The 55,126-nt window shown below is 71.2% G+C and carries 49 protein-coding genes (1 of these 49 running past the window's edge); 23 read left to right on the forward strand and 26 right to left on the reverse strand.

What is annotated here, in order from left to right:
• Positions 1–1,108: the 3' portion of a phosphoglycerate dehydrogenase gene (gene serA, locus ACE3TA_RS11710; RefSeq protein ID WP_374573810.1), read on the forward strand. It extends 473 nt beyond the left edge of the window; only the last 1,108 of its 1,581 coding nucleotides appear in the window; its start codon lies beyond the left edge, outside the window; it ends in the stop codon at positions 1,106–1,108.
• 120 nt (positions 1,109–1,228) lie between these two features.
• On the forward strand, positions 1,229–2,734 hold the full coding sequence (locus ACE3TA_RS11715) for an inorganic phosphate transporter (RefSeq protein WP_374573812.1): 1,506 nt from the start codon (positions 1,229–1,231) through the stop codon (positions 2,732–2,734).
• Here ACE3TA_RS11715 and ACE3TA_RS11720 read toward each other — a convergent pair.
• From ACE3TA_RS11720 to ACE3TA_RS11730, 3 genes are all read right to left on the reverse strand, one after another.
• Positions 2,678–3,190: an NUDIX hydrolase gene (locus ACE3TA_RS11720; protein WP_374573814.1), complete on the reverse strand. Its 513-nt coding sequence runs from the start codon at positions 3,188–3,190 to the stop codon at positions 2,678–2,680. The genes ACE3TA_RS11715 and ACE3TA_RS11720 overlap by 57 nt on opposite strands.
• Positions 3,191–3,295: 105 nt before the next feature.
• Positions 3,296–3,559 (reverse strand): MoaD/ThiS family protein, encoded by a 264-nt coding sequence (locus ACE3TA_RS11725; RefSeq protein WP_374573816.1) that lies wholly within the window; start codon positions 3,557–3,559, stop codon positions 3,296–3,298.
• Positions 3,556–4,683 (reverse strand): WD40/YVTN/BNR-like repeat-containing protein, encoded by a 1,128-nt coding sequence (locus ACE3TA_RS11730; protein WP_374573818.1) that lies wholly within the window; start codon positions 4,681–4,683, stop codon positions 3,556–3,558. The genes ACE3TA_RS11725 and ACE3TA_RS11730 overlap by 4 nt, the downstream gene beginning before the upstream one ends.
• 205 nt (positions 4,684–4,888) lie before the next feature.
• Here ACE3TA_RS11730 and ACE3TA_RS11735 point away from each other — a divergent pair, with 205 nt between their 5' ends.
• The 5 genes from ACE3TA_RS11735 (at position 4,889) to ACE3TA_RS11755 (ending at position 12,875) form a co-directional block, all read left to right on the forward strand.
• Positions 4,889–5,662, forward strand: a complete 774-nt coding sequence (locus tag ACE3TA_RS11735; protein ID WP_374573820.1) for an ImuA family protein — start codon at positions 4,889–4,891, stop codon at positions 5,660–5,662.
• Between the two features lie 229 nt (positions 5,663–5,891).
• Positions 5,892–7,316, forward strand: a complete 1,425-nt coding sequence (locus ACE3TA_RS11740) for a DUF6504 family protein (protein WP_374574808.1) — start codon at positions 5,892–5,894, stop codon at positions 7,314–7,316.
• A 135-nt stretch (positions 7,317–7,451) separates the two neighbouring features.
• Positions 7,452–10,631, forward strand: a complete 3,180-nt coding sequence (locus ACE3TA_RS11745; protein ID WP_374573822.1) for an error-prone DNA polymerase — start codon at positions 7,452–7,454, stop codon at positions 10,629–10,631.
• A gap of 80 nt (positions 10,632–10,711) precedes the next feature.
• Complete coding sequence (locus ACE3TA_RS11750; RefSeq protein ID WP_374573824.1) at positions 10,712–11,170, forward strand: endonuclease domain-containing protein; 459 nt, start codon at positions 10,712–10,714, stop codon at positions 11,168–11,170.
• Between the two features lie 169 nt (positions 11,171–11,339).
• Positions 11,340–12,875 (forward strand): carboxylesterase/lipase family protein, encoded by a 1,536-nt coding sequence (locus tag ACE3TA_RS11755; RefSeq protein ID WP_374573826.1) that lies wholly within the window; start codon positions 11,340–11,342, stop codon positions 12,873–12,875.
• On the opposite strand, the gene ligD is transcribed toward ACE3TA_RS11755, so the two are convergent.
• Together ligD and ACE3TA_RS11765 are read right to left on the reverse strand one after the other, a co-directional pair.
• Positions 12,872–13,789 (reverse strand): non-homologous end-joining DNA ligase, encoded by a 918-nt coding sequence (gene ligD / locus ACE3TA_RS11760; RefSeq protein WP_374573828.1) that lies wholly within the window; start codon positions 13,787–13,789, stop codon positions 12,872–12,874. The genes ACE3TA_RS11755 and ligD overlap by 4 nt on opposite strands.
• 17 nt (positions 13,790–13,806) lie before the next feature.
• Positions 13,807–15,207 (reverse strand): trehalose-6-phosphate synthase, encoded by a 1,401-nt coding sequence (locus tag ACE3TA_RS11765; protein WP_374573830.1) that lies wholly within the window; start codon positions 15,205–15,207, stop codon positions 13,807–13,809.
• A gap of 215 nt (positions 15,208–15,422) precedes the next feature.
• Here ACE3TA_RS11765 and zwf point away from each other — a divergent pair, with 215 nt between their 5' ends.
• The gene (gene zwf, locus ACE3TA_RS11770) at positions 15,423–16,895 is read left to right on the forward strand and encodes a glucose-6-phosphate dehydrogenase (RefSeq protein WP_374573832.1); all 1,473 of its coding nucleotides are present in this window, start codon (positions 15,423–15,425) and stop codon (positions 16,893–16,895) included.
• A 9-nt stretch (positions 16,896–16,904) separates the two neighbouring features.
• Here the strand turns inward: zwf and ACE3TA_RS11775 are convergent, their stop codons facing one another.
• Positions 16,905–19,067, reverse strand: coding sequence for a primosomal protein N' (locus tag ACE3TA_RS11775; RefSeq protein ID WP_374573834.1), 2,163 nt, complete (start codon positions 19,065–19,067; stop codon positions 16,905–16,907).
• A 75-nt stretch (positions 19,068–19,142) separates the two neighbouring features.
• Here ACE3TA_RS11775 and fsa point away from each other — a divergent pair, with 75 nt between their 5' ends.
• From fsa to ACE3TA_RS11790, 3 genes are read left to right on the forward strand one after another with little or no spacing between them, the layout of a single operon-like run.
• Positions 19,143–19,796, forward strand: coding sequence for a fructose-6-phosphate aldolase (gene fsa, locus ACE3TA_RS11780; RefSeq protein ID WP_374573836.1), 654 nt, complete (start codon positions 19,143–19,145; stop codon positions 19,794–19,796).
• A gap of 18 nt (positions 19,797–19,814) precedes the next feature.
• Positions 19,815–20,495 (forward strand): DUF484 family protein, encoded by a 681-nt coding sequence (locus ACE3TA_RS11785; protein WP_374573838.1) that lies wholly within the window; start codon positions 19,815–19,817, stop codon positions 20,493–20,495.
• On the forward strand, positions 20,480–21,406 hold the full coding sequence (locus tag ACE3TA_RS11790) for a tyrosine recombinase XerC (protein ID WP_374573840.1): 927 nt from the start codon (positions 20,480–20,482) through the stop codon (positions 21,404–21,406). Before ACE3TA_RS11785 ends, ACE3TA_RS11790 begins: the two co-directional genes overlap by 16 nt.
• A 41-nt stretch (positions 21,407–21,447) precedes the next feature.
• Here the strand turns inward: ACE3TA_RS11790 and ACE3TA_RS11795 are convergent, their stop codons facing one another.
• The 9 genes from ACE3TA_RS11795 to ACE3TA_RS11835 all read right to left on the reverse strand — a co-directional run bounded on the left by ACE3TA_RS11795 (position 21,448) and on the right by ACE3TA_RS11835 (position 35,612).
• On the reverse strand, positions 21,448–21,723 hold the full coding sequence (locus tag ACE3TA_RS11795; RefSeq protein ID WP_374573842.1) for a hypothetical protein: 276 nt from the start codon (positions 21,721–21,723) through the stop codon (positions 21,448–21,450).
• 70 nt (positions 21,724–21,793) lie between these two features.
• Positions 21,794–23,617: a flavin-containing monooxygenase gene (locus tag ACE3TA_RS11800; protein ID WP_374573844.1), complete on the reverse strand. Its 1,824-nt coding sequence runs from the start codon at positions 23,615–23,617 to the stop codon at positions 21,794–21,796.
• Between the two features lie 148 nt (positions 23,618–23,765).
• Complete coding sequence (locus tag ACE3TA_RS11805; protein WP_374573846.1) at positions 23,766–24,197, reverse strand: N-acetyltransferase family protein; 432 nt, start codon at positions 24,195–24,197, stop codon at positions 23,766–23,768.
• The gene (gene lpdA / locus ACE3TA_RS11810; RefSeq protein ID WP_374573848.1) at positions 24,197–25,594 is read right to left on the reverse strand and encodes a dihydrolipoyl dehydrogenase; all 1,398 of its coding nucleotides are present in this window, start codon (positions 25,592–25,594) and stop codon (positions 24,197–24,199) included. Before lpdA ends, ACE3TA_RS11805 begins: the two co-directional genes overlap by 1 nt.
• A gap of 73 nt (positions 25,595–25,667) precedes the next feature.
• Positions 25,668–26,900 (reverse strand): 2-oxoglutarate dehydrogenase complex dihydrolipoyllysine-residue succinyltransferase, encoded by a 1,233-nt coding sequence (gene odhB / locus ACE3TA_RS11815; RefSeq protein WP_374573850.1) that lies wholly within the window; start codon positions 26,898–26,900, stop codon positions 25,668–25,670.
• Between the two features lie 33 nt (positions 26,901–26,933).
• A complete protein-coding gene (locus tag ACE3TA_RS11820) occupies positions 26,934–29,888 on the reverse strand; it encodes a 2-oxoglutarate dehydrogenase E1 component (protein WP_374573852.1) in 2,955 nt (984 codons plus the stop codon).
• An 82-nt stretch (positions 29,889–29,970) separates the two neighbouring features.
• Positions 29,971–30,849, reverse strand: coding sequence for a succinate--CoA ligase subunit alpha (gene sucD / locus ACE3TA_RS11825; RefSeq protein ID WP_374573854.1), 879 nt, complete (start codon positions 30,847–30,849; stop codon positions 29,971–29,973).
• On the reverse strand, positions 30,849–32,048 hold the full coding sequence (sucC, locus tag ACE3TA_RS11830) for an ADP-forming succinate--CoA ligase subunit beta (RefSeq protein WP_374573856.1): 1,200 nt from the start codon (positions 32,046–32,048) through the stop codon (positions 30,849–30,851). Before sucC ends, sucD begins: the two co-directional genes overlap by 1 nt.
• Positions 32,049–32,234: 186 nt before the next feature.
• A complete protein-coding gene (locus ACE3TA_RS11835) occupies positions 32,235–35,612 on the reverse strand; it encodes a glycosyltransferase (RefSeq protein WP_374573858.1) in 3,378 nt (1,125 codons plus the stop codon).
• Between the two features lie 218 nt (positions 35,613–35,830).
• On the opposite strand from ACE3TA_RS11835, the gene ACE3TA_RS11840 reads away from it, so the two are divergent.
• Positions 35,831–36,622 carry a LytTR family DNA-binding domain-containing protein gene (locus ACE3TA_RS11840; protein ID WP_374573860.1) on the forward strand — a complete coding sequence of 264 codons (792 nt, stop codon included), beginning with the start codon at positions 35,831–35,833 and terminating at the stop codon, positions 36,620–36,622.
• A gap of 130 nt (positions 36,623–36,752) precedes the next feature.
• On the opposite strand, the gene ACE3TA_RS11845 is transcribed toward ACE3TA_RS11840, so the two are convergent.
• The gene (locus tag ACE3TA_RS11845) at positions 36,753–37,739 is read right to left on the reverse strand and encodes a malate dehydrogenase (protein WP_374573862.1); all 987 of its coding nucleotides are present in this window, start codon (positions 37,737–37,739) and stop codon (positions 36,753–36,755) included.
• A 151-nt stretch (positions 37,740–37,890) separates the two neighbouring features.
• On the opposite strand from ACE3TA_RS11845, the gene ACE3TA_RS11850 reads away from it, so the two are divergent.
• Entirely contained in the window at positions 37,891–38,307 is a 417-nt protein-coding gene (locus tag ACE3TA_RS11850) for an HIT domain-containing protein (RefSeq protein WP_374573864.1), read from the forward strand.
• A gap of 3 nt (positions 38,308–38,310) precedes the next feature.
• Here the strand turns inward: ACE3TA_RS11850 and ACE3TA_RS11855 are convergent, their stop codons facing one another.
• On the reverse strand, positions 38,311–38,919 hold the full coding sequence (locus tag ACE3TA_RS11855) for a hypothetical protein (protein WP_374573866.1): 609 nt from the start codon (positions 38,917–38,919) through the stop codon (positions 38,311–38,313).
• Between the two features lie 179 nt (positions 38,920–39,098).
• Between ACE3TA_RS11855 and ACE3TA_RS11860 the strand changes: the two genes are divergently transcribed.
• Entirely contained in the window at positions 39,099–39,485 is a 387-nt protein-coding gene (locus ACE3TA_RS11860) for a DUF2237 family protein (protein ID WP_374573868.1), read from the forward strand.
• A 7-nt stretch (positions 39,486–39,492) separates the two neighbouring features.
• Here ACE3TA_RS11860 and thpR read toward each other — a convergent pair whose 3' ends face one another.
• Complete coding sequence (thpR, locus tag ACE3TA_RS11865; protein ID WP_374573870.1) at positions 39,493–40,029, reverse strand: RNA 2',3'-cyclic phosphodiesterase; 537 nt, start codon at positions 40,027–40,029, stop codon at positions 39,493–39,495.
• Positions 40,030–40,157: 128 nt separating this feature from the next.
• Here thpR and ACE3TA_RS11870 point away from each other — a divergent pair, with 128 nt between their 5' ends.
• Positions 40,158–40,910 carry a Bax inhibitor-1/YccA family protein gene (locus tag ACE3TA_RS11870; RefSeq protein WP_374573872.1) on the forward strand — a complete coding sequence of 251 codons (753 nt, stop codon included), beginning with the start codon at positions 40,158–40,160 and terminating at the stop codon, positions 40,908–40,910.
• A 229-nt stretch (positions 40,911–41,139) separates the two neighbouring features.
• Here ACE3TA_RS11870 and ACE3TA_RS11875 read toward each other — a convergent pair whose 3' ends face one another.
• The 4 genes from ACE3TA_RS11875 to acnA all read right to left on the reverse strand — a co-directional run bounded on the left by ACE3TA_RS11875 (position 41,140) and on the right by acnA (position 46,032).
• On the reverse strand, positions 41,140–41,469 hold the full coding sequence (locus tag ACE3TA_RS11875) for a DUF2794 domain-containing protein (RefSeq protein WP_374573874.1): 330 nt from the start codon (positions 41,467–41,469) through the stop codon (positions 41,140–41,142).
• A gap of 324 nt (positions 41,470–41,793) precedes the next feature.
• Positions 41,794–42,492 carry a DUF1223 domain-containing protein gene (locus tag ACE3TA_RS11880; RefSeq protein WP_374573875.1) on the reverse strand — a complete coding sequence of 233 codons (699 nt, stop codon included), beginning with the start codon at positions 42,490–42,492 and terminating at the stop codon, positions 41,794–41,796.
• A 76-nt stretch (positions 42,493–42,568) separates the two neighbouring features.
• Positions 42,569–43,264 (reverse strand): DUF1223 domain-containing protein, encoded by a 696-nt coding sequence (locus ACE3TA_RS11885; RefSeq protein ID WP_374573877.1) that lies wholly within the window; start codon positions 43,262–43,264, stop codon positions 42,569–42,571.
• An 80-nt stretch (positions 43,265–43,344) separates the two neighbouring features.
• Positions 43,345–46,032, reverse strand: coding sequence for an aconitate hydratase AcnA (gene acnA / locus ACE3TA_RS11890; RefSeq protein ID WP_374573879.1), 2,688 nt, complete (start codon positions 46,030–46,032; stop codon positions 43,345–43,347).
• Between the two features lie 236 nt (positions 46,033–46,268).
• Between acnA and ccmA the strand changes: the two genes are divergently transcribed.
• The 7 genes from ccmA (at position 46,269) to ACE3TA_RS11925 (ending at position 50,059) form a co-directional block, all read left to right on the forward strand.
• The gene (gene ccmA, locus ACE3TA_RS11895; protein WP_374573881.1) at positions 46,269–46,886 is read left to right on the forward strand and encodes a heme ABC exporter ATP-binding protein CcmA; all 618 of its coding nucleotides are present in this window, start codon (positions 46,269–46,271) and stop codon (positions 46,884–46,886) included.
• Positions 46,883–47,548: a heme exporter protein CcmB gene (ccmB, locus tag ACE3TA_RS11900; RefSeq protein WP_374573882.1), complete on the forward strand. Its 666-nt coding sequence runs from the start codon at positions 46,883–46,885 to the stop codon at positions 47,546–47,548. The genes ccmA and ccmB overlap by 4 nt, the downstream gene beginning before the upstream one ends.
• A 147-nt stretch (positions 47,549–47,695) precedes the next feature.
• Positions 47,696–48,205, forward strand: a complete 510-nt coding sequence (locus ACE3TA_RS11905; protein ID WP_374573884.1) for a Spy/CpxP family protein refolding chaperone — start codon at positions 47,696–47,698, stop codon at positions 48,203–48,205.
• A gap of 102 nt (positions 48,206–48,307) precedes the next feature.
• Complete coding sequence (locus ACE3TA_RS11910; RefSeq protein ID WP_374573886.1) at positions 48,308–49,036, forward strand: heme ABC transporter permease; 729 nt, start codon at positions 48,308–48,310, stop codon at positions 49,034–49,036.
• 5 nt (positions 49,037–49,041) lie between these two features.
• The gene (gene ccmD / locus ACE3TA_RS11915; RefSeq protein ID WP_374573888.1) at positions 49,042–49,194 is read left to right on the forward strand and encodes a heme exporter protein CcmD; all 153 of its coding nucleotides are present in this window, start codon (positions 49,042–49,044) and stop codon (positions 49,192–49,194) included.
• Positions 49,191–49,706: a DsbE family thiol:disulfide interchange protein gene (locus ACE3TA_RS11920; protein ID WP_374573890.1), complete on the forward strand. Its 516-nt coding sequence runs from the start codon at positions 49,191–49,193 to the stop codon at positions 49,704–49,706. Before ccmD ends, ACE3TA_RS11920 begins: the two co-directional genes overlap by 4 nt.
• Positions 49,707–49,786: 80 nt before the next feature.
• The gene (locus ACE3TA_RS11925; protein WP_374573892.1) at positions 49,787–50,059 is read left to right on the forward strand and encodes a hypothetical protein; all 273 of its coding nucleotides are present in this window, start codon (positions 49,787–49,789) and stop codon (positions 50,057–50,059) included.
• A 207-nt stretch (positions 50,060–50,266) separates the two neighbouring features.
• Here ACE3TA_RS11925 and ACE3TA_RS11930 read toward each other — a convergent pair whose 3' ends face one another.
• The 3 genes from ACE3TA_RS11930 to ftsY form a co-directional block, all read right to left on the reverse strand.
• Positions 50,267–50,848: a MarR family winged helix-turn-helix transcriptional regulator gene (locus ACE3TA_RS11930; protein ID WP_374573894.1), complete on the reverse strand. Its 582-nt coding sequence runs from the start codon at positions 50,846–50,848 to the stop codon at positions 50,267–50,269.
• A gap of 88 nt (positions 50,849–50,936) precedes the next feature.
• Positions 50,937–51,524 carry an inner membrane-spanning protein YciB gene (locus ACE3TA_RS11935; protein ID WP_374573896.1) on the reverse strand — a complete coding sequence of 196 codons (588 nt, stop codon included), beginning with the start codon at positions 51,522–51,524 and terminating at the stop codon, positions 50,937–50,939.
• Entirely contained in the window at positions 51,521–52,462 is a 942-nt protein-coding gene (gene ftsY, locus ACE3TA_RS11940; RefSeq protein ID WP_374573898.1) for a signal recognition particle-docking protein FtsY, read from the reverse strand. Before ftsY ends, ACE3TA_RS11935 begins: the two co-directional genes overlap by 4 nt.
• A 148-nt stretch (positions 52,463–52,610) precedes the next feature.
• Here ftsY and ACE3TA_RS11945 point away from each other — a divergent pair, with 148 nt between their 5' ends.
• The gene (locus ACE3TA_RS11945; protein ID WP_374573900.1) at positions 52,611–53,234 is read left to right on the forward strand and encodes a trimeric intracellular cation channel family protein; all 624 of its coding nucleotides are present in this window, start codon (positions 52,611–52,613) and stop codon (positions 53,232–53,234) included.
• 101 nt (positions 53,235–53,335) lie between these two features.
• Here ACE3TA_RS11945 and ACE3TA_RS11950 read toward each other — a convergent pair whose 3' ends face one another.
• Positions 53,336–55,087, reverse strand: a complete 1,752-nt coding sequence (locus ACE3TA_RS11950; protein ID WP_374573902.1) for a DUF885 family protein — start codon at positions 55,085–55,087, stop codon at positions 53,336–53,338.
• Positions 55,088–55,126 lie beyond the last annotated feature (39 nt).

Below are 55,126 nucleotides of genomic sequence, written 5' to 3' on the forward strand. Positions count from 1 at the left end.
CCGGGCGCTGGGCCTGAAGATGAAGGTGATCGCCTACGACCCCTTCCTGTCGGAAGAGCGCGCCGTGGAGATCGGCGTGGAGAAGGTCGAACTGGACGAGCTGCTCGCCCGGGCCGACGCCATCACCCTGCACACCCCGCTCACCGACAAGACCCGCAACATCCTGTCGGCCGCGAATCTGGCCAAGACCAAGAAGGGCGTGCTGATCATCAACTGCGCCCGCGGCGGCCTGGTGGACGAGGCGGGGCTGCGCAAGCTCTTGGACGAGGGCCATGTGGGCGGCGCGGCCTTCGACGTGTTCGTCGAGGAGCCGGCCAAGCAGAACGTGCTGTTCGGCGCGCCGAACTTCGTGGCCACCCCGCACCTGGGCGCCTCGACCAACGAAGCGCAGGAGAACGTGGCCCTGCAGGTGGCCGAGCAGATGAGCGACTACCTGCTCACCGGCGCGGTGACCAACGCCCTGAACAGCCCCTCGGTGACCGCCGAGGAAGCGCCGCGCCTGAAGCCGTTCATCGCCCTGGCCGAAAAGCTGGGCGCGTTCGCCGGCCAGATGGTGGACTTCGGCGTCGAGGCCATCGACATCGCCTACGAGGGCGAGATCTCCAAGCTGAACGCCAAGCCGCTGACGGCCGCGGCCCTGGCCGGCACCCTGCGGCCGATGCTGGGCGACGCGGTGAACATGGTCTCGGCCCCGGCCGTGGCCAAGGAGCGGGCGATCGTCGTCTCCGAGTCGCACCAGGAAGAAAGCCCGATCTACGAAAGCCTGATGCGCATCACCATCACCACCGAGAAGGGCAAGCGCTCCTTCGCCGGTTCGGTGCTGGCCGGCGCGCCGCGGGTGGTCGAGGTCAAGGGCATGGACCTGGACGCCCCGTTCGGCCCGACGATGCTCTATGTGAACAACCTCGATAAGCCGGGCTTCATCGGCAACCTGGGCGCGCTGCTGGCCGACGCCGGCGTCAACATCGCCACCTTCAACCTCGGCCGGGTCTCGGCCGGCGAGGACGCGATCGCCCTGGTCGGCGTGGACCAGGCTCCGAGCCAGGAACTGCTGGCCAAGATCCAGGCCCTGCCTCATGTGAAGGAAGCCCGCGTCCTGCGGTTCTGATCGGCGGCGGCGGGACGGCCCCGGCCGCCCCGCCGTCCCTTTCGCCGCAGCGCCGCGGCGCTGTACTGGGCGCGCCGATGTGCTAGTGCGCCGTGCACGGACGATCGGCGGTGCGGGGCGTTGCGCAAGACCACTCTCGACAAGGACCTGAAGAAAGTCGGACGGCTGCAGGCCGCCACGGCGGAGCTGTCGCGCCAGCTCGCCATGCCCAGCCTGGCCGGCGTGTTCCTGCTGGCGGTGGGGGTGTTCGCCACGGTCGGCGCGGCCCACGGCCCGCTGGGCGTCTATCTGATCTTCGGCGCGCTGGTCGCCGGATACCTGGCCCTGAACATCGGCGCCAACGACGTCGCCAACAACATGGGCCCCGCCGTCGGGGGCAAGGCCCTGTCCATGGTCGCGGCCCTGGCGATCGCGGCGGTCTGCGAGACGGCCGGGGCGGTCCTGGCCGGCGGCGACGTGGTCTCCACCATCTCCAAGGGCATCATCACGCCGCCCGCGGGCATGGCGGCCACCGACTTCATCAAGGTGATGATGGCGGCGCTGTTCTGCGCGGCCGTGTGGATCAACCTGGCGACCGTGCTGGGGGCGCCGGTCTCGACCACCCATGCGATCGTGGGGGCGGTGTTGGGCGCGGCCATCGCCGCCGTCGGACCGGACGTGGTGGCCTGGCCGGTGATCGGCGAGATCGTGGCGAGCTGGGTGATCTCGCCGCTCATGGGCGCGGTGATCGCCGCGGCGATGCTGGCGTTCATCAAATGGGCGATCCTGTTCCGCGAGGACCGGGTCACGGCGGCCCGCCGCTGGGTGCCGTTCCTGATGGCCCTGATGGCCGGCGTGTTCGCCCTCTACCTGCTGACCAAGGGGCTGCAGCGCATCTGGCGGCCGTCGGACGCGACGACCTGGGTGCTGACCTGCCTGGCGTTCGCCGCGGCTTGGGGCGGCGCCGTGCCCTGGGTGCGCGCCCGCAGCCACGGCATGGAGAACCGGCGCAAGGACGTGAGCGGCCTGTTCGTGCCGCCGCTGATCGTGGCCGCCGGACTGCTCTCGTTCGCCCACGGGGCCAACGACGTCGCCAACGCCGCGGGCCCGCTGGCGGCGATCGCCGCGGCCGTGGAGTCCGGGGCGACGGCGCAGGCCCAGGTGGCCCTGCCGATGTGGATCCTGGTGATCGGCGCCCTGGGCATCTCGCTCGGCCTGGCGCTGTTCGGCCCGCGGCTGATCCGCACGGTCGGCGAGCAGATCACCAAGATGGATTCGATGCGCGCCTACTGCGTCGCCCTGTCGGCGGCGGTGACGGTGCTGACGGCCTCGGCGATGGGGCTGCCGGTGTCCTCGACGCACATCGCGGTGGGCGGCGTGTTCGGCGTGGGGCTGCTGCGCGAGGCGCTGACCAACCGCGGCCTGCGCCGCCGCGCCGCCGCGAGTGCGCCCGTGCCGCTGCGCGCCAGCGAAACCAACCTGACGCCGGAAGACGCGCTGCGGCGGCTGGTGAAGCGGGAGAAGCGGCGGCTGGTGCGGCGCCGGCACGCCTGGAGCATCGCCGCGGCCTGGGTGGTGACGGTGCCGGCCTCAGCCCTGCTGGCCGGCCTGCTTTACCTGGGGCTGAACCTGGTCATTGGCCGCTGAGGCCAGCGCCTGGGCCTGGGTCAGCTCGGCCAGGCGCAGCAGGCCCGGCGTGGTGAGCAGGCGGCGCAGCTCAGGCAGGGTGGCCCAGTGGCGGCGGCGCTTGCGCTTCTCCGGCCAGTCCTCGAGCTGGCGCTCGACCCTGAGCGGGTACATGGCGACGGAGACCGAGGTCATGCCGGCCGGGGTCGGCTTGGTGTCCGGATAGGCGCCGACCGGGATCTCGGCGATCACCCCCTCGACGCCCGCCTCCTCCATCGCCTCGCACGCGGCCGACTGGGCGGCGGTGAGCCCGCTCATCAGCCCGCCCTTGGGAAACACCCAGCGGCCGGAGCCGCGCGAGGTGACCACCAGGAACACGGCCACGCCGTCGCGGATCACGTAGGGGATCGCGCCGGCCTGCGGCTCGCCGAGCGGCAGGGGCGTTTCAGAGGTGCGCGCGAACAGGCGCCGGATCATTCGATGCAGGACCTCGCAGCCGGGGTTTCCGATCCTGGCATAGCGTGTGTCGCAGCCGTCGTCACGGGCGCCGCGCGGGCTGGGCGGCCGGGGCCGCGGAGGCGCCTAACCGCCGCTCAGCGCGCCGAAAATCAGCACTTCCTGGCCCTCGTCCACGGGGGCGGCGAGGTCGGCCACCCGCTCCTGGCCGACATAGACGCGCATGTGCTTGCGCACCCGGTCCTGCTCGTCGACCACGCGGAACCTCAGCCCCGGGAAGCGACGGTCCAGGTCGTCGAGCACGGCGTCCACCGTGGCGCCGGCCGCGGCCACCTTGGTGGCCCCGCCGGTGTAGGAGACGAGCTGGCTGGGGATCAGGACCTGAATCATAGGGGTGCGGCGGTGACCGAATAGATCTCGGGCAGATGGCGGGCGATCTGGCTCCAGCTTTCGCCCTCGTCGCCGCTCATCCAGACCTCGCCGTTGGTGGCCCCGAAGTAGAGGCCGAGCGGATCGGCCCCGTCGGCGCAGAACGCCTGGCGCTTGATGGTGAACCAGGCCTGGCCGTCGCCGGGCAGGCCGCCGTCCTGGCGCTCCCAGCTCTTGCCGGCGTCGCGGGTGCGGTAGACGGCGGGCTTGCCGCCGGGGCTGGTGCGCGGCCAGACCTCCGTGCCGTCCATCGGCAGCACCCAGGCGGTGTCGGCCTGGCGCGGATGGGGGATGATGGTGAAGCCGATGTCGCCGATCTCGGCGGGCATGGCCTGGCCGATGCGGTCCCAGCGGGTCTCGGGACGGTCGAGCCGATAGATTCCGCAGTGGTTCTGCTGCCAGATCCGATCGGGGTTGGTGGGGGCCAGGGCGATGTAGTGGGCGTCCTGGCCGTACTCGGGATAGGGATCGGGCAGGAAGTTGGCCTCCACCCCCTGGTTCAGCGGGGCCCAGCTTTTCCCCTGGTCGAGGCTTTCGAACACGCCGCCCGTCGAGGTGGCGATGTACATGTGGGCCGGATCGCGCGGGTCGATCTGGATCTGGTTGAGCAGGGCGCCGTCCGGCGTGCCGCCATCCTCGGGGCACCAGTTCCAGTACATGGGATGGTCGTTGAAGCCGCTGACGCCGTCCCAGGTGACGCCGCCGTCGGCGCTGCGGAAGAGGCCGGGAGGCGAGGTGCCGGCCCACCAGACGCCGGGCTCGGAGGGATGGCCCGGCTCCAGCCAGAAGCTGTGGTCCACCGAGCGGGCCGGGCCCTTTCCGCCGGTCCTGGGGAAGGCCGGCGGGCGCTTGGCCTCGGCCCAGGTCGCCCCGCCGTCGAGCGAGCGGAAGATGGTGGGGCCCAGGTGCCCGGTCTTGGCGGCCATCAGGAGGGTCCTGCCGTCCCTGGGATCGAGCACCAGGTGGTTGACGATGTGGCCGAGGAAGATAGGCCCCTGCACCCGCCAGGCCCGGCGCGCCGCGTCGCTGCGGTAGATCCAGGCGCCCTTGCGGGTGCCGACGAAAAGCTGGATGGCGTTCGACATGGCCTGCCTCCCTGGAGACCGTTCGACGGCGGGCATCCTAGCGCAGGCGCCGGCCCGCCGGAACGGCGCCATTGGAAGACGCGCGGACGGGCCGCGTTCCGACATCGCCCAGGACTTTTCCTCCGGGGTTCCCGCGACTTAGAGGTGATTGACTCCTGACAAGTCTGGACTAGAACAAATTAAGAACAAAAGGAGTCCGGACCCCATGCCCGATGTTCGCGCCCTGCGAGCGAAGATCGCCGCCATCGAAGCGGGCGGCCGGGGCGTGGGCGAAACCCTGCCGTTCGGCGCGGCGGGCCTCGACGGTTTCCTGCCCGGCGGGGGCCTGCCGCTGGGACGCTGGCACGAACTGGCCGGCGAGGGGCTGGAGATGGAGACCGCCGCGGCGCCGGCCGCCTTCGCCGCCCTGATGGCCGCGCCGCTGGCCCGGCGGGGGCAGGCGGTGTGGGTGCTCAGGCGCGACGACCTCTACGCCCCGGGCCTCGTCGGCCTGGGCTTTCCCGCCGAGCGGTTGATCCAGGTATGCGCCCGCGACGAGGCCGAGGCCCTGTCGGTGACGGAGGACGCCCTGGCGACGGCGGGCGTGGCCGCCGTGTTCTGCGAGACCGACGCGGTGGACCTGGTCGCCGGCCGGCGGCTGCAACTGGCCTGCGAACGGCGCGGGGCCACCGGCTTCGTCATCCGCCGCCGGCCCTACGGCGGCGGGGAGGGGCGCGCGACCGGCTCGGCCGCGGCCACCCGCTGGCGGATCGCCGCCGAGCCCGGGGCGCCCGCCGAGTTCGGCCTGGGCGCGCCGCGCTGGCGGGCCGTCCTGGAACGTTGCCGGGGCGGGCGGCCCGGCGCCTGGATCCTGGAAGCCTCGACCGCCTTCGATCCCCTCGCCTGGGAGCAAGCTCATGGGACGCATCCTCTGCGCCTGGTCGCCGAACTGGGCGATCGACAACTGGCGCCGGCGCAACCCCTGCGCCTTTCGGCCTGAAGGGGAGGCGCAGGCCATGAACGTTCCCTCTCCCCTTGCGGGAGAGGGTGGCCCGGCGGAGCCGGGTCGGGTGAGGGGTCGCGCCGGGCTCGCCGCTTCGAAAGCCGGGGCGGGGAGAAAGCCGGATGGGTCTGAGAGACCCCTCATCCGGCCTGCGTCCGCAGGCCACCTTCTCCCGCAAGGGGAGAAGGATCGGAATGGAGAACCGCTTTCGCCTCCGCCCCTGGTCCTGCTCGAGACCGTGCGCGGCGTGCGGCGGCTGGCGGCGGCGGACCCGGCGGCGCGGGCCCTGGGGCTCTTCCCCGGCCAGAAGGCGACCGACGCGGCGGCCCTGGTTCCCGAGCTCGCCACGGCCGAGGCCGAGCCGTCCGCCGACGCGGCGGCGCTGACGGCGCTGGTCGACTGGTGCGTGCGGTTTTCCCCGGCGGTGGCGGCCGACGCGCCGGACGGCCTTTACCTGGACATCGAGGGCGTCGCCCACCTGTGGGGCGGCGAGGCGCAGATGGCCGCCGACCTTTCCCGGCGGCTGGCGGCGAACGGGATCTCCATCCGCTGGGCGGTCGCCGACACCCCAGGCGCGGCCTGGGCCCTGGCCCATTTCGGCGAGGACGGGACGGTGGTCCCGCCCGGCGCGAGCGCCGCGGCCCTGGCGGGCCTGCCGCCGGCGGCGCTGCGGCTTGAAGACCAGACCGCCGCCCAGCTCGCCCGCCTGGGGCTGACCCGGCTTTCCCAGCTCATGGACCTGCCGCGCGGCCCGCTCGCCCGGCGCTTCGGGACCGAGGTGGTGATGCGCCTGGACCAGGCGCTGGGGCGGATGGGCGAGGCCCTGGCCTTCCGTCGCCCGCCGACGCCCTGGTTCGCCCGCCTGGCCTTCGCCGAGCCGATCAGCGCGCCGGAGGACCTGGTGCGGGCGTGCGGCGACATCACCGAAAAGCTCTGCGCGCGGCTGGAAGCCGAAGGGCGCGGGGCGCGGCGCTTCGAGCTTGCCTTCCACCGGCTGGACGGGCGGGCCGAGACCGCCCAGGTGGGCCTGGCCGCCGCCGGCCGCGAGGCCGGCCGCATCACGCGCCTGTTCGCCCCCAAGCTGGAGGCGGTCGATCCCGGCTTCGGGATCGAGGTGGTCACCCTGGCCGCGGGCGAGGTCGAGGTCCTGGGCGAGCGGCAGACGCGGCTGGACGCGGCGCTCGAGGCCGGGGCGGAGCTGATCCCCCTGGTCGACCGGCTGACGAACCGCCTGGGCGAGGGGCGGGTCTGGCGCGCCGCGCCGGTGGAGAGCCACGTGCCCGAGCGGGCCGTGCGCCGGGCCGGGGCGCTGGGCGAGGCGCCCGAGGCCCGGCCCTGGGCGGCGGACCGGCCGCGGCCCCTGCGCCTGTTCCGCCGGCCCGAACCGATCGAGGTGATGGCGCCGATCCCGGACGATCCGCCCGTGCAGTTCCGCTGGCGCGGCCGGCTGCACCGGGTGCGCGCCGCCGAGGGGCCCGAGCGCATCGGCGAGGAGTGGTGGAAGGGGCCCATCGAGGACGTCAGCGTCGCCCACGTGCGCGACTACTACCGGGTGGAGGACCAGGACGGCGCCCGCTTCTGGCTGTTCCGCGCCGGACTCTACGAGGCCGGAACCCCGGCGAAATGGTGGCTGCATGGCCTGTTCGGGTGACGCCGTGCGACGGCGGTCAAGGGCCCCCTCAGTCGCTTCGCGACAGCTCCCCCAGAGGGGGAGCATCGCGGGCCGCGTGGGTCCTCCCCTTTTGGGGGAGGTGGCCCGGAGGGCCGGAGGGGGACTGGGAATCCCATGACCCCCCGCTACGCCGAGCTGCAGACGGCCACGAACTTTTCGTTCCTGCGCGGGGCCTCCTATCCGGCCGAGCTGGTGGCCACGGCCGAGGGGCTGGGGATGGAGGCGATCGGGATCTGCGACCGCAACTCCCTGGCGGGGGTGGTGCGGGCCTGGAGCGCGGCCCAGGACCGGGGCGTGCGGGCGCTGACCGGCTGCCGGCTGGACTTCGCCGACGCCACGCCGAGCCTCATCTGCTACCCGTCCGACCGGGAGGCCTACGGGCGGCTGACCCGGCTGCTGACCGTGGGCCAGCGCCGCTCGAAGAAGGGCGAGTGCCAGCTCTTCTGGACCGATTTCGCCGAACACGCCGAGGGCCAACTCGTGCTGGTGGTCCCGCCCGAGCGGCTGGACGAGGACTTCGCCGAGCGGCTGGACCGCATCGCCGGCGCGTTTCGGGGAAACGCCTGGCTGGCGGCGGCGCGGGGCTATGGCGCGCGCGACCTGCCGAGGCTGGGCCGCCTGGCCGAGCTCGCCCGGCGGAGCGGCGCGCCGATGGTGGCGGTGAACGACGTGCTCCACCACGGCCCCGAGCGGCGGGCGCTGCAGGACGTGATGACCTGCATCCGCGAGAAATGCACGATCCAGGACGCGGGGCTGCGCCTGGAGGCCAACGCCGAGCGGCACCTGAAGTCGCCGGCCGAGATGGCGCGCCTGTTCGCCCGCTTCCCCGAGGCGGTGGAGCGCACGGTGGAGATCGCCGGGCGGATCGGCTTCGACCTTGGCCAACTGCGCTACGAATATCCCGACGAGCCGGTGCCGCCGGGCAAGACGGCGATCCAGCACCTGCGCGACCTGACCTGGGAGGGGGCGGCCTGGCGGTTTCCGAACGGGGTGCCGGACAAGGAGCGCCGCGTCCTGGAGCACGAGCTCGAGCTGATCGAGAAGCTCGACTTCCCCAACTACTTCCTGACCGTGCACGACATCGTGCGCTGGGCGCGCGAGCAACAGATCCTGTGCCAGGGGCGCGGCTCGGCGGCCAACTCCTGCGTCTGCTTTTGCCTGGGCGTCACCGCGGTCGATCCGACCAAGGACGATCAGGACCTTCTGTTCTCACGCTTCATCTCCGAGAAGCGCGGCGAGCCGCCGGACATCGACGTCGACTTCGAGCACGAGCGGCGCGAGGAGGTGATGCAGTACGTCTATCGCCGCTACGGCCGCCACCGCGCCTCGATCGTCGCCACGGTGATCCACTACCGCCCGCGCATGGCGATCCGCCAGGTGGGCAAGGCGCTCGGCCTGACCGAGGACATCACCGCCGCCCTCGCCAACACCGTGTGGGGCAGCTACGGCCACGAGATGCCCGAGGCGCACGTGCGCCAGGCCGGACTGGATCCGGACAATCCGGAGATCCGCCGCGCGGTGGCCCTGGCCAGCGAGCTGATCGGCTTTCCGCGCCACCTGTCGCAGCACGTGGGCGGCTTCGTGCTGACCCAGCGGCGGCTGGACGAGACCGTGCCCATCGGCAATGCGGCCATGGCCGACCGCACCTTCATCGAGTGGGACAAGGACGACATCGACGCGCTCGGCCTGATGAAGGTGGACGTCCTGGCGCTGGGCATGCTGACGGCGCTGAAGCGCAGCCTGGTGATGCTGCAGGAGGATCACGGCCGCACGGACATCGGCGACATCGCCCAGATCCCGCAGGAGGATCCGGAGGTCTACGAGATGCTCCGCCACGCCGATTCCATCGGCGTCTTCCAGGTGGAGAGCCGCGCGCAGATGTCGATGCTGCCCCGGCTGAAGCCCAGGCGGTTCTACGACCTGGTCATCGAGGTGGCCATCGTGCGGCCCGGGCCGATCCAGGGGGACATGGTGCACCCCTACCTTCGCCGCAGGGACGGGATCGAGCCGGTGGAGTTTCCTTCGCCCTCGCCCGAGCACGGGCCGGCGAACGAGCTGCACCAGGTGCTGGGCAAGACCCTGGGGGTGCCCCTCTTCCAGGAACAGGCGATGCGCCTGGCCATCGAGGCGGCCAAGTTCACCGAATCGGAGGCCGACGGCCTGCGCCGCTCCATGGCCACCTTCCGCCACATGGGCACGGTGGGGGAATACGGCGTGAAGTTCGTCGAGGGGATGACCGCGCGGGGCTATGACCCCGAGTTCGCCCAGCGCTGCTTCAAGCAGATCGAGGGCTTCGGCTCCTACGGCTTTCCGGAGAGCCACGCGATCAGCTTCGCCCTGTTGGTCTACGCCTCGGCCTGGATCAAGCGCTGGTATCCGGACGTGTTCTGCGCGGCGCTGCTCAACAGCCAGCCGATGGGCTTCTACCAGCCGGCCCAGCTGGTGCGCGACGCGCGCCGGCACGGGGTGGAGGTGCGCGCGCCCGACGTGAGCGCCAGCGACTGGGACTGCACCCTGGAGCCGGCCTCGGGCGGCGCGCGCCTGAAGGCCGTGCGGCTCGGCCTTCGCCAGGTGCGCGGCCTGAAGGAGGAGGAGGCGCGACGGCTGGTCGAGGCGCGGGCGGCCGGCGCGCGCACCCTGCCCGAGCTCGCCCGCGCCGGGCGGCTGTCGCGCCGCACCCTGGAGCTGCTGGCCGAGGCCGACGCCTTCCGTTCGCTGGGGCTGTCGCGGCGCGCGGCGCTGTGGGCGGTGAAGGGCCTGGCGGGGGAAGGGCGCATCGAGACCGACGCGCCGCTGGCCGCGCGGCTTTCCTCCACCGAGACCCAGGTGGAGCTGCCGCTGATGAGCCTGCCGCGGCACGTGGTGGAGGACTATCGCACCACGGGGCTGTCGCTGAAGGCGCATCCCTGCGGCTTCTTCCGCCAGGAGCTGAAGCGGCTGGGGGCGATCCCGGCCCAGGCGCTGGAGACCGCCCGCAACGGCCAGCGGCTCGCCATCGGCGGGCTGGTCCTGATCCGCCAGCGGCCGGGCACGGCCAAGGGGGTGACCTTCCTGACCCTGGAGGACGAGACCGGGCCGGCCAACGTGGTGGTCTGGCGCGACGTCTTCGAGGCCAACCGGCGGCTGGTGATGACCGCCTCGTTCGTGGTGGTCCACGGCCGGCTGCAGCGGGCCGGCGAGGTGATCCACCTGGTGGCCGAACGCTTCACCGACCTGTCGGGCGAACTGGCCCGCCTGCGCGAGGACGACGCCCGCGCCGCGCCCCGCCTGGTGCGCAGCCGCGACTTCCACTGAGAGGCGGGGGGCCTCCACCGTCCCGTGGTCCCCCTCCACCGCTTCGCGGTCCCCCTCCCCCTGAGGGGGAGGAGAATCTGATGAGGCGCCGCTTCGATCTCCTCCCCCGCGAAGTGGGGGAGGGGGACCCCGAAGGGGTGGAGGGGGTGCTGCTGGAGGCGTTGAACCCGACCATGTCCGCACCGAAACCGACGATCCGGCGCGCCAGATCATTGCGCCGAAGGCTGACGCCGCCGGAAGCGAGGTTGTGGATGGCGCTGCGCCGCAAGGGGCTGGCGGGCTTTCGGTTTCGCCGACAGCATCCAATCGGTCCCTACGTGCTCGATTTCTACTGTGAAGCGGTGCGCCTGGCGGTCGAGGTGGACGGCCTGAGGCACGACTTCGGCGATGGCCCTGAGCGTGCGGAGCTGCGTGACGCCTGGCTCGCCGAACGGGACGTGCGGGTGCTGAGGATCTCCGCCACGGACGTGCGCGACGATCTCGACGGCGTGGTGCGGACGATCCTGGCTTGGCTGACGTCTCCACAAGAGCGCGCCTGATCGCGAGGCGTGCGCCTGCCCCCTCCACCGCTTCGCGGTCCCCCTCCCCCTGAGGGGGAGGAGAATAGGCGGAGCCGCCGCCCGGATACATTTCGTCACCGAGCCTTGCTTGACCCGCCGGGCGGGGAGCCGGAAAGCTGCGGGCCGACAGATCCTGGGAGGGACGACCATGAAAGCTGGCGCGATCTTCGGCGCGGCCCTGGGGCTGGCCGCCCTGGCCGGCGCGGCCGCCGCGGCGCCCGTGGCGGTGAAGGTGGAGACCGGCGTGCTGGTCGGCGACGCCACCGACAAGGCCGTGGTCTTCCGCGACATCCCCTACGCCGCCCCGCCGGTGGGCGAGCTGCGCTGGGCGCCGCCGGCGCCGGCCAAGCCCTGGAGCGGCGAGCGCGAGGCGGTCACGCCCGGTCCCTCCTGTCCCCAGCCGATGCGCCCGGACGGCAAGCCCAACGCCGGGGCGGCCAACGGGCCGATGAGCGAGGACTGCCTGCAGCTCAACGTCTTCGCCCCGCCGCACGCGACCAAGGCGCCGGTGATGGTGTGGCTGCACGGCGGCGCCTTCCGCTATGGCGCGGGCTGGATCTACGACGGGGCCAACTTCGCCCGCGACGGGGTGGTGTTCGTGTCCATCAACTACCGGCTGGGCGAGCTGGGCTTCTTCGCCCATCCGGCGCTGACCAAGGCCGCCGCCCCCGACGCGCCGCTCTACAACTACGGCCTGATGGACCAGATCGCGGCGCTGAAGTGGGTCAAGCGCAACATCGCCGCCTTCGGCGGGGACCCGGACAACGTGACGGTGCTGGGGGAATCGGCCGGCGCGATGAGCGTGCTGCAGCTCCTGGCCATCCCCGAGACCAAGGGGCTCTACGCCAAGGCCATCGTCGAATCCGGCGGCGGCTGGTTCTCGCCGGACAGCTTCGCCGACAAGGAGAACCAGGGCGCGGAGCTGGCCGGCAAGCTGGGCCTGCCCGGCGCGGACGCCAGCCTCGCCGACCTGCGCGCCGCGCCCGTCGACAAGCTCCTGGAGGCCGGCGGGACCGGCTTCATCGGCCCCGCGCCGGACGGGCGGCTCCTGAAGGAGACCGCCACCAAGGCCTTCGCCGAAGGGCGCGAGATCGACGTGCCGATGATCATCGGCTCCAACAGCGGCGAGGACTCGCTGATGGACGCCTTCGGCATGGACCCGGTCGCCCCGGCCGCCAAGGCGGGGCCGGTGGTGCGCCAAGTCTACGCCGACGACGCGGCTAAGGGCGACGCGGCGCTCGGCCGGGCGCTGTTCACCGACTGGACCATGGGCGCGCCGGCCCGCTGGGTCGCCAAGGAGGCCTCCGGCGGCGCGCCGGTCTGGCTCTACTACTTCTCTTACGTCGGCGACCGCTTCCGCCCGCAGATGACGCGGGCCGCGCACGCCGCGGAGATCCAGTACGTCTTCGACTGGTGGGGACGGCGCACCGATCCGGCCAGCGTGACGCCCAGGGACCACGCGGTGGCCGGCCTGATGCATTCCTGCTGGGTGGCGTTCGCCAAGACCTCGACCCCGACCTGCGCCTCCGGGCCCGCCTGGCCGACGTATGATCCGTCTACGGATCAGCTCATGGAGTTCGGCGACGACAGCGGCGTGCGCACGGGCCTGCGCAAGCCCGAGCTCGACTTCCAGGACCGCGTGGCCCAGTACCGCATCGGCCTGCCGAGCGAGACGTCGAACTAGATCTTGGCGAGCCGGGCGATGGCGGCGCCGAGGGGGCGCTCGGCCTCTTCATAGCTGGCCCAGGCCTTGAGTCCGTCCAGCAGCGGCGGGACCGTGCGGATCGTGTAGCGCGCCGGATCGAGCCCCGGGCGCACCTGGTCCCAGGTCAGCGGCATGGCCGCGGTGGCCGCCGGCCGGGCCCGCGCCGAGAGCGGGGCGACCGCCGAGGCGGCCCGGTCGTTGCGCAGATAGTCCAGGAAGATGCGGCCGGTCCGCTCGGCCTTGGCGACCGTGGTCACGTAGCGGGCCGGGGCGTCGGCGGCCATGGCGTGGCAGAGATCGCGGGAGAAGGCCTTGGCGGCGGTCCAGCTCGCGCCGGGCGCCAGCGGGACGACCACGTGCAGGCCCTTGCCGCCGGTGGTGCGGCAGAAGCCCTCGAGCCCCACGGCGGCCAGGCGCTCGCGCACCTCCGTCGCGGCGGCGACCACGGCGTCGAAGGCGAGGCCCGCGCCCGGGTCGAAGTCGAACACCAGCCGCCCCGCCGCGCCCGGATCGCCGGGGCGGCAGTTCCAGGGATGCAGCTCGACCGCGGCGATCTGGGCCAGGGCGGCGAGCGCCTCCACGCTGGTGATCCGCAGATAGGGCTCGCGGTCGTCGCCCAGGCGCACGCCGCCGATCTGCGCGGGCCCTTCGCCGGACCAGTGCCGCTGAAAGAAGGTCTGGCCGCCCACGCCGTCCGGCGCGCGCACCACGCTCAGCGGGCGGTCCAGGACATGCGGGGCCATCCATGGCCCGACGGCCTCCAGGTAGCGGGCGTAGTCCAGCTTGGTGATCGGCGGCTCGCCCGCCGCCCCGGCCGGCCACAGGGGCTTGCCGGGCGAAGTGATCTCCACCCCCATCACGCGCGTGGGCCGCTCGGCCGTGCTGTCCGCCATCGCGCCCGCCCGGACCGTCAGCTCGCCAGCACCGCGCGGGGCGGCGACAGATCGGCCAGGGCGCCGACGAAGCGGTCGCGCCAGGACGCCACGGTCTGGCTGCGCACGTTGTCGAACAGCACGCGCCAGCGCTTGATCCGTTCCTCGCGGTCCATGGCGAGCGCGCGCCTCAGCGCCTCGGAGATCTCCTCGGGACTGTTGGGATTGACGATCAACGCCTCCTTGAGCTGGTCGGCCGCGCCGGCGAAACGCGAGAGCACCAGGACGCCCGGGTCGTCGGGATCTTGCGCGGCGACATACTCCTTGGCCACCAGATTCATACCGTCGCGCAGGGGCGTGACCAGGCCCACGCGGGCGGCCCGATAGACGCCGGCCAGCTCGTCGCGCCGGTAGCTCTTGTTGACGTAGCGCACGGGGTTCCAGTCGATGTCGGCGAAGGCGCCGTTGATGCGGCCGGACAGGGAATCGAGGCGGCCGCGGATCTCCTGATACGCCTGCACCGCCTCGCGGCTGGGCGGGGCGATCTGCAGGAACAGAACCTCCCGGCGCAGCGCGGGATTGTCGACCAGGAACCGCTCGAAGCCGAGGAAGCGTTCCTCCAGGCCCTTGGAGTAGTCGAGCCGGTCGACGCCGACGATCAGCTTGCGGAACACCGTGTGGGCGGCCATCACGTCATAGGTGCGCAGGGCCCGCGAGGAGGCGGTGATCCGCGCCATGTCGGCCGCGTCGATCCCGATGGGGAAGGCGCCGACCTTCAGTATCCGCCCGAAGGCCTTGATGTGGGCCTCGTCCAGCCGCACGCCGTCGATCTCGTTCTTCACATACTCCTCGAAGGCCTGCAGGTAGCCCTCGGTCTGGAAGCCGACGAGGTCGTAGTCGAACAGGGCCTGCACGAGCTCGCGGTGGCGAGGCAGGGTGACCATGAGCTGATAGGCCGGCCAGGGGATGTGCAGGAAGAAGCCCAGCGGGTTCTTCACCCCCAGGCGGCGCAGCTCGCGGGCCAGCGGGATCAGGTGATAGTCGTGCACCCAGACCAGATCGTCCGGCTCGATCAGCGGGCGCAGGGTCTCGGCGAAGCGGCGGTTGACCCGCTCGTAGCCCTCGCCGAAGGAGCGGTCGTAGGCGGCCAGGTCCGGCCGGTAGTGGAACAGCGGCCAGAGCGTCTTGTTGGCGTAGCCGTTGTAGTATTCGTCGCGGTCGGCCTCCTCCAGGTCGACGGTGGCGATGGTCACCCCCTGGATCCGCTGCATGGCGAGCTGGCCGGTGAACGCCGGGGCCGTGCGCCCGCTCCAGCCGAACCAGACGCCGGAGTACTCGCGCAGCGCCGCGGCGAGGGCCAGGGCCAAGCCGCCCATGCTCTCCTCGCCGCTGCCCACCGGCGGGGTGACGCGGTTGGAGACGATGATCAGCCGGCCCATCGGCCCGCTCCCCGCGCGAGGCGGCCATCGCGGCTGGCGACGCCCGAAATCATGCGATCCTTCCCTCAGGGCGGCGCAGGGCGCCCAGACGCGCGCCGTTAGGCCTCCCGCTCTCCCGTGAAGTCGTGCCCTTGCGGAACACCCGGGATGCGCAGGTGGTTGCAACCGGCTAAAGGGAAGCTCGTTCCTCCCAAGACTCATCCAGGATGATCCTCATGGCTGACGCGCCCCTCGCCGACGCGCTGGTGCTTTTCGGCGGAACCGGCGACCTGGCGCAGCGGATGCTGTTCCCCTCGCTCTACTTCCTGGAGACGGACGGCTTCCTGCCCGAGGGGTTCAAGATCGTGGCGACCGCGCGCGCGGAGCTCGAGCGCGAGGCCTTCGTCGACCTGGTGCGCGACGCGGTGGTCCAGCGGGCCGGGCCGATGGGCGTCGACGAGGAGGTCTGGGGCCGCTTCGCCGCGCGGCTGGACTATCGGGCGGCCGACGCCACGACGGCCGAGGGCGTCCAGGTGCTCGGCAAGGCCCTGGGCGAGGCCAGGCGGCCGATGTTCTACCTGGCGCTCTCGCCCAGCCTCTATGGGGCGGTGTGCAAGGCGCTGGCCGGGGCGAACCTGGCCGGACCGCAGACGCGGATCGTGCTGGAGAAGCCGATCGGCCAGGACCTGGCGAGCTCGATGTCCACCAACGCGGCGGTGGGCGCGGTGTTCAGCGAGGACCGGATCTTCCGCATCGACCACTACCTGGGCAAGGAGACGGTGCAGAACCTTCTGGCGCTGCGCTTCGCCAACACCCTGTTCGAGCCCCTGTGGAACAACCTGACGATCGACCACGTGCAGATCACCGTGGCCGAGACCGAGGGGGTGGGCGAGCGCTGGCCCTACTACGACGAGTACGGCGCCCTGCGCGACATGGTGCAGAACCACATGCTGCAACTGCTCTGCCTGGTGGCGATGGAGCCGCCGGCGGACATGGACCCCTCGGCTGTGCGCAACGAGAAGGTCAAGGTGCTGCGCTCGCTGCGGCCGTTCACCCGCGCCGACGTGCCGGTGAACAGCGTGCGCGGGCAGTACACGCAAGGGGTGGTCGAGGGACGCTCCGTGCCCGGATACGACGCCGAGCGGGGCGCGCCGAGCAGCACCGAGACGTTCGTGGCCCTGCGCGCGGACATCGACAACTGGCGCTGGGCGGGGGTGCCGTTCTTCCTGCGCACCGGCAAGCGCCTGCCCGAGCGGCGCACCCAGATCGCCATCCAGTTCAAGGGCGTGCCGCACTCGGTGTTCGGCGGCCAGGCCAAGGCCGACCTGGTGGCCAACCGGCTGATCATCGACCTGCAGCCGGACGAGGACATCGAGCTGCTTCTGATGAACAAGGCGCCGGGCCTGTCGCGAGAAGGGATGCGGTTGCAGCCGCTGCCCCTGTCGCTGTCGCTGCTGAAGGCCTATTCGGGGCCGAACGCGCGCCGGCGCATCGCCTATGAGCGGCTGTTGCTGGACGTGATCCACGGCAACTCCACCCTGTTCGTCCGCCGCGACGAGGTGGAGCAGGCGTGGTCCTGGGTCGACGGGGTGGCCGAGGCCTGGCGGGAATCGAACTTCACGCCCAAGGCCTACGCCGCCGGCAGTTGGGGCCCCTCAGGCGCCTTCGCCCTGACCGAGCGTTACGGCCGGGCCTGGTACGACGACTGAGGCAGGCGCCTACAGGAAGCTGTAGGGATCGACGTCGATGGCGACGCGGATGGAGGCGGGCGGCTTCACGCGGGCGCGCCAGGCGGCGAGATAGGCCGACAGGTCCACCGTGCGGTCGGCGCGCACCAGGAAGCGCTTGCGCCGGCGCCCGCGCACCAGGGCCAGCGGCGCGTCGGCGGGGCCATAGACCTCCACCCCCTCGGTGTTGGGCGCGGCCTGGGCCATGGCCTGGGCGAAAGCCTCAAGGGCCGCGGGGTCTTCGCCCGACAGGATGATCGCCCCCAGCCGGCCGAAGGGGGGCAGGCCGGCGAGTTCGCGCTCGGCCATCTCGGCCTCGACGAAGGCGTCCCGGTCCTGGGCCTGCAGCGCCTGCATCACCGGATGCTCCGGGGCGTAGGTCTGCAACAGGGCGCGGCCGGGCCGCTCGTGGCGGCCGGCCCGGCCGGTGGCCTGGGCCAGGAGCTGATAGGTGCGCTCGCCCGCGCGCAGGTCGCCGCCGCGCAGGCCGAGGTCGGCGTCGACCACGCCGACCAGGGTGAGGTTGGGGAAGTTGTGGCCCTTGGCCGCCGCCTGGGTGGCCACCAGGATGTCGATCTCGCCGGCTTCCATGGCCTCGACCAGCCGCCGCGCCTCGCGCGCGTCGAACAGGGTGTCGGAGGAGAAGACGGCGATGCGGGCCTGCGGGAAGAGCAGGCGCGCCTCCTCCTCCACCCGCTCCACGCCCGGACCAATGGAGACCAGGCTGTCCTTGGCCCCGCAGTGGGGGCACTTGTCCGGCTTCATCATGGAAAAGCCGGTGAGGTGGCAGACCAGCCGGCCGGTGTAGCGGTGCTCCACCAGCCAGGAATCGGTGTCCGGCGCGCACATGCGCTCGCCGCAGGCGCGGCACAGCACCAGCGGGGCGTAGCCGCGGCGGTTGAGGAACAAGAGCACCTGTTCGCCGCGGGCCAGGGTCTCGGTCATGGCCTGGACCAGCGGCGGGGAGAGCCAGCGGCCGGTGTCCGGGGGCGTCTCGCGCAGGTCGACGAGCTCGACGTCCGGCAGCTCGGCCGCGCCGTGGCGGGCGGACAGGCGCAGCCATCGGTAGCGGCCGGCCTCGGCGTTGCGCAGGGTCTCCAGCGAGGGCGTGGCCGAGGCCAGGATCACCTGGGCGTCCTCGATCTTGCCGCGCACGACGGCGAGGTCGCGGGCCTGGTAGATGAAGCCGTCCTCCTGCTTGTAGGAACCGTCGTGCTCCTCGTCGACGACGATCAGCTTGAGCTTGCGGAACGGCAGGAACAGCGCCGAACGGGCGCCGACGACGATGCGGCAGCGGCCGGCGGCGACGGATTCCCACACCCGCCGGCGGGCGGGCGGGGCGACGTCGGAGTGCCACTCGCCGGGGGGCGCGCCGAACCGCTGGGCGACGCGGGCGATCACCGCCTGGGTGAGGGCGATCTCCGGCAGCATGATCAGGACCTGCGCCTCGGGATCGGCGGCGAGGGCCGCGGCGGCGGCCTCCAGATAGACCTCGGTCTTGCCCGAGCCGGTGACGCCGTCGAGCAGGGTGACGCCGAAGCCGCCGGCCCGCACCGCGCCGGTCAGCGCCTCGGCGGCGGCGGCCTGGCTGGCGTTGAGCGGGGCGCCGGCGCGCGACAGGTCCGGGGCGGGAAAGCCGGCCTCGGCCTCGATCAGGCGCACGGCGAGCGCGCCTTCGTCGATCAGGCCCTTGACCACCCCGGCGCTGACCCCGGCCGCGCGGGCGAGGTCGGCGGGGGCGAGGCGCTGTTCGGCCGCCGCGGCCAGCACCTTGGCGCGGGCGGGCGTGGAGCGGGCGGGCTGCACGCCGGTGGGCTCGACGATCTTGACGGGCTTGGGCCTCGGCGCGCGGGCGCCGCGCAGGGCGATGGCCAGCGGCGCGCCGGGGGCGTCGACGCTGTAGCGGGCCGCCCACTGGATGAACTCCAGGGTGTGTTCGGGTAGCGCCGGGTCCTCGAGCTTGCCCTCCACCGGCTTGAGCGGGCGGTTGCCGCCGGTCGCGTCGCGCAGGGCCACCACCACGCCGCGCAGCAGGCGCGGGCCGAGCGGGGCGGCCACCTGGTCGCCGACGGCCAGGTCCATGCCCTCAGGCTCGGCGTAGTCGAACGCCTCGGGCAGGGGCATGGGCAACAGGATGGAGGCGATGCGGCTCATGGATTCGCCGGGGCTTTCATACCGTCATCGAGACCGGCTACAAGACCGGCCACCTCGAATGGCGGGACCCCGATCATGCAGCTCTTCCTCGACACCCCCGACACGGCCCTCATCCAGGAACTGGCCGAGACGGGCCTGGTCGACGGCGTCACCACCAATCCCTCGCTGATCGCCAAGTCGGGCCGTCCCATCCTGGAGGTCATCGCCGAGATTTGCGATCTCGTCGAGGGCCCTGTCAGCGCCGAGGTGGCCGCGACCCAGGCGACGGGGATGCTGGCCGAGGGGCGCAAGCTGGCGGCCATCGCGCCCAACGTGGTGGTCAAGGTGCCGCTGACCCGCGACGGGCTGATCGCCACCAACGAATTCGCCCGCGAAGGCATCCAGACCAACGTCACCCTGTGCTTCTCCGCCGCCCAGGCGCTCTTGGCGGCCAAGGCGGGGGCGACCTACGTCTCGCCGTTCATCGGCCGGCTGGACGACCACGGCGCCGACGGCATGGGCCTGATCGCCGAGATCCGCGCCATCTACGACAACTATGATTTCGACACCGAGATCCTGGCCGCCTCGATCCGCAACCCCGCCCACGTGACCGCCGCGGCCCTGGCGGGGGCGGACTGCGCGACCCTGCCGCCGGCCGTTTTCAACGACCTTTTCAAGCACCCGTTAACCGAGAAGGGGCTTGAACAGTTCATGGGCGACTGGGCGAAGACCGGACAGTCGATCCTATGACGGACTGAAGGGGGTCACATGGACGCGACGGTTTTGGCGACGGATTCAGCGCTGGAGCCGGAGAGCGTTCGGCGCTTCCTGTCCGACAATCCCGAATTCCTGCGCGGCGATTCGGCGCTGCTGGGCGAGCTGGGCCTGAGGCTCGACGCGGCCAATGTGGTCGACTTCGGCCCGGCGGCGCTGGCCCGCGTGCACGCCGCCCACAAGCGCGAATCCAGCGTGCGCCGCCAGCTCGAGGCCACCGCCCGCGCCAACTTCGCCGCCCAGGCCCAGACCCACGGGGCGGTGATCGACCTTCTGGAGGCGCGCAACCATTCCGACCTCGCCCGCCGGGTCGACGACCTGGCGCAGCTTCGCTTCGGCCTGGTGTCGGGCGTGGTGGCGCTGGAGGACAGCGGAAACGTGCCGGCCGGCTGGCGCGTGATGGTTCCCGGCCAGATCGACATGATCCTGGGCGATCCCCAGCGGCTGGCGCGGCTGGGCCAGCTTCCCACGGCGCACGGCCTGTTCGGCGCCAAGGCCGAGGAGGTGCGCTCGGTCGCCCTGGTGCGCATGGCCATCTGGGAGCCGGCGCGGCAGGGGCTGATCGCTTTCGGCTCGGCCGACGAAGAGGGCTTCACCGAGGACATGGGCGCCGAGCTGGTGGCGTTCCTGGCGCGGGTGGTGGAGCGCACGGCGGAGCGATGGCCGGTCCTGTGACCGCCCACCAGGCCCTGGCCGCCTGGCTGGAGCATCTGGAAAAGGAGCGCCGGTCCTCGCCGCGCACGCTGGAGGCCTACGGCTTCGCGGCGCGGCGCTATCTCGACTTCCTGGCGCAGCACCGGGGCGAGGCCCTGGGCCTTTCCGACCTCGGCGGCGTGAGCCAGGCCGAGGTGCGCGCCTGGCTGGCGCACCTGCGCTCGGGCGAGCACCCCTTGTCGCCGCGCTCGCTGTCGCAGGCCCTGTCGGCGATCCGCACCTTCCATCGGTTCCTGGACCGGCGCCTGGGCGTGGCCAACGCCGCCGTCGCCCTGGTGCGCGGGCCGCGCGTGCGCCCCGGCGCGCCGCGGCCGGTGAGCGAGGACCAGGCCAGGGGCCTCCTGGCCGAGCCGGGGCTGGACCCGGACCGCGAGGACTGGGAGGCGGCCCGCGACGAGGCGGTCCTGACCCTGCTCTACGGCTGCGGCCTGCGGATATCCGAGGCGCTGTCGCTGAAGCGATCCGATGCGCCGCTGGGCGAGAGCCTGCGCATTCTCGGCAAGGGCTCGAAGACGCGGATTGTGCCGGTGCTGCCGGCCGTGCGCGAGGCGGTGGACGCCTATCTGGCCGCCGCGCCCTTCGTGCTCTCGCCGGACGAGGCCCTGTTCCGCGCCAAGCGCGGCGGCCCGCTCAGCCCGCGCCACGTGCAGGCCACGGTGCAGGCCCTGCGCGGACGGCTCGGCCTGCCGGACAGCGCCACGCCCCACGCCCTGCGCCACTCCTTCGCCACGCACCTTCTGGGCGCGGGCGCGGACCTGCGCTCGATCCAGGAACTCCTGGGGCACGCCTCGCTCTCGACCACCCAGCGCTACACCCAGGTGGACGCGGCCGGGCTCTTGGCGGCCTATTCCAAGGCCCATCCGCGGGCTTGAGGCGTGGGGGGCTCCTCCGCGAAGGGGAGGGCGATCAGGCGCTAGTTCCCCGACGGCGCGGCGAAACGCCCGTCGAAGTCGCGCGGGCCGGAGACGAAGGCGGGGACGGCGCAGCCGTCGACCTTGCGCTCGACCGGCAGCATCAGGCGGGCCATGGGCAGGTCGCCGAGCTTCTTCAGCTCGGCGCGGGGCTGGCGCTGGACGACCTGAAGCGTTCCGGCGCGGCAGGCCGGAACGAGGTGCGCTTCAGCCTTGAGTGGAACCTCGGCGGCGGGCTGGACCGCCAGGGCGGCGGCGAGGGCCAAGAGCGGCGTCATGGGGCGGCTCCATTTCTGATCGCCCCATGAGCCTATCACGCCACCTGAAGTGGCGACAGCGCGCCCGGCCTCAGCGGAACGCCAGGCCCTCGAACTGGCCGGAATTGCGCCAGTCCTCGATGTACTTGAAGTAGGCCGAGGCGCCGGCCGGATAGCCGACATTGTACTTGGCGGCGGGGCCGGGGTCCTTGCCCTCGTTGTTGTAGTAGCCGGGGGTGCAATCGGGCGAGCCGATCATCATCCGGCCGGGCCCGGTGAGCAGCAGGGCGACCCAGTCGTCCTGGGCCTCTTGCGTGACTTCCACCTCCTTGGCGCCGCGCTCCAGGGCGGTCTTCACCACCAGGGCGATGGTGCGGGCCGAGTCGGTCAGGTTGTGCGGAATGTTGGAGATCAGGTTCGCGCCCTGGGTCGGCTGGACGAAGAAGGCGTTGGGGAAGCCGTGCACGTGCAGGCCGTGCTTGGTCTTCATGCCGTCGGCCCAGGCCTCGGAGAGCTTCAGCCCGTCCTTGCCGACCAGGTCGAAGCCCGAGCGGCGGGTCCACTCGGTGCCGACCTCGAAGCCCGAGGCGTAGATGATGCAGTCGACGGGATATTCCTTGCCGGCGACCACGACGCCGGTCTCGGTGATCTTCTCCACGCCCTTGCCGTCGGTGTCGATCAGATGGGCGCCGGGCTCGTTGAAGGCCTGCAGGTACTGGTCGTGGAAGCACGGGCGCTTGCAGAGCTGACGGTACCAGGCCTTCAGCTTCTGGGCGGTCTCGTGGTCCTCGACGATCCCGTCCACCCGCGCGCGGATCTCCTCCATCTTCTCGAAGTCGGAGTCCTCGAAGGCTTCGAGCATCTTCTGCGGCGTGAGCTGCTCGCGCGGGATCTGGCCGATCTTGGCGCGGATGCGGCGCGACAGGTCGGTCCAGCCGTCCTGCACCAGATCCTCGTCGGCCGAGCCGCCGGCCTGGTTGGCGGTGAAGTTCTCCAGCCAGCGCTGTTGCCAGCCGGGGGTCGCGACCGAGGCGAACCAGTCCGCGTCGATCGGGATGTTGGCCCGCACGTCGACCGAGGAGGGCGTGCGCTGGAAGACGTAGAGCTCCTTGGCCGAGCGGGCCAGATGCGGGACGGCCTGCACCGAGGTGGCGCCGGTGCCGATGATCGCCACGCGCTTGTCGGCGAGCTTGTCCATCGGCGCGCCCTTGGGATCGCCGCCGGTGTAGCCGTAGTCCCACCGGCTGGTGTGGAACGAGTGGCCCTCGAAGCTCTCGATGCCGGGGATGCCGGGCAGCTTCGGCACGTGCAGCGGGCCGTTGCCGATGCCGATGAAGTCGGCGGTGAACTCGTCGCCGCGGTTGGTGCGGATGATCCAGCGCGAGCGGGCCTCGTCCCACTCCACGCCGGTCACCTCGGTGTGGAACAGGGCGTTGTCGTAGAGGCCGTACTTGCGGCCGATCCGCTCGCACTGCTCCAGGATCTCCGGGGCGTGGGCGTACTTCTCGCTGGGCATGTGCCCGGTTTCCTCGAGAAGCGGCATGTAGATCATCGAGGCGGTGTCGCACTGGGCGCCCGGATAGCGGTTCCAGTACCAGGTGCCGCCGAAGCCGCCGCCCTTCTCGACGATCCGCACGTCGTCGATCCCGGCCTCCTTCAGCCGCGCGCCGGCGACCAGGCCGGCGAAGCCGCCGCCGATGAAGGCGAACGTGACGTGGTCGGTCTTCGGCTCGCGCTCCACGCGCGGGGTGTAGGGATCGTCCAGGTAGTGGGAGAGCTGGCCCTTGAGCTGCAGGTACTGCTCGTTGCCGTCATCGCGCAGGCGCTTGTCCCGCTCGGCCCGGTACCTGGCGAGCAACGCCTGCTTGTCGATGGGCTTGCGCACGGCGCCCTGGGGCTCGTTGGAATCCGGCATCTGAAACGACCTCGATCGAAATGAACGGACGCGCCGAGGCGGCCCCGCCCAGCGGGATCGGCGCGGTCTATGTGATCATTGATACGCAATCGGCGAAGCGGCCGCCAGATTTTTCGAAAAGTCGGTTTGGGCGCGGCCGCGCCCCGGCTCACTTGACCATCTTGATCCAGGGAAAGCCCGGCGGCGGATCCTCGCCGCGGCCGATCACGCGGAAGCCTTCGCGCAGATAGAAGGCTTCCGCGCGCAGGTTGGGCGCCTGGACCTTGAGGCTCACCGGCCCGTCGGCGCGGGCGCAGACGTGGTCGAGCAGGGCCTTGCCCACGCCGTGGCCGCGTTCGGCGACGAACAGGGAATGCAGGAAGTTGTCTGGGACGTAGACGGCGGCGAACCCAGCCAGCCGGTCGTCGAGCAGGGCCACGCTCACTTCCTCGTCGGCGGCGTCGGCGAGGAAGTCCTCGGCGGTCGGCAGCCGGTCCGGGCGCACCCAGGTGAAGGTCTCGGCGTGGACCCGCTCATAGAGCGCCGCGCATGCGGAAAGCTCGTCGGCCGCCGCGGGGCGGATGACGAGCCCCTTGGCCATCAGGCCTGCATGGTCCAGCCCTCGACGCCCATGGCGGCCTGCTTGCCGGCTTCGGAGCGCGTGGGGTGCGGGTGGCAGATGCGGGCGACGTCCTCGCTGGCGGCGCGGAAGGCCATGGCCACGCAGTATTCGCCGATCATCTCGCTGGTGGAGGGACCGATCATGTGCACGCCCAGGATCTCGTCGGTCTTGGCGTCGGCCAGCACCTTCACGAAGCCCTCGGTCTCGTGGTTGATCTTGGCGCGGGAGTTGGCGATGAAGGGGAACTTGCCGACCTTGTAGGCGACGCCCGCCTCCTTGAGCTGTTCCTCGGTCTTGCCGACCCAGGCCACTTCCGGCGAGGTGTAGACCACGCTCGGCACCAGGTTGTAGTCCACGTGGCCGGCCTTGCCCGCGATCAGCTCGATGCAGGCGACCGCGTCCTCCTCGGCCTTGTGCGCCAGCATCGGCCCGTAGATCACGTCGCCGATGGCCCAGACGCCGGGGGCCGAGGTCTTGAAGTGGTCGGTCTCGATGAAGCCGCGCTTGTCGGGCGTGATCCCCACGGTCTCCAGGCCCAGGCCGTTCGTATACGGACGGCGGCCGATGGCCAGCAGGACGTACTGGGCCTTGAGGGTCTCGGCCTCGCCGCCGGCGACGGGCTCGACGGTGAGGGTCACGTCGTTCTTGCCGGCCTTGGCGCCGGTCACCTTGGCGCCGAGCTTGAAGGTCATGCCCTGCTTGGTGAGCGACCGCTGGAAGGTCTTGGCGATCTCGGCGTCCATGCCGGGGGTGATGCGGTCGAGGAACTCCACGACGGTCACCTCGGCGCCCAGGCGCCGCCAGACCGAGCCCAGCTCCAGGCCGATGATGCCCGCGCCGATCACCACCAGGGACTTGGGAACCTCGGGCAGGGACAGGGCGCCGGTGGAATCGACGATGCGCTTGTTGTCGACCTCGACGCCGGGCAGGGACGAGGGCTCCGAGCCGGTGGCGATGACGATGTTCTTGGCTTCCAGGGCGGTGACCGAGCCGTCCTCGGCGGTCACCTCGACCTTGCCGGGCCCGGCGATCTTGCCGGCGCCCTTGATCCAGTCGACCTTGTTCTTCTTGAACAGGAACTCGATGCCCTTGGTCAGGGCGGCCACGCTCTCGGCCTTCTGGTTCATCATCTGCACCAGGTCGAGCTTGGGGCTGACCTGGATGCCGAGCTTGGCGAACTCGCCGCCGGCGGCCTCATAGAACTCCGAGGCGTGCAGCAGCGCCTTGGAGGGCATGCAGCCGACGTTCAGGCAGGTGCCGCCCAGGGTCCCGCGCATTTCCACGCAGGCGGCCTTCAGGCCCAGCTGGCCGGCGCGGATCGCCGCGTTGTAGCCGCCGGGGCCGCCCCCGATGATGATGACGTCGTACTGGGCCATGGTCAGGGTCCTTCACGAAAACGGCGGGGCGTCGCCCCGCCGCCGGATAAGCAGGTTCAGGCGCCGGGCGCGATCAGAGGTCCAGCAGCATCCGCTGCGGGTCTTCCAGGTTCTCCTTGACCTTCACCAGGAAGGTCACCGCGCCCTGGCCGTCGACGACGCGGTGGTCGTAGCTGAGCGCCAGGTACATCATCGGGCGGACGACGATCTGGCCGCCGACCACCATCGGCCGTTCCTGGATCTTGTGCATGCCCAGGATGCCGGACTGCGGCGGGTTGAGGATCGGCGTCGACATCAGGGAGCCGTAGACGCCGCCGTTGGAGATGGTGAAGGTGCCGCCCTGCAGGTCTTCCAGGGCGAGCTTGCCGTCACGCGCCTTCTTGCCGAGGTCGCCGATGGCCTTTTCGATGTCGGCCAGGCTCATGGCGTCGGCGTCGCGCACGACCGGCGTCACCAGGCCGCGCTCGGTGCCCACCGCGACGCTGATGTCGTAGTGGTTCTTGTAGATGAGGTCCGTGCCGTCGATCTCGGCGTTGACGTCCGGCACCTGCTTGAGGGCCGCGACGACGGCCTTCACGAAGAAGCTCATGAAGCCGAGCTTCACGCCGTGCTTCTTCTCGAAGACGTCCTTGTACTGATTGCGCAGGGCCATCACCGCGCTCATGTCGACCTCGTTGAAGGTCGTCAGCATGGCGGCGGTGTTCTGGGCTTCCTTCAGGCGGCGCGCGATGGTCTGGCGCACGCGCGTCATGCGCACGCGCTCCTCGCGCTCGTGGATCTCGCGCGGGGCGGCCGGCGCGGGCGCCGGAGGCGGCGCGGAGGCGCGGGCTTCCAGGGCCGCCAGGGCGTCGCCCTTGGTCACCCGTCCGCCCTTGCCGGTGCCGGCGATGGCGGCCGGATCGAGCTTGTTCTCGGTTGCGATGCGCTGGGCCGAGGGGGCCAGCACCGGGGCCTCGGCTTTGGCCGGCGCCGCGGCGGGGGCCGGCGCGGCGGGCGCAGGCGCGGGCGCGGGAGCCTCGGCCTTCGGCGCGGGGGCCGGAGCCGCCTTGGCCGGGGCCGCCGCGGCGGCGGCGCCTTCGGTCACGCGGCCCAGGATCGCGCCGGGCTCGACGGTGGCGCCCTCTTCGGCGGCGATCTCGGACAGAACGCCGTCGGCGGGCGCGGCGACCTCAAGGCTCACCTTGTCGGTCTCCAGCTCCACCAGGATCTCGTCCTTCCTGACGGGCTCCCCGGCTTTCTTGGTCCAGCGCGCCACCGTCGCCTCGGTGACGGACTCGCCCAAGGCGGGAGTCATGATGTCGGCCATAGGAAGGGCTCCTGTCGTGTCTTTTTGTTCGCCTCAGGCGAAGGCGTCTTCGAGGAAGGATTCGAGTTCACGCATGTGCCGGCTCATCAGGCCGGCGGCGGTGGAGGCCGAGGCCGGGCGGCCGACGTAGCGGGCGCGCTTGGCCTTGACGTTGAGCCGCTCCAGGGTGAGCTCCAGCCACGGGTCGACGAAGGTCCAGCCGCCCATGTTCTTCGGCTCTTCCTGGCACCAGACCAGCTCGGCGTTCTTGAAGCGCTTGAGCTCGTTGGACAGCGACTTCACCGGCCACGGATAGAACTGCTCAAGGCGCAGGAGGTAGACGTCGTCGCGGCCGTAGCGGGCGCGGGCCTCGACCAGGTCGAAGTAGACCTTGCCCGAGCACAGCACCACGCGGGCGATCTTGTCGTCGCTCTTCAGCTCGACGCCGCCCACGTCCTGGCCGGCCTCGGCCCCATCGATCATCACCCGATGGAAGGACGAGCCCTCGGCCATGTCCTTCAGCGCCGAGACCGCCCGCTTGTGGCGCAACAGGCTCTTGGGCGACATCACGATCAGCGGCTTGCGGAACTCGCGCAGGAGCTGGCGGCGCAGGGCGTGGAAGTAGTTGGCCGGGGTGGTGCAGTTGACCACCTGCATGTTGTCCTCGGCGCAGAGCTGCAGATAGCGCTCCAGGCGCGCGGAGGAGTGCTCGGGGCCCTGGCCCTCGTAGCCGTGCGGCAGGAGCATGACCAGGCCGCTCATGCGCAGCCACTTGCGCTCGCCCGAGGAGATGAACTGGTCGACCACGACCTGGGCGCCGTTGGCGAAGTCGCCGAACTGGGCCTCCCACATGGTCAGGGTCTTCGGGTCGGTCAGGGAGAAGCCGTACTCGAAGCCCAGCACCGCCTCTTCCGACAGGGCCGAGTCCAGCACCTCGAAGTGGGCCTGGTTCGGCGAGACGTTGCGCAGGGGGAAGTAGACTTCCTCGGTCTGCTGATCGACCAGGCCGGAGTGGCGCTGCACGAAGGTGCCGCGCACGCTGTCCTGGCCGGACAGGCGCACCGGGAAACCCTGGTCCAGCAGGGTGGCGAACGCCAGGTGCTCGGCCGTCGACCAGTCCAGGCCCTCGCCGGCTTCGATGGCCTCGTGGCGGTTGCGGATGACCCGTTCGACCGTCTTGTGGACGTTGAAGCCTTCAGGGATCGAGGTGATCTTCAGGCCCAGGTCCTTGAGCTTCTGCATCGGCACGGCGGTCTCGCCGCGGCGATCGTCGCTGCCCGGCAGGGAAAGGCCCGACCATTTGCCGTCAAGCCAGTCGGCCTTGTTGGCGCGGTAGACCTTGCCGGCCTCGAATTCCTTGTCGAGGTAGTCGGCGAACTCGTTGACCCAGCCTTCGACCTGCTCGGCGGTGCACACCCCCTCGCCGATCAGGCGCTGGGCGTAGAGCTCGCGCGTGGTCGGGTGGTTCTTGATCTTGGCGTACATCAACGGCTGGGTCATCGTCGGGTCGTCGCCCTCGTTGTGACCGAACCGGCGATAGCAGAACATGTCGATCACCACGTCCTTGCCGAACAGCTGGCGGAACTCGGTGGCGACCTTGGCGGCGAAGGTGACGGACTCCGGATCGTCGCCGTTCACGTGGAAGATCGGAGCTTCCACCATCAGCGCCGAATCCGACGGATAGGGCGAGGAGCGCGAATACTTCGGGCTCGTGGTGAAGCCGATCTGGTTGTTGACGATGAAGTGGATCGAGCCGCCCACGCCGTAGCCCTTCAGGCCCGACAAGGCGAAGCATTCGGCCACCACGCCCTGGCCGGCGAAGGCGGCGTCGCCGTGCAGCAGCAGGGGCAGGACGTGGCCGCGGCCGGCGGTGGGGGTCTCGCGCAGGGTGAAGGCCTGCTTGGCGCGGGCCTTGCCGATCACCACCGGGTTGACGATCTCCAGGTGCGAGGGGTTGGCCGTCAGCGACAGGTGCACGCTGTTGCCGTCGAAGGTGCGGTCCGACGAGGCGCCCAGGTGGTACTTCACGTCGCCCGAGCCCTCCACGTCCGAAGGCAGGCTCGAGCCGCCCTGGAATTCGTGGAAGATGATCTGGTAGGGCTTGCCCATCACCGCGGCGAGCACGTTCAGGCGGCCGCGGTGCGGCATGCCGATGACGATGTCCTTCACGCCGAGCGCGCCGCCGCGCTTGATGATCTGCTCCAGCGCCGGGACCATCGCCTCGCCGCCGTCCAGGCCGAAACGCTTGGTGCCGGGGAAGCGCTTGTGCAGGAACCTCTCGAAGCCCTCGGCCTCGATCAGCTTCTTCAGGATGGCGACCTTGCCCTCCTGGGTGAAGGTGATCTCCTTGTCGCGGCCCTCGATGCGCTCCTGCAGCCAGGCCTTCTGGGCCGGGTCGGAGATGTGCATGTACTGCACGCCGATGTCGCGGCAGTAGGTGCGGCGCAGGATCGCCAGGATCTCGCGGATCGTCGCGGTCTCCAGGCCCAGCACGAAGTCCAGGAAGATCGGCCGGTCGTAGTCGGCCTCGGTGAAGCCGTAGGTGGCCGGGTCCAGCTCGGTGGCGTCGCCGGGCGTGGTGGCGATGCCCAGCGGGTCGAGGTTGGCCTGCAGGTGGCCGCGCATCCGGTAGGCGCGGATCATCATGATCGCGCGCAGGGAATCCAGGGTGGCGGCGCGGATCTGGTCCTGGCTGGCGGCGGGCGCGCGATCGGCGATGGTCTTGCCGACCTTGGCCTCCACCGCGGGCCACAGCCCGTCGATGGCCGAGAGCCAGTCGGGCCTGGGCTCCGGGGCCAGCGGCCTGGTCCAGGCCGGCTTGGTCGCGGCGGCCTTGATCTCGTCGGCGCGGTCCTGCAGCGAGGCGAAGAAGGCCCGCCAGGACGGCTCCACCGAATCCGGGTTCGCCGCCCATTTGGCGTAGAGATCCTCCACGAAGGCGGCGTTGCCGCCATAGAGGAAGGAGGTCTCCGCGAGCACCTCGTTGATCAGACCAGCATCGTCCGCCATGTCATCCGCTTCCCGGCGGTCGCCGCGCGGACATCTGGTCAGGAGCCGAGCGCAGACCGCCCATACGCTTCTATTGTCGCCCTCAGGCGCCCTTCAGCACCTGCATCAGGGTTTCACCGAGCTTCGCGGGCGACGGAGAGACGCGGATGCCCGCGGCCTCCATCGCAGCGATCTTGTCCTCGGCCCCGCCCTTGCCGCCGGAGATGATGGCGCCCGCGTGACCCATGCGCCGCCCGGGCGGCGCGGTGCGTCCCGCAATGAATCCCACCATTGGCTTCTTGATGGCTGAATTCTTGATGAATTCGGCCGCGTCTTCCTCGGCCGAACCGCCGATCTCGCCGATCATGATGATCGACTCGGTTTCGGGGTCCTTCAGGAACATGTCGAGCACATCGATGAACTCGGTGCCCTTGACGGGGTCGCCGCCGATGCCGACGGCCGTCGTCTGGCCGAGCCCCACCTGGGAGGTCTGAAACACGGCTTCGTAGGTAAGCGTCCCGGAGCGGGAGACAACACCCACCGAGCCCTTCTTGAAGATGTTTCCCGGCATGATGCCGATTTTGCAGGCTTCCGGGGTGAGCACGCCGGGGCAGTTGGGCCCGATCAGCCGCGACTTGGAGCCCGACAGCGAGCGCTTCACCTTGATCATGTCGGCCACCGGGATGCCCTCGGTGATGCAGATGATCAGGGGCACCTCGGCGTCGATGGCCTCCAGGATCGAGTCGGCCGCGAACGGCGGCGGCACGTAGATCACGCTGGCGTCGGCGCCGGTCTCTTTCACCGCCTCGCCGACCGTGTCGAACACGGGCAGGCCGACGTGGGTCTGGCCGCCTTTGCCGGGCGTGACGCCGCCGACCATCTTGGTGCCGTAGGCGATGGCCTGTTCCGTGTGGAAGGTGCCCTGGCTGCCGGTGATGCCCTGGCAGATGACGCGGGTTTCCTTGCCGATAAGGATGGACATTACTTGGCCCCCCGAACGGCCTTGACGATCTTTTCCGCACCATCGGAGAGGTCGTTGGCCGCGATCACGTCCAGGCCGCTCTCGTTGATGATCTTCTTGCCGAGTTCGACGTTGGTGCCTTCCAGGCGAACCACCAGCGGAACTTTCAGGCCGACTTCCTTGACCGCCTCGACCACGCCCTCGGCGATGATGTCGCAGCGCATGATGCCGCCGAAGATGTTGACCAGGATGCCCTTCACCGCGGGGTCCGCGGTGATGATCTTGAAGGCCGCGGTCACCTTCTCCTTGGAGGCGCCGCCGCCCACGTCGAGGAAGTTGGCCGGCTCGGCGCCGTAGAGCTTGATGATGTCCATGGTGGCCATGGCCAGGCCCGCGCCGTTGACCATGCAGCCGATCTCGCCGTCGAGGGCGATGTAGCTGAGGTCGTACTTGGAGGCCTCGATCTCTTTGGGGTCCTCCTCGGTCTCGTCGCGCAGGGCGACGATGTCCGGGTGGCGGAAGAGCGCGTTGGAGTCGAAGCTGACCTTGGCGTCCAGCACCCGCAGGTGATCATCGCCGGTGACGATCAGCGGGTTGATCTCCAGCATCGACATGTCCTTGGCCAGGAACGCCGTGTAGAGCTGGCCGAGCAGCGTGGCCGCTTCCTTGGCCAGCCCCCCCGTCAGCCCCAGCGCCTTGGCCAGCGTGCGGCCGTGGTGCGGGAAGACGCCGGTGGCCGGGTCGATGGAGAAGGAGTGGATCTTGTCGGGCGTGGAGTGCGCCACGTCCTCGATGTCCATGCCGCCCTCGGTGGAGGCGACCACCGACACGCGGCTGGTCTCGCGGTCCACCAGGAGCGAGAGGTAGAATTCCTTGGCGATCGCCGCGCCTTCTTCGATGTAGAGGCGGTTGACCTGCTTGCCGGCGGGGCCGGTCTGGTGCGTCACCAGCACGCGGCCGAGCATCTCGGCGGCGTTGGTCTTCACCTCGTCGACCGACTTCAGCACCCGCACGCCGCCCTTGGCGTCGGGGCCCAGGCCTTCGAAGCGGCCCTTGCCGCGCCCACCGGCGTGGATCTGCGATTTGACGACGTAGACCGGACCGCCGAGCTTCTCGGCGGCGGCGACTGCTTCGTCTACGGAAAAGGCGGGATAGCCGCGCGGGACCGCGACGCCGAACTCGGAGAGTACGGCCTTGGCTTGGTGCTCGTGGATGTTCATGAGGTCGGGATTTCGCTGCGAACGTCTCGCCCGTCCGGCGAGTGGCCGGGGTTATAGGCGCCCCGTCGCAGCGTGGCAACCGCACGTAACGTCAAACACGGGCCCTTATCGCCGCTTGCCCAGCCGAAGAGTCCGGGAGCGCCCGAAACGGAGTCCGAGGCGCCTAGCAAGGGGGCCGCGCGGGGGTCAGCCATGGTGCTCGAAGGCGACGCTGGCGCGGCGCTCCAGCTTGCCCCAGCCCACGCGCGCGCCGCGCACCGCCGAGGAGATGGACTTGAGCACCACGTAGTACATGAGCTGGCGGTAGCCGAACCGCTGGGCCGGCAGCCAGGCCAGGTCCGCCCAGGGCGCGCGGCGCTCCAGCGCCATGCCCAGGGCGCCGGCGGACAGGTCCAGGAAGATGAAGGCCGCCCAGTAGGCCAGGGCGCGCAGGGCGTCGTCGGGCGACCATTCGGCCGGGTGGGAGACGGCTCCGTAGGCGGCGGCGATCAGGCTCCAGACCACGGCCAGGTCCACCAGCGGCGCCACGGCGGTGAGCAGGATCTGGAACAGCCAGATCTGCGGCAGGGCGACGAAGCCCAGCACCGGCCGGCGGCGGTCGAACAGGGCCGCGCGGTGCTTCCACAGGCACTGCAGCGTGCCGAACGACCAGCGGTAGCGCTGCTTGAGCAGGCCCGCGACGGTGTCGGGCGCCTCGGTGTAGGCGCGCGCCTCCGGATCGAACTCCACCCGCCAGCCGGCGCGCTGCACGGCGAGCGTCAGGTCCTGGTCCTCGGCCAGGGTGTCGGCCGGGTAGCCGCCCAGCGCCTCCAGCGCCGACTTGCGCCAGGCGCCCACCGCGCCGGGCACCACCGTCACCGCGCCCAGGGCCGCCAGGGCGCGGCGCTCCAGGTTCTGGGCGGTGACGTATTCCAGGGCCTGCCAGCGGGTGACGATGTTCACCCGGTTGCCGACGACAGCGTTGCCGGCCACCGCGCCGACGCGCGGATCGGCGAACCAGCGGGCGAGCTTGGCGATGGTGTCGGGCGGGAACTGGGTGTCGGCGTCGAGCGCGACGACGATCTCGCCACGGGCGCGGGCCAGGCCCCGGTTCAGCGCGCGCGCCTTGCCGCCGTTCTCGAAGCTCATGAGGGTCACGCGCGGCTCGTGGGCGAAGGCTTCGCGCACGATCTCGGCGGTGGCGTCCTTGGAGCCGTCGTCCAGCACGATGACTTCCAACTGCGGCCAGCGCGAGGCCAGCAGCCGCTCGACCGAGGCGCGGATCACCTTCTCCTCGTTGAAGCAGGGGATCAGCACGCTCACCAGCGGGCCGTCCTCGGGAAAGGCGAGCGGCGGCGTGCGCCTGGCGATGGCGGCCCGGTGGACCAGGGCCAGCCCGCCCAGCACCAGGAGCCGCAGGGCGCCGAGCGCGATGGCGGTCAGGAACAGGCCGCGCAGGATCATCTCGGCGGCGTGGAAGAAGCCGAAGCCGATGCGGTCGAGCGCCAGCTCAAGGCCGTCGCGCGAGGCCGGCGGCAGGGCGGCCTCGCGGCTCATGCCGGCGAGCTCGTCGACGGTGACGAGCTGGTAGCCGTGGGCGCGCAGGGCGTCGATCAGGCCCGGCAGGGCGGCGATGGTCTCGTGCCGGTCGCCGCCGGAATCGTGCAGCAGCAGCACCTGGCCCTGGCGCGGGCCCTTGTCGGCCAGGCGGTCCAGCGAGCGCTGGATGATGTAGCTGGCCTTGGGCTTCTTCCAGTCGTCGGGGTCGATGCGCAGGCCGACGGTCAGGTAGCCCAGCTTCTGGGCGATCAGCAGGGGCGCCACCTCGCGCGGGGTGGAGGGCTCGGCGTCGCCGAAGTAGGGCGGGCGGAACAGGCGCATGGACCGGCCCGTCAGGGTCTCGAACAGGCGCTGGGTGGCGTTGAGCTCGATGTCGGTCTGGGCGATCGGCGTCTCGCCGATGTTGGGATGGGTCCAGGTGTGGCTGCCCACCATGTTCCCCTCGGCCACCTCGCGGCGCACCAGGCCCGGCGCGCGGTCCATGTTCTCGCCGATGACGAAGAAGGTCGCCTTGGCGTGCTTCTCCTTGAGGATGTCGAGGATCTTCGGCGTCCAGCGCGGGTCCGGGCCGTCGTCGAAGGTGATCGCCACCTTGCCCGGATGGAAGCCGTAGCGCTGGATGATGTAGGAGGTCGGCAGCACCTCGTAGGTCTCGCCGCTGATCAGGCCGGTGGACGGGTCCTGGGTGAGCGAGCGCTGGCCGGGCGTCGGCTGGGCGGTCACCTTCAGCACCTCGCCGGAGCCGTCGAAGTCCACGCCCTGGCCGGGGGTCAGGGTCTCCAGGCCCTTGGCGCTGGCGCCGCCGTAGGGGTGGGGGAACACCTTCCAGATCCCGGGATCCTCCGAGCCCAGCCGCCACAGGGCGTAGCCCAGCGGATGGAAGAGGTCGCCCACCCTGATCTGGTTGTAGAAGGTGGCCGCGTCGAGGAACCAGACGTCGTGGCGGCGGCCGTTCTCGTCGACGTAGCCGAACTCGGGATTGAGCGCGGCCTCGTCCATGGCCACCGCCGAGCCGGAATCGTGGGCGATCTGGGTGGCCTCGTTGAAGGTGACGGCCTGGGAGTCGGCCCGCCCGCCGCCGTCCTTCAAGGTCCAGTCGTAGCCGTAGGCGCCGAGCGCCAGCACCACCCGGCCCGGATCGAGCCTGGACATGGCGCCGGCGACCTGGGCGCCGAACCAGGCCTGGGAGGCCGGCGGGCCGGGATCGCCGGTCAGGTAGTGCTCGTCGTAGGCCATCAGCACGATCACGTCGGCGGCCCGCTGCAGGCGCGCCAGCGGCCAGTCGGAATCGCCGATCGGGGCGGTGACCCACACGTCGCGGCCGATGGCGTTGAGCGCCTTGTCCATCTCGGACAGCAGGACCGGATAGGCCGCCGCGGCCTTGGGCGAGAGGTTCTCCAGGTCGAAGATGTAGCCGGAGTAGCCGCGGGCGCGGGCGAGATCGACCAGCCGCGCGACCAGCTTGGTCCGCGCCTTGGGATTGCGGATCACCGCGCCGGCCTCGGCCCCGTTCCAGACCGCGTTCTGGGCGTTGTAGATCACCGGCATCAGGGCCGGGCGATGCTGGGCCGAGGCGATGATCGCCTCGGCGCGCGGGTCGGGGGTGATCGAGACGTCGCCGTTCGGGCCGTTCAGCGAGATCCACTGCGGCGCCACCACGTCCAGGTCGTTCACGTGGGCGGCCAGGGCGTCCAGCGATTCCTCATCCCAGGAGACGTAGAAGCCCACCCGCAGCGGCTTGGCCGGAGTGGGCGAGGCCACGCCGGCCTGGCGGCTGCGCGCGCCGTGGGGCCGCGGGATGCGCGTCCAGGCCGGACGGCCGTGCAGGCGGTGGACGGTCTCGACATGCAGGGCGCGCAGCACCCTGGGATCGGACAGCGTCAGGCTGGGCAGGCGGGGGGCGAAGGCCAGGGTGGCGAAGAAGCCGGCGGCCAGGGCTGCGATCAGCGCGGCCAGCAGGCCGCCCGCGAAACCCGCCCGGCGAGCGCGCCGTCCGCTTGGATCGTGGAAGATGTAGTCGGCCATGGAAGGTCCGTCCGGGAGGCGCGATCCTTTTCTCCCAGATCATGGCCGAACCTTGGCGAAGGTTCCGGCGATGTCGGCGGCGAAGCATCGCACCGCGCCGAAGCCGTCGCCGCGGGCGGGCGGCGGTCCCGAGAGCCGTTTGCGAAACCGCAGACTTTGGCTATCTCCAGGCGGGGGCCGCCTCGCGGCGGCGGCGCGAAGGGACTGGAGATCCGCCTTTGGACGATCAGGGCCGATCGCGGGGCTTGCGGCCGGCGAGCGCGGCGCCGCGGACCGATCCGCTGACCTGGCGCTCCCTGGCGAGGATGCTGGCGATCTCGGCGGCGGTCGGCGCCTTCCTGGCCTACGTCGGCGCGTTCGGCACGAGCGGCACGCCGCTGCCCCTGCGCGTCGCCTACATGGTGGTCATCGCCTGGATCGGGACCCTTTCGGGCCGGCTGATCTATCGCCTGGCCGTGCGCCTGCCCTGGATCGGCCGCCGGATCTGGACCGCCACCGTCGCTAGCGCCGTCTTGATGACCCCGCTGATGACCGCGGTGGTCTGGGGCGGGGCGCAGGTCCTGCCCGGCCGCGGCCCGCCGGTGAGCTACCTGCCGGGCTACGCCTTCAATTCGCTGATCATGTGCCTGGTGATGATGGCCGCGGCGGTGTCGATCCGCAGCCGGCGGGAGCCCGCCGAGCCGGCGCCGGCCGCGCCGCCCAAGTTCCTGGAGCGGCTGCCGGCCAAGCTGAGCGGCGCGGACGTCTGGGCCGTGGAGGCCGAGGACCACTACCTGCGCCTGCACACCTCCAAGGGCCAGGACCTGATCCTGATGCGCCTGGCCGACGCGGTGGCCGAACTGGAGGGGATCGAGGGCGAGCAGGTGCACCGCTCGTGGTGGGTGGCCAGGGCCGCCGTGGCCGACGCCGAGCGCGGCGACGGCCGGGCGATCCTGACCCTGGTGGACGGGTGCAAGGTTCCCGTCAGCCGGACCTATGCGAAGGTCCTGCGGGAGAAGGGCTGGTTCTGAAGGGCTTCGCCCCCGGCGGCGTCGCCCGGCTTGTCCGGGCGACCCGAGCCGAGCCGGAACAGCGCAAGCCGCTTGGGTCCTCCGGAGCGCGCGAGGCGCGACCGGAGGATGACGGCGCAGGCGCCGGCTCTTAGCCCAGCATGTCCTTGACGGTGTCGCGTTCGCCGACCAGCTCGTCGTTGGTGATGGCCAGCTTGGACTTGGCGAAGTCGTCCATGGCGTAGCTTTCGACCACTTCGTAGCCGCTCGCCGTGGTCTTCACCGGCATGCCGGCCCACACGCCCTCGGCGAAGCCGTAGCGGCCCATGCTGGGCACGGCCACCGAGTGGACGGCGCCGACGGTGGTCAGGTCGCGCACGTGGTCGATCAGGGCGTTGGCCGCCGAGGCCGCCGAGCTCTGGCCGCGGGCCTCGATGATGGCCGCGCCGCGCTTGCCGACGGTGGGCAGGTAGTCGTTCTTCAGCCAGGCTTCGTCGCCGATGACGTCGGCGGCCGGCTTGCCGCCGATCTTGGCGTGGGTGAAGTCGGCGAACATGGTCGGCGAGTGGTTGCCGTAGATGAAGAGCTCGGACACGTCGTTGATCGACACGCCGGCCTTCTTGGCCAGCTGGGCGCGGCCACGGTTCTCGTCCAGGCGCACCATGGCGGTGAAGCGCTCGGCCGGCAGGCGCTTGGCCTGGCTGGCGGCGATCATCACGTTGGTGTTGCAGGGGTTGCCGACCACGGCGACGCGGGCGTCGTCGGCGGCCACGGCGTCGATCGCCTTGCCCTGGGCGATGAAGATCTTGCCGTTGTCCTTCAGGAGGTCGGCGCGCTCCATGCCCGGGCCGCGCGGCTTGGAGCCGACCAGCAGGCACCAGTTCGCGTCCTTGAAGGCGACGTTCGGGTCGTCGCACAGGACCATGTCCTGCAGCAGCGGGAAGGCGCAGTCCTCCAGCTCCATGGCCACGCCCTTCAGGGCCTTCTGCGGGCCTTCGACCGGGATTTCCAGGAGCTGCAGGATCACCGGCTGATCAGGGCCGAGCATCGCGCCGGAGGCGATGCGGAAGAGGAGGGCGTAACCGATATTGCCGGCGGCCCCGGTGACGGCGACGCGGATCGGCTTCTTCGTGCTCATGGGGGCGGCTCCAGTCTGGATGCGGACGGCCCGTCAGGGCCGGGTCGCGCGGTGCGTAGCTCAAACCAGGGCCTTGCTGCAATGCCGCAGACGCGTGGGCGCGCGCTCGGCGCCTCTTTCCAGACGCCGTGGGACGTGGTCTGGCTCGCCCATGTTCGCGCTCGACCCGGCCTTCGCCGCCACCTCGCAATTCCTCGCCGACCTGCCGCTCTGCCAGGCCCGCCTGCAGCTCGACGCGCGCTATCCCTGGATCGTGCTGATCCCGCGCGTGGCCGTCGCGCGGGAGCTGGAGGACCTGTCGGAAGCGGACCGCGCGCGGCTGATGGACGAGATCCTCGCCGCCGGCCGCGCCGCGCGGGCCGCGGGGACCGCGCTGGGCCGGCCGGTGGAGAAGCTGAACGTCGGCGCGCTGGGCAATGTGACGCCGCAGCTCCACGTGCACGTGGTCGGCCGCCGCGCCGACGACCCGGCCTGGCCGGGGCCGGTGTGGGGTCAGGGGGAGGCGCGGCCGTATGCGCCCGAGGCGCTGGAGCTGGCGCTCGGCGCCGCGCGCGCGGGGCTGGGCTAGGCGTCAGTCGCGCCGCATCTCCACGGGGCGGGTCTTGGCCCCGTCGGAAAGCTGGCCGGTCCACGAGCCGTCGGCGGCGGGAGCGAGCGTGGCCGTCAGCGTCGGGCCGCCGATGCGCGGCTGGAACCGGAAGGTGAGGGTCGAGCCGCTGCGGTCGATCTCGCTGAGGAAGCCGGAGCCCTCGGTGGCGCCGGCGCGGCGCACGTCTCGCCACGCGCCTTCCAGGGACGAGCCGTGCTTGTCGACCAGTTGCAGGGCGTAGAGCGCCTCGCCGCCCGAGCTCAGGGTCCAGTGGCCGTCCAGCGGGCCCTGCATGCCCTGGGCGGAATCGAAGGAGGCGCGCACCCGCGCCTCGTAGCGGCGGTCGGCGGCGCTGGGCGGGCCGTCGGGCGTGCGCCCCACCTCGTCGACATACACCGGCCGCTCGCCGGGGGCAGGAGCGGGCGAGGACGCGGCCGGCGCGGCCTGCAGGAGGGCGCCGATGGCGTCGTCGGGGGGCGGTTGCGCCCCCGTCTGCACCTGGGTCAGGGCCGACGAGCCAAGCGCGCAGACGGCCGCCGCGCCCACGAGGGCGCGCCGCGCGCGTGTCGCCCGGCTGCCGCTAGCCGCCATGACCCTCCAGGTTCCCCTTTGAAGGACGCCAGGTGCGATGGACGTCGAGCCCACTTTCCGGCGAATCGTCGAAGGCCGCCACCCCTTGCCGGCCCGCGCGGCCTTGCCAGGGGCTGATCGGCGTTCTTAGCTGCACCCTCTGAGCCGGATGCGCACCGGTCCGGCCAATCGAGGACCCAGTGATGACCATCCGTTACGACGAAGGCGCCAGGAACGTGCTGGGCGGCGAGCTGCAAAGCTGCTCCACCGAGCCGATGACCGGCTTCTTCCGCAACGGCTGCTGCGAGACCGGGCCGCACGACGTGGGCATGCACACGGTCTGCGCGGTGATGACCGCCGAGTTCCTGGCCTATTCGAAGGGCGTGGGCAACGACCTGTCGACGCCCCGGCCGGACCTGGCCTTCGCCGGGCTGAAGCCGGGCGACCGCTGGTGCCTGTGCGCGCCGCGCTGGAAGGAGGCGCTGGACGCCGGCGCCGCGCCGCAGGTGGTGCTGGAGGCCACCCACGAGGAGACCCTGGCCATCGTGCCGCTGGGCGTGCTGAAGGACTACGCGGTCAAGGCGTGAGGCCGGCTCAGATCAGCGGATATTCGCGCTCCAGGCGGTAGCGCGAGCCGTCGCCGGTGTTCCAGCTCGAATAGAGGCCGAAGCTCGCCAGGTGGAAGGGCGGCGATTTCAGGAGGTTGTTGGCCTGGATCCAGGCGGCCACGTCCGGCGGCTCGGGCCGGCGCAGATAGGCCAGGGTGACGTGCGGCAGGTAGTTGCGGGTCTCGGCCTTCAGCCCGGCGCGGCGCGCGGCGGTCTCGCAGCGGGCGGCCAGGCGCGAGAGCGGCGGGTTGTCCTCGACCCCGGCCCAGACCGCGTGGATGTCGCGGCCCTCGCCGAACGCGCCGGCGCCCGACAGGACCAGCTCCAGGGGCTCGCCGGCCACGGCCGAGAGCGCCTCGTCGACGTCGGCGGCCACGTCCTCGCGCAGGTCGCCGAAGAAGCGCAGGGTGATGTGCAGCGCCTCCAGCGGGCGCCAGCGCGCGCCGGGCAAACCGTGCTGGCGAAGGGCGAGCGGCTGGCCGATCTCGGGCGGCACGGCCAGGGCGGCGAACAGGCGGATCATGGGAAACACCTAGTGCGGGGCGGCGCCTAACATAAGCGTAATCCCGGAAATCCTTGCGTCCTGGGGCCTGGCTCACGATATTCAAGGGGCGTCCGAGATGGGACGCTACAAAAAGGGCTACGCTTACGATGAGCGACTTCAACCGCGGCTACGCGCGCTCGATCCCCGCCGATCGCGCCGATATGTCGGTGGACGCGGGACTTCGCGCCTTCATGCTCGGCGTCTACAACAAGGTGGCGCTGGGTCTGGTTCTTTCGGCCGGCCTGGCCTTCCTGACGGGCGCCTTCCCGCCGGTTCGCGACCTGATGTTCCGCGTGACCGCCGACGGGCACCTGATCGGCTTCACCCTTCTGGGCATGATCGTGGCCTTCGCGCCGCTGGCGGTGATCCTGTTCGGCTCGCTCGCCCTGCGCAACGCCACGCCGCAGAGCTCGGGCGCGCTCTACTGGACGATCGTCAGCCTGATCGGCGCCTCGCTGGGCGTGGTCGTGCTGGTCTACACGGGCGCCTCGATCGCCCAGACCTTCCTGATCACCGCGGCGGCCTTCGGCGGCCTGTCGCTGTTCGGCTACACCACCAAGAAGGACCTGACCGGCTTCGGCAGCTTCCTGATCATGGGCCTGATCGGCATCGTGATCGCCTCGGTGGTCAACCTGTTCCTGCACAGCGGGCCGATGGCCTTCATCATCAACGTGCTGGGGCTGCTGATCTTCTCGGGCCTGATCGCCTACGACACCCAGCGCCTGAAGATGACCTACTACCAGCTTGGCGGCGACCAGGCCGCGCTGGGCGTGGCGACCAACTACGGCGCGCTGAGCCTCTACATCAACTTCATCAACCTCTTCCAGATCCTGCTGTCGCTGTTCGGCAGCCGCCGCTAAGCCCGGCCAGGATCCCCGAAAACGAGAACCCCGGCGGGCGACCGCCGGGGTTTTTCGTTTGGGGGCCCTCCGCGTTCCTTCGAGCTCGCCGGGACGACCCGGGCGGCGACGGCGTGGATGCTCCCCCTTGGCGGCTGTCGCATCGCGACTGAGGGGGACCGAGGACTCAAAGTCCCCCTCCGGCCCTCCGGGCCACCTCCCCCAAGAGGGGAGGATCAATGGCGCGGCTCTATTCCACCACCTTGAAGCGGCCCTTGTCGAAGAAGCGCAGCACCTGCTCCAGCTCGTGGCCGCGGCGCAGGATCATCCCGCCCTGGCCGATGACGGCCCAGGCGCCCTGGCGGCGGGCCAGCTCCGGACGCTTCTCGATGCGGTAGAGCGGCGCCTCGGAAGCGCGGCGGAACACGCTGAACACGGCCGCGTCGTCCAGGCCCGCGATCCCGTAGTCGCGCCACTCGCCGGCGGCGACCATGCGGCCGTACAGCGACAAGAGCCGCTCCAGCTCGCGACGCTCGAAGAACACCTGTCTGGCGCGGGGCGCGCTCGGATCGAATGCCATCGCAGCGAAGCTAAACTCAAAACGCGGCGAAAGGCGAGCCGCAGCGTTTTGTCGCCGATTGACACGCTTCGACGCCATGCGCCGCGAAAAGACCTCAATTCGGTCTCGGACGCGCCTGTTTGGGCTCCGATAAATGCATCGTCGGTTGATCGGAACCTTGCTGGTCCCGGATCCTGAACAGCCCCCCCAGCCCCCCTGGATCGCGGGCTTCGATCAACCGGCTCCCAGTTCCCCGAAAACACAGCGTCGGGCCCGCGCGGATTTTCCCCCCCGTTGCCGCGCGGGCCTCGCCGCATGCGCGCTCGCCGCCGCGGGGCGGCCGGATCAGGGCGTCCTGCGCGCCACCGCCAGGATCTCGCCGCCGTGGACGGCCTGGACGATGAGGGCGGTCTTCAGCTCCTCGTCGCCGGCGGCCATGGGCAGGCGATAGGCCGTGGGCCGGCCGCGCCAGGCGCCCAGCCGCACCAGCTCGCGCACCACGTTGCGCTGGACCAGGGTCTGGCCCTTGTTGTCGCCCTTCCTGACCGTGACTTCCTGTTGGCGCGGATCGTAGCGCACTAGCCAGACCTCGGCGCCGCCGCGGGGCGTGCGGCCATAGCCCACGTCGGCGCGGCGCTGGCCGATGAAGGCGATGTCGGGCGGGCTGCGCGGCCGCTCGGCGGCCTCGTGCAGGAGCTTGTCGATCTTCTCGGTCTGCAGGCCGCCGGCCTGGGCGCGGCCGTCGACGATCACCTGCGGGGTGTAGGGCTCGCGCAGGCCCATGTGCGCCACATAGGCGCGCTGGCGCTCGTCGAACTCGGGCTTGGCGAAGGTGTCCGGCCAGCCCAGGTAGTCCCAATAGTCCACAGGGAAGGTCAGGGCGAGCACGCCCGGACGGTCGGCCAGCTTGTCCACATAGGCGTTGGCGTCGCCGCAGGAGGCGCAGCCCTGGGCGGTGAAAAGCTCCACCAGCGTCGGCGTTTGAGCCGCCGCCGCAGTCGGGCCGATCGCCAGGACGAGGCTGAAAAGCGCTGCCGTTCGCATTGGCGCGCAGTTAATCGGACTTGCGCGCGGGTGGGATTCAACAAGGTGTGACCAGATCGGGCCGGTCAGACCCGGGTCAGCCCGCCCGGGCGGCCGCCAGGATCGGCCCGCCGTCCGGCGACTGCACCAGCACCACGGTCTTCAGGCCGGCGGGGGCCGGCGGCAGCTCGAAGCTGGCGGCCGGGCCGGTCCAGCGGCCCAGGCGCTTCAGGTCACGCACCACGTTCTTGTGCGGCAGGGTCTTGCCGGTGTTTTCGCCGCGCTTGACCGGCACCTGGACGACGCGCGGGTCGTAGCGGACGAGCCAGACCTCCGCGCCCCCCTTGGGCGCCGCGCCGGCCGCGATGCGGGCCACGCGGTCCTCGACGGCCACGGTGGTCGGATCGGCCGGACGGCGGGCGGCGATCAGCTTCAGGATGCGCGCGGGGGTGTTTCCCACCGTGTCGGCGCGGCCGTCGACCACCACCTCGGGGGTGAACGGGCCGTCGTGGCCCAGCGCCTTGGCGTAGGCCCGCTGGCGGGCGGTGTAGTCGGGGCGGGCGAAGGTGTCCTTCCAGCCCAGGTAGTCCCAGTAGGTCACGCCGAACGACAGGGCGATCACGTCGGGCCGCTCGGAGAGCTCGGCCACCGCGTCGTTGGCTGGCGGGCAGGACGAGCAGCCCTGGCTGGTGAAGAGTTCGACGACGGCGGGCCGCGCGGGCGGGGCGGCGGTCGCGGTCCCCGCCGCGAGGGTCGCGGCGAGGAGCACGGCGGGGGCGAGACGCTGGGTCATGCCCCATAATACGCACGCCGCGCCCGCCCGGTTACAGCTCCGGGCGGACGCGGCGCTCAAGGCCTCGCGGCCGGCCGGGCTCAGCCCTGGCTGGCCAGGTTGCGCAGCACGTAGTTCAAGACGCCGCCGTTCTTGAAGTACTCAAGCTCGGTCGGCGTATCGATGCGGCAGCGCACCGGGAAGCGGGCGATGCGCCCGTCGGAGGGACGGTACATCTCCACCGTGAGCTGGCGGCGGGGCGCCAGTTCGTTGAGGCCGCGGATGGTGACGATCTCCTCGCCGGTCAGGCCCAGCTTCTGCCAGCCTTCCTGCAGGAACTGCAGCGGCAGCACGCCCATGCCCACCAGGTTGGAGCGGTGGATGCGCTCGAAGCTCTCGGCGATCACCGCGCGCACGCCCAGGAGCTTGGTGCCCTTGGCCGCCCAGTCGCGGGAGGAGCCGGTGCCGTATTCCTTGCCGGCGAACACCACCAGCGGACGGCCCTCGCCCTGGTAGCGCATGGCCGCGTCGTAGATCGCCATGACGTCGCCGGACGGGAAGTGCTTGGTCACGCCGCCCTCGATGTCCGGCGTGATCTTGTTGCGGATGCGGATGTTGGCGAAGGTGCCGCGCATCATCACTTCGTGGTTGCCGCGCCGCGCGCCGTAGGAGTTGAACTCCGTGGTCGGCACCTGGTGGTCGCGCAGGTAGACGCCGGCGGGCGAGGACGCCTTGATCGAACCGGCCGGGCTGATGTGGTCCGTGGTGATCGAGTCGCCGAAGACGCCCAGGATGCGGGCCTCGACGACGTCGGTGACCGGCGCCGGCTCCATCTGCATGCCCTGGAAGTAGGGCGGGTTCTGCACGTAGGTGGAGCCCATGTCCCAGCTATAGGTCTGGCCGCCGGAGACCTTGATCCCCTGCCAGGACTTGTCGCCCTTGAACACGTCGGCGTAGCGGGTGGCGAACATCTTGTTCGTCACGTGCTTGCGCTGCAGGGCGGTGACTTCCTCGGTCGTCGGCCAGATGTCCTTCAGATAGACCGGCTGGCCGTCCTTGCCTTCGCCGATCGGGTCGTTGGCCAGGTCGATCTGCATGGAGCCGGCCAGGGCGTAGGCCACCACCAGCGGCGGCGAGGCCAGGTAGTTGGCGCGCACGTCCGGGTTCACGCGGCCCTCGAAGTTGCGGTTGCCCGACAGCACCGAGACGGCGACCAGGTCGTTCTTCTGCACGGCCTCGGAGATCGGCTCGGGCAGCGGGCCGGAGTTGCCGATGCAGGTGGTGCAGCCGTAGCCGACCAGATTGAAGCCGAGGGCGTCGAGGTACTTGGTCAGGCCCGCGCTCTTCAGATAGTCGGTGACCACCTGCGAGCCGGGGGCGAGCGAGGTCTTCACCCAGGGCTTCACCTCAAGACCCTTCTCGACCGCCTTCTTGGCGACGAGGCCGGCGCCGATCAGCACCGAGGGGTTGGAGGTGTTGGTGCAGGAGGTGATCGCCGCGATCACCACGTCGCCGTTGCCGATGTCGAAGTTCTCGCCCTCGACCTTGTAGCGCTCGGCCATGGACTCGGCCTTGCCGAAGTCGTTGGCGAGCGCGGTCTTGAACTCGGCGGCCGCGTCGGTCAGCAGCACGCGGTCCTGCGGGCGCTTGGGGCCGGCCAGCGACGGCACGACCGAGCCCAGCTCGAGCTCCAGGGTGTCGGAGAACACCGGGTCCGGATCCTCGGGCGAGGACCACAGGCCCTGTTCCTTGGCGTAGGCCTCGACCAGGGCGACGCGGTCTTCGTCGCGGCCGGTGGCGGCCAGGTAGTCGATGGTGGCCTTGGAGATCGGGAAGAAGCCGCAGGTGGCGCCGTATTCCGGAGCCATGTTGGCGATGGTCGCCTGGTCTTCCAGGGTCAGGTTGGCCAGGCCCGGGCCGTGGAATTCGACGAACTTGCCGACCACGCCCTTCTTGCGGAGCATCTGGGTGACGGTGAGCACCAGGTCGGTGGCCGTCGCGCCGTCCGGCAGCGCGCCGGTCAGCTTGAAGCCGATGACCTCGGGGATCAGCATCGGGATCGGCTGGCCCAGCATGGCCGCCTCGGCCTCGATGCCGCCCACGCCCCAGCCCAGCACGGCCAGGCCGTTGACCATGGTGGTGTGGCTGTCGGTGCCGACCACGGTGTCCGGATAGGCCACGGTGGAGCCGTCGGCCTCGAGGGTCCACACGGTCTGGGCCAGGTATTCCAGGTTCACCTGGTGGCAGATGCCGGTGCCGGGGGGCACCACGCGGAAGTTGTTGAAGGCCGAGGAGCCCCAGCGCAGGAAGCGGTAGCGCTCCATGTTGCGCTCGTATTCGCGCTCGACGTTGGAGGCGAAGGCCTTGGCGTTGCCGAAGTAGTCGACCATCACCGAGTGGTCGATGACCAGGTCCACCGGGTTCAGCGGGTTGATCTTCTCCGGATCGGCGCCGAGCTGGGTCATGGCGTCGCGCATGGCGGCCAGGTCGACCACGGCCGGCACGCCGGTGAAGTCCTGCATCAGCACCCGCGCCGGGCGGAAGCTGATCTCGTGCTCGGTGGAGCCCTTGTTGTCGAGCCAGGCGGCGATCGCCTTGAGGTCGTCGGCGCCGACGGTGTCGCCGTCCTCGTTGCGCAGGAGGTTCTCCAGCAGCACCTTCATCGAGTTGGGGAGCTTGGAGATGCCCTTCAGGCCGGCTTCTTCCGCCGCTTTCAGGCTGTAGTAGACGTAGGTCTTGTCGCCCACCGTCAGTTCACGGCGGGTCTTCAGGCTGTCGAGAGACGCCATGTGTTACGGATCCTTCCTCTGTTCACGGCCGTCCAGGACCGGCTTCACGGATCGCGCGCTCAAAGGAACGGACACACAGCGTCCGAACCCGCGCCGCGTACGCCCAGGAAGTCGGCGACGGCCGGGCGCTTCATAGCTCCGCCGCTGGTTTGCGTCCATGCGCCGCCGAGCCTCTGCGAGCGGTTCTCAAAAAGAGCGGTGTCGACGCCCGCGATCCGGCGTGCGATGGGCTCAGTGTGATCAAACTCCTGACTCTCGACGACGTTTCCGTGCGCCGCGGCGGCCGCCTGCTGTTCGAGGGCGCGCGCCTGGAGCTGGCCGCCGGAGAGGCCGCCGTGCTGGTCGGCCGCAACGGCGCGGGCAAGACCAGCCTGTTGCGCGCGATCGCCGGGCTGGTGGAGGTGGAAGCCGGCTCCATCGGCTTCGGCGGGCTGGAGGCGGCCGAGGCGCGCGGCGGCTTCACTCACTTCGTCGGCCACCAGGACGGGCTGAAGACCGGCCGGCTGGCGAGCGAGGAGCTGTCGTTCTGGACGCGCTGGATGGGCGGGACCGAGGCGGCGGCGCGACAGGCCGCCGAAGCGCTGGAGCTGTCGGCCCTGATGGACCTGGAGGTGCGCCGCCTGTCGGCCGGCCAGCGGCGGCGCCTGGCGCTGGCCCGCCTGCTCGCCGCGCCCCGGCCGCTGTGGCTGCTGGACGAGCCGATGAGCCCGCTGGACTCGGTGTGGCGCGAACGGTTCGGAAAGCTCATGGCCGAGCACCTGGCCGGAGGCGGCCTGATCGTGGCGGCGGTGCACGATCCGCTGCCGATCCCGGCCAAGGTGCTGGAGATCGCCGCGCCGGAGTTCGCCGCGTGAGCCGGCTGTCGGCCCTGCTCGGCCGCGAGACGGTGCTGGCCTGGGGGCGCGGCGGCGGCCCGATGGTCACCGTGGGCTTCTACGCGGGGGTGGCGACCCTTCTGCCGCTGGCGATCGGGCCGGAGCCGGACCGGCTGAGGGCCGTGGCGCCGGGGGCCGCCTGGGTGGCCCTCGCGCTCGCCTCGCTGCTGTCGCTCGACCGCCTGTTCGAGCGCGACTACGAGGACGGGGCGCTGGACCTGCTGACCCTGTCGCAGGCGCCGCTGGAGCTGGTCTGCGCAGCCAAGTGCCTGGGCCAGTGGATCGCCACGGGCGCGCCGCTGGCGCTGGCGGCCCCGCTGGCGGCGATCGCGCTGGGCGCCCCGACGAGCCTGGCGCCGCTGATCTTCGCCTGCGCCCTCATGGGCGGGCTGGCCTTCGCCTTCACCGGCGGGATCGGCGCGGCGCTGAGCCTGGGCGCGCGGCGCGGGGGACTGCTGACGGCGGTGATCGTCCTGCCGCTGTTCGTGCCGCCGGTGATCTTCGGCGGCGGGGCGCTGGACGCCTTCGCCACGGGCCTGCCCTGGAAGGCGGGGTTCGCGCTCTTGGGCGCCTACGCCGCCGCGGCGCTGGCGCTGGGGCCGCTGGCGATGGCGGCCGCCTGCCGCAACGCGCTGAGCTGAGGCGCCCATACGGGCCCTTGCGCACGGACCCTCATGCACAGGCCCTTGGAAACATGACGAAAGCTTAATGCGCCGGTTCCGCCGGACTCGCGCCCCCGCGCCGTTTGAACAGGTGAGGGAAGTCACGAGACGACAAAGGAACGATCCTTGACCTATACGACCAAACTTCGCCCGCTGATCCTTGGCGCGGCCATTCTCGGCGCGGGCCTGTCGGCCCAGGCCATGGCCCAGCCGGCGGACGGCGGCCGTCCGGCGCAGGCCCAGGGGCCGATGGCCGGGCGCGATCGGGACGCCATGATGGCCCAGCGCACCGAGCGGCTGCGCCAGGTCCTGCAGCTTCGGCCCGACCAGGAAGGCGCGTTCAACACCTTCATCGCGGCGATGAAGCCGCCGAAGGACGCGCGCCAGGCCATGCGCGCCGAGCGCCAGGAGATGGCCAGCCTGACCACGCCCCAGCGGCTCGACCGCATGAAGGCGATGATGGCCCAGCGCCAGGCCCGCTTCGACCAGCGCGCGGCGGCGACCAAGCGCTTCTACGCCCAGCTCACGCCGGCCCAGCAGAAGGCCTTCGACGCCCTGCCGCCGATGATGGACGGCCCGCACGGCAAGCACGGCGGCGGCGAACACCGCATGGGCCCGATGCGCGGCGAAGGCTGACGCCGAGGCCCCTCCACGGCGAGCGCCGGCGGAGGGGCTTTCGCCCCGGCGGGCGCAGGCCCGCCTTGCCGCCGCCGCACGCGGGGGCTAAGTGCGCTGGCGATGATCCCCGCGCCCGCCTTCCTCGCCAATCCGGATCGCTTCATGGCGTTCTCGCGCTGGGCCGCGCCGCTGTTCGGCGTGATCGCCGTGGCGCTGGCGCTGGCGGGCCTGTGGCTGGGCTTCACCGCGCCCGAGGACTACCAGCAGGGCGATACGGTGCGGATCATGTTCATCCACGTGCCGGCGGCCTGGATGAGCATGTTCGTCTACGCCTGCCTGGCGGTGGCGAGCTTCCTGGCGCTGGTGTTCCGCCACGTGCTGGCCGATTGCGCCGCCCAGGCCGCGGCCCCCCTGGGCGCGGCCTTCACCTTCCTGGCCCTGGTCACCGGCTCGCTCTGGGGCCGGCCGATGTGGGGCGCCTGGTGGGTGTGGGACGCGCGGCTGACCAGCGTGCTGGTGCTGTTCCTGTTCTACCTGGCCTACATCGCCCTGCGCGCGGCGATCGACGACGAGGCCAAGGGCGCCCGGGCCGCGGCGATCCTGGCGCTGGTGGGGGCGGTGAACCTGCCGGTGGTGCACTGGTCGGTGAACTGGTGGAACACCCTGCACCAGGGCTCCTCGGTGTTCCGCATGGACGGGCCGGCCATGCCGCCGGTGTTCCTGTGGCCGCTGCTGCTGATGGGCCTTTCCTACATGGCCGCCTTCGGTTCGCTTTGGCTGGTGCGCATCCGCGGCGAGGTGTGGCGCCGCCGCGCCGAGGCCGCCGCCCTGCGCGCGGCGAGGGGCTAGACCGCATGCTCGACCTGGACGCGGGCAAGTACGCCCTTTTCGTGTGGCCGGCGTTCGGCGTCACCGCCGTGGTGTTCGCCGGCATGATCATCGGCTCGCTGGCCCACGCCCGGCGCTGGCGCAAGCGCGCCGAAGACCTGGACGCGCGCCGCAAATGAGCCGCTGGCTGGCGATCGTCCCCCTGGGGGTGCTGGTGGCGCTGGGCCTGCTGTTCGGCCTCTACGCCCTGCACCGCAATCCGCAGGTGCAGCCCCAGGCGCTGGTCGGCAAGCCGTTGCCGGACCTGAGCCTGCCCTCGCTGGACGACGGGCTGAACGTGAAGGTGCGCGAGGCGGCCAAGGGGCCGGTGCTGGTGAACTTCTTCGCCTCCTGGTGCGCGCCCTGCGAGATCGAGCAACCGGTGCTGATGGGGCTGAAGGCCGAGGGCGTGAAGATCGTCGGCGTCTCCTACAAGGACGCGCCGGCCAACACCCAGGCGTTCCTGGGCCGGCTGGGCGATCCCTATGCGACGCGGCTGGTGGACCGCAACGGACGCGCCGGCGTGGAGTTCGGCGTCACCGGCGTGCCCGAGACCTACCTGGTGGGCGCGGACGGGGTGGTGGTGGCCAAGCATTCCGGCCCGCTGGATCCGCAGACCGCCGAGGCGATGCTGGATAAGGTCCGGCGTTAACCTTTTCGTCGGGGCGTTAACCAATCGTTCGCCATGACGGGGCGATTGTCAGGAACTCGTTAACCATAAACGAGGCCGCCATGGCGCTCCCCGTCCGTCCCGCGATCATGCCCGCGACGCCCGTCGCGCCGCGCGCCGACACCGCCCGCCTGGCCGCCCAGAAGGCCTTCTTCCAGGCCGCGCTCGGCCAGCCGCAGGCCGCCGCCGCCCCGGCGGCTCCCGCGCAAACCCAGGCGGCCGCTCCGGCCCAGACGCCGGCTCCGGCCACGCCGGCGCAGCGCACCGCCGCCGCGCCCGAGGAGCCGCCCAAGCGGATCCCCCGGCCGGGAACCTACCTCGACATCAGGGTCTGAAGCGCTGCTGTCAGAGCCCTTCTCCCCTTGCGGGAGAAGGTGGCCTGCGCATGCAGGCCGGATGAGGGGTTTCTCAGCCCCCTCCGCCGCCGCCCAGCATTTCCGCCTTCGCAGCGGCGCGGTTAGCGCGACCCCTCACCCGACCCCGCTCCGCGGGGCCACCCTCTCCCGCAGGGGGAGAGGGATGAGCGGCGGTCGCCTGAAAGCCTAGGCCGCCTTCTTGGCCTTCTTCTTCTTGCCTTCGCCCTTGAGCTCGGCGACGGCCTTTTCGGCCTTGGCCTTCTTCTTCTTTTTCTTCTCGGGCGGGATCGGGCCGTCCAGGCTGGAGCGGGCCAGGTCGCGCAGCAGCGAGACGAAGCCGTCGCGCTTGCCCGAGGAGAGCAGGCGCAGGAGCCGCGCGTCGGCGGCGTCCACCCGCGGGCCGGCCTCGGCCAGCAGCAGCCGGCCCTGCTCGCTCAGGCGCACCGCGTTGGCCCGGGCGTCCTCGGCGGAGCGCTCGCGGACCAGCAGGCCCTTGGCGATCATCCGCTGGGCCATGTCGGCCAGGGTGGAGCGGTCGATGCCGGTGATGCGCACCAGGTCCGTCTGGGTCAGGCCCTCGCGGGCCTCGACGGCGGCGAGCACCGCGTACTGACGCTGGGTGAGCCCGATCTCGCCGACCTCGTCGGCGTAAACGTCGAGCGCGAGCTGCAACGCCCTGTGCAGCAGGTGGCTGGGAGAACGGTCGAGCGCCGGGACGGCGTCGGCCGCCTCGGCCTTGTGCTTTTCAGACGTCTTGTCCTTGGCCATGGCCCCGCCTCCATCTGGATTCGGAACGCCAAGCTATAGCCCCAATGCGTAGATTTGACGACGGAAGGTCCGTGAACGTCCGATCGGCCTATTCGCCGGCCTTCGCCGGCGGCTCGACCGGCCGCGCGTGTTTCATCATCAGCGGCGTCTGGGTGACCGAGAACAGCACGCTGAGGATGAGCAGGCCGGGGAAGCGGAACAGGGCCCAGACGTCGTCGGACTGGGTGCGCCAGACCGCTTCGTTGACCGCCGCGAGCGCCAGGAAGAACAGGCCGTAGCGCAGGGTGAGCTTGCGCCAGACCTCGTCGGGAAGGGCGATGGCCTCGCCCATGACCAGCTTCAGGGCGTTCTTCTTCAGCGCCAGGCCGCCCAGCAGGACCACGCCGAAGAAGGCGTTCATCACCGTCGGCTTGATCTTCACGAAGGTCTTGTCGTGGAAGATGAGGGTGAGGCCGCCGAAGATCATGGCGGCGACGCCGGCGATCAGCGGAATCCAGGCGATCCGCCGCTCCACGGCGAAGCCGACGATCAGCGCCAGGGCCGAGGCCGGCACCAGGGCGGCGGTGGCCTTGATCAGGTCGTGGGTGGCGATCTGCGTCGCCAGGAAGACCAGCAGCGGGCCGTAGTCGACGGCGGCCCGCACCCACTTGTGCGCCTTGGGCGGCAGATGGCTCATGCTTCCTCCAGGCCGACCAGCGAGCGGGCGAAGGCGCGCGCGCGGAACGGCTGCAGGTCGTCGATCCCCTCGCCCACGCCGATCAGCTTGATCGGCGAGTCCGAGGCCTGGGCCACGGGCACCAGCACGCCGCCGCGGGCGGTGCCGTCGAGCTTGGTCATGACAATGCCGGTGACGCCGATCTGGTTGCCGAAGATGTTTTCCTGGGCCAGCGCGTTGCGGCCGACGGTGGCGTCGAGCACCAGGAGCGTCTCGTGCGGGGCGCTTTCGTCGAGCTTGCGGATCACGCGGATGATCTTGTGCAGCTCGTCCATCAGCCCTTGCTTGTTCTGCAGGCGGCCGGCGGTGTCGATGAGCAGGACGTCGTAGTTCCCGGCCTGCGCCTTCTCCAGGGCCTCGTAGGCCAGGCCCGCGGCGTCCGAGCCGGTGGGCCGGGAGATGAAGTCCACGCCGGCGCGCTCGGACCAGACCTTGAGCTGCTCGACGGCGGCGGCGCGGAAGGTGTCGCCGGCGGCGATCAGCACCTTGGCGCCGCGGGCCTTCAGGTCGGCGGCGATCTTGCCGAGGGTCGTCGTCTTGCCCGAGCCGTTCACGCCGATGAACATCACCACATAGGGCTTACGGCCGGCCGACAGCGGATCGAAGTCGCCTTCGCGCCGGGCGAGCTCGTCGCCGATCGCGGCGGCCAGCGCCTCCTTGATCTCGGTCTCGTCGATGTTCTTGCCGAAGCGCTCCTCGGCGAAGCGCTCGGTGATGCGCGCGGCCGAGTGCGGACCGAGGTCCGCCTCGATCAGCATCTCTTCCAGTTCGTCCAGCTTGGCCTGGTCGAGAGGCGCCTTGGTGGAGAAGGCGCTCGTCAGCTGGTCCGACATCTGCTTCGACGAGCGCGACAGGCCCGCCGTCAGCTTCTGGAACCAGCCTTTCTTGGGTTCGGTCATGGGGCGCTTCTAGCCTTGACGCCGGCCGGCGTCACCTGGGGGTTTGCGGGGCCGGCTGGAGTGGCGGACGTCTTCATCGGGCTCGTCCGGGGGATGACGCAGAGCGGGGCGGAACGCTAGGTTGATCGCCCTGGACGGATTGGCGGCGATGGATTCGATCGGAACCGCGCTTTCGGCGCTCGACTATGCGGCGGTGTTCGTCTTCGGCGCCACGGGCGCCCTGGCCGCGGCGCGGCGGCGGCACGACATCGTCACCTTCGGCTTCTTCGCGGCCGTCACTGGGGTGGGCGGCGGCACCCTGCGCGACCTGCTGATCGGGGCGCCGGTGTTCTGGGTGAACCGGCCGAGCTACATCGCCGCCTGCCTGGCCGCGGCGATCGCGGTGTGGCTGCTGGGTCCGCGCCGGTTCCGCGCCCGCCTCCTGGTCTGGCTCGATGCGCTGGGCATGAGCGCCTACACGGTGGTGGGGGCGGCCAAGGCGCTGGCGCTGGGCGTGCATCCGTTCTCGGCGGTGATCATGGGGGTGCTGACCGCGGCGTTCGGCGGGGTGATCCGCGACGTGCTGGCCGAGGAGCCCTCGATCCTGCTGAAGCGGGAGATCTACGTCACCGCCGCGCTCGGCGGAGCCACGGCCTTCGTGCTCCTGCGGATGGCGGGCGTCGCGCCCTCGCTGGCGGGGCTGGCCGGCTTCACCGTGGCGCTGGTCGTGCGCGGCGGGGCGATCCAGTTCGGCTGGTCGCTGCCGGGGTTCCGCGGCGTGGACGAGGTGTGATGTTCGCCTCTGGGCGTCGTCACCCGGCTCGTCCGGGTGATCCAAGCGGCGTTTCAGCTTGGGTCCCCCGGATCGGCCTTCGGCCGACCGGAGGATGACGGCTAGGAGGCGGGGCCCTCGGCCTGCTCGGCGGCGATCCAGGCGTCGATGCGCTGTTCCAGCAGCGGCAGGGGAAGCGGGCCTTCCAGCAGCACCGCGTCGTGGAAGCGGCGGATGTCGAAGCGGTCGCCGAGCGCCGCCCTGGCCTTGTCGCGCAGGGCCAGGATCTTCAGCTCGCCGATCTTGTAGGCCAGGGCCTGGCCGGGCCAGGAGACGTAGCGGGCGAGCTCCACGTCGATGTTGAGCGGCGAGAGCGCGGTGTTGTCGGCGAAACAGGCGCGGGCCTCATCCAGGCTCCAGCCCAGCCAGTGCACGCCGGTGTCGGCCACCAGCCGGCAGGCGCGCCACATCTCGTAGGAGAGCTGGCCGAAGCGCTCATAGGCGTCGCGGTAGATGCCCATCTCACCGCCGAGCTTCTCGGCGTAGAGGCCCCAGCCCTCGGTGAAGGCGGTGACGTCGGCGTTGCGGCGGAAGGCCGGCGCGCCGGTGAGCTCCTGGGCCAGCGCGATCTGGATGTGATGGCCGGGCACGGCCTCGTGCAGGGTCAGCGCCGGCAGCTCGTAGAGCGGGCGCTGGTCCAGGTGGGAGGTGTTGACCATGTAGCCGCCGGCCACCCCTAGCTTGGGGCTGCCGGAGAAGTAGCGGCCGGTGGTGTAGGTCTCCTCGATGTCGGCGGGCACGGGCCGCACGCCGTAGGTCAGGCGCGGCAGGGTGGCGAACCAGCCGGGCAGCTCGCCGTCGATGCGCTTGGCGATCTCCGAGGCCTTCTCCAGTAGGTCCTCGCGCGAGGTGGCGTAGAAGCGCGGGTCGGCGCGCAGCATGGCGACGAAGGCCTTGAAGTCGCCGGTAAAGCCGGTCTCGGCGATCACCTGGTCCATCTCGGCGCGGATGCGCTTGACCTCCGACAGGCCGAGGGCGTGGATCTCGTCGGGGGTCATGTCGGTGGTGGTCTGCTCGTGGACCAGCCAGCGGTAATAGGCTTCGCCGCCCGGCATGGAGCGCAGGCCAAGGCCCTTGCGCGCGGCGGGCAGGTATTCGGTCTGGAGGAAGGCGACGAAGGCGCGCTGCCGGGGCCGGATGCGGTCGCGCACGACGGCCACGGCCTCGGCGCGCAGGGCGGCCTGGCGGTCGGCGGGAATGGAGGCCGGCAGGGTCTTGAAGGGCGTCATCAGGACGTCGGTCTCGACCGGGGCGTCGGCGGCCTTGCGGGCCTGGGCCAGCACCTCCTGAACCGTGGAGCGCGGCTGGGTGAAGCCGGTCCTCACGCCGCGGCGGGCGTTTTCGATGTTGTCGGCGTAGTACTCCGGCGTCGCCTTCAGCCGGTCGATCCAGGCGCGGGCGTCGGCCTCGCTGCGGATCGGGGTGACGGCGGCGAGGTAGCCCATCAAGGAATCGAAGCCGCTGTCGCTGTTGAAGGCCATGCGGGCCTCGTCGAAGGACAGGCTCTGCAGCCGCTCGTCGATCACCCAGGCCAGGAAGGCGCGGTTGAGCGCGGCCTCGCCGGCGAGGCCCTGCGGCGGGATCGCATCCAGGCGCCCCTTGAAGCCCTCAAGGGCGGCCTTGCGGGCCGCGTCGGCGGCGGGAGTGGCGTCGGGCAGGCGCGAGAGGGCGGTGCGATCGCCCTCCTGACCGGCGGTGACGGGATCGTCGGCCAGGGTGAAGGCGTCGTAGTCGGCGATCAGCGCGTCCAGCGGCGCGGCGGCGGCCGGCCAGGCCGAAAGGAGGGCGAGGGCGGCGATGACGGCCTTCAGCATGGCGCTTTCCCCTGCATCACGGGCCGGGCATGGTGGCCG

It is taken from the genome of Phenylobacterium sp., assembly GCF_041916435.1.
Lineage (GTDB): Bacteria > Pseudomonadota > Alphaproteobacteria > Caulobacterales > Caulobacteraceae > Phenylobacterium.

Excerpts from the sequence above, each read along its gene's own strand:
- ACE3TA_RS11720 (WP_374573814.1), bottom strand. The coding sequence starts at position 3,190 with ATGATCCGGCGCCTGTTCGCGCGCACCTCTGAAACGCCCCTGCCGCTC.
- ACE3TA_RS11725 (WP_374573816.1), bottom strand. The coding sequence starts at position 3,559 with ATGATTCAGGTCCTGATCCCCAGCCAGCTCGTCTCCTACACCGGCGGG.
- ACE3TA_RS11730 (WP_374573818.1), bottom strand. The coding sequence starts at position 4,683 with ATGTCGAACGCCATCCAGCTTTTCGTCGGCACCCGCAAGGGCGCCTGG.
- ACE3TA_RS11735 (WP_374573820.1), top strand. The coding sequence starts at position 4,889 with ATGCCCGATGTTCGCGCCCTGCGAGCGAAGATCGCCGCCATCGAAGCG.
- ACE3TA_RS11745 (WP_374573822.1), top strand. The coding sequence starts at position 7,452 with ATGACCCCCCGCTACGCCGAGCTGCAGACGGCCACGAACTTTTCGTTC.
- ACE3TA_RS11750 (WP_374573824.1), top strand. The coding sequence starts at position 10,712 with ATGAGGCGCCGCTTCGATCTCCTCCCCCGCGAAGTGGGGGAGGGGGAC.
- ACE3TA_RS11755 (WP_374573826.1), top strand. The coding sequence starts at position 11,340 with ATGAAAGCTGGCGCGATCTTCGGCGCGGCCCTGGGGCTGGCCGCCCTG.
- ligD (WP_374573828.1), bottom strand. The coding sequence starts at position 13,789 with ATGGCGGACAGCACGGCCGAGCGGCCCACGCGCGTGATGGGGGTGGAG.
- ACE3TA_RS11765 (WP_374573830.1), bottom strand. The coding sequence starts at position 15,207 with ATGGGCCGGCTGATCATCGTCTCCAACCGCGTCACCCCGCCGGTGGGC.
- zwf (WP_374573832.1), top strand. The coding sequence starts at position 15,423 with ATGGCTGACGCGCCCCTCGCCGACGCGCTGGTGCTTTTCGGCGGAACC.
- ACE3TA_RS11775 (WP_374573834.1), bottom strand. The coding sequence starts at position 19,067 with ATGAGCCGCATCGCCTCCATCCTGTTGCCCATGCCCCTGCCCGAGGCG.
- fsa (WP_374573836.1), top strand. The coding sequence starts at position 19,143 with ATGCAGCTCTTCCTCGACACCCCCGACACGGCCCTCATCCAGGAACTG.
- ACE3TA_RS11785 (WP_374573838.1), top strand. The coding sequence starts at position 19,815 with ATGGACGCGACGGTTTTGGCGACGGATTCAGCGCTGGAGCCGGAGAGC.
- ACE3TA_RS11790 (WP_374573840.1), top strand. The coding sequence starts at position 20,480 with ATGGCCGGTCCTGTGACCGCCCACCAGGCCCTGGCCGCCTGGCTGGAG.
- ACE3TA_RS11795 (WP_374573842.1), bottom strand. The coding sequence starts at position 21,723 with ATGACGCCGCTCTTGGCCCTCGCCGCCGCCCTGGCGGTCCAGCCCGCC.
- ACE3TA_RS11800 (WP_374573844.1), bottom strand. The coding sequence starts at position 23,617 with ATGCCGGATTCCAACGAGCCCCAGGGCGCCGTGCGCAAGCCCATCGAC.
- ACE3TA_RS11805 (WP_374573846.1), bottom strand. The coding sequence starts at position 24,197 with ATGGCCAAGGGGCTCGTCATCCGCCCCGCGGCGGCCGACGAGCTTTCC.
- lpdA (WP_374573848.1), bottom strand. The coding sequence starts at position 25,594 with ATGGCCCAGTACGACGTCATCATCATCGGGGGCGGCCCCGGCGGCTAC.
- odhB (WP_374573850.1), bottom strand. The coding sequence starts at position 26,900 with ATGGCCGACATCATGACTCCCGCCTTGGGCGAGTCCGTCACCGAGGCG.
- ACE3TA_RS11820 (WP_374573852.1), bottom strand. The coding sequence starts at position 29,888 with ATGGCGGACGATGCTGGTCTGATCAACGAGGTGCTCGCGGAGACCTCC.
- sucD (WP_374573854.1), bottom strand. The coding sequence starts at position 30,849 with ATGTCCATCCTTATCGGCAAGGAAACCCGCGTCATCTGCCAGGGCATC.
- sucC (WP_374573856.1), bottom strand. The coding sequence starts at position 32,048 with ATGAACATCCACGAGCACCAAGCCAAGGCCGTACTCTCCGAGTTCGGC.
- ACE3TA_RS11835 (WP_374573858.1), bottom strand. The coding sequence starts at position 35,612 with ATGGCCGACTACATCTTCCACGATCCAAGCGGACGGCGCGCTCGCCGG.
- ACE3TA_RS11845 (WP_374573862.1), bottom strand. The coding sequence starts at position 37,739 with ATGAGCACGAAGAAGCCGATCCGCGTCGCCGTCACCGGGGCCGCCGGC.
- ACE3TA_RS11850 (WP_374573864.1), top strand. The coding sequence starts at position 37,891 with ATGTTCGCGCTCGACCCGGCCTTCGCCGCCACCTCGCAATTCCTCGCC.
- ACE3TA_RS11855 (WP_374573866.1), bottom strand. The coding sequence starts at position 38,919 with ATGGCGGCTAGCGGCAGCCGGGCGACACGCGCGCGGCGCGCCCTCGTG.
- thpR (WP_374573870.1), bottom strand. The coding sequence starts at position 40,029 with ATGATCCGCCTGTTCGCCGCCCTGGCCGTGCCGCCCGAGATCGGCCAG.
- ACE3TA_RS11870 (WP_374573872.1), top strand. The coding sequence starts at position 40,158 with ATGAGCGACTTCAACCGCGGCTACGCGCGCTCGATCCCCGCCGATCGC.
- ACE3TA_RS11875 (WP_374573874.1), bottom strand. The coding sequence starts at position 41,469 with ATGGCATTCGATCCGAGCGCGCCCCGCGCCAGACAGGTGTTCTTCGAG.
- ACE3TA_RS11880 (WP_374573875.1), bottom strand. The coding sequence starts at position 42,492 with ATGCGAACGGCAGCGCTTTTCAGCCTCGTCCTGGCGATCGGCCCGACT.
- ACE3TA_RS11885 (WP_374573877.1), bottom strand. The coding sequence starts at position 43,264 with ATGACCCAGCGTCTCGCCCCCGCCGTGCTCCTCGCCGCGACCCTCGCG.
- acnA (WP_374573879.1), bottom strand. The coding sequence starts at position 46,032 with ATGGCGTCTCTCGACAGCCTGAAGACCCGCCGTGAACTGACGGTGGGC.
- ACE3TA_RS11910 (WP_374573886.1), top strand. The coding sequence starts at position 48,308 with ATGATCCCCGCGCCCGCCTTCCTCGCCAATCCGGATCGCTTCATGGCG.
- ccmD (WP_374573888.1), top strand. The coding sequence starts at position 49,042 with ATGCTCGACCTGGACGCGGGCAAGTACGCCCTTTTCGTGTGGCCGGCG.
- ACE3TA_RS11920 (WP_374573890.1), top strand. The coding sequence starts at position 49,191 with ATGAGCCGCTGGCTGGCGATCGTCCCCCTGGGGGTGCTGGTGGCGCTG.
- ACE3TA_RS11925 (WP_374573892.1), top strand. The coding sequence starts at position 49,787 with ATGGCGCTCCCCGTCCGTCCCGCGATCATGCCCGCGACGCCCGTCGCG.
- ACE3TA_RS11930 (WP_374573894.1), bottom strand. The coding sequence starts at position 50,848 with ATGGCCAAGGACAAGACGTCTGAAAAGCACAAGGCCGAGGCGGCCGAC.
- ACE3TA_RS11935 (WP_374573896.1), bottom strand. The coding sequence starts at position 51,524 with ATGAGCCATCTGCCGCCCAAGGCGCACAAGTGGGTGCGGGCCGCCGTC.
- ftsY (WP_374573898.1), bottom strand. The coding sequence starts at position 52,462 with ATGACCGAACCCAAGAAAGGCTGGTTCCAGAAGCTGACGGCGGGCCTG.
- ACE3TA_RS11945 (WP_374573900.1), top strand. The coding sequence starts at position 52,611 with ATGGATTCGATCGGAACCGCGCTTTCGGCGCTCGACTATGCGGCGGTG.
- ACE3TA_RS11950 (WP_374573902.1), bottom strand. The coding sequence starts at position 55,087 with ATGCTGAAGGCCGTCATCGCCGCCCTCGCCCTCCTTTCGGCCTGGCCG.